General features: G+C 59.9%; 54 protein-coding genes (2 of these 54 cut by a window edge). 34 read left to right on the forward strand and 20 right to left on the reverse strand.

The features are described from left to right. Positions 1-1,403: the 5' portion of a primosomal protein N' gene (locus tag ACXAG1_RS13155; RefSeq protein WP_475091190.1), read on the reverse strand. The gene continues 841 nt to the left of window position 1, outside the view; the window shows 1,403 of its 2,244 coding nt (coding positions 1-1,403); the start codon lies at positions 1,401-1,403; the stop codon falls past the left edge of the window. A 246-nt stretch (positions 1,404-1,649) separates the two neighbouring features. On the opposite strand from ACXAG1_RS13155, the gene ACXAG1_RS13160 reads away from it, so the two are divergent. From ACXAG1_RS13160 to rsd, 12 genes are all read left to right on the forward strand, one after another. Further along, positions 1,650-2,225, forward strand: a complete 576-nt coding sequence (locus tag ACXAG1_RS13160) for a hypothetical protein (RefSeq protein ID WP_475119936.1) — start codon at positions 1,650-1,652, stop codon at positions 2,223-2,225. After that, complete coding sequence (locus tag ACXAG1_RS13165) at positions 2,222-2,536, forward strand: winged helix-turn-helix domain-containing protein (RefSeq protein WP_475091192.1); 315 nt, start codon at positions 2,222-2,224, stop codon at positions 2,534-2,536. Before ACXAG1_RS13160 ends, ACXAG1_RS13165 begins: the two co-directional genes overlap by 4 nt. Before the next feature lie 146 nt (positions 2,537-2,682). Beyond that, positions 2,683-2,895 (forward strand): 50S ribosomal protein L31, encoded by a 213-nt coding sequence (rpmE, locus tag ACXAG1_RS13170; protein WP_043319964.1) that lies wholly within the window; start codon positions 2,683-2,685, stop codon positions 2,893-2,895. Positions 2,896-2,924: 29 nt separating this feature from the next. Continuing rightward, positions 2,925-3,758: a thermonuclease family protein gene (locus ACXAG1_RS13175; RefSeq protein ID WP_475119937.1), complete on the forward strand. Its 834-nt coding sequence runs from the start codon at positions 2,925-2,927 to the stop codon at positions 3,756-3,758. 166 nt (positions 3,759-3,924) lie between these two features. Continuing rightward, positions 3,925-5,178, forward strand: a complete 1,254-nt coding sequence (locus ACXAG1_RS13180; RefSeq protein WP_475091194.1) for a malic enzyme-like NAD(P)-binding protein — start codon at positions 3,925-3,927, stop codon at positions 5,176-5,178. 334 nt (positions 5,179-5,512) lie between these two features. After that, positions 5,513-5,887: a hypothetical protein gene (locus ACXAG1_RS13185; protein ID WP_475091195.1), complete on the forward strand. Its 375-nt coding sequence runs from the start codon at positions 5,513-5,515 to the stop codon at positions 5,885-5,887. Positions 5,888-6,069: 182 nt separating this feature from the next. Continuing rightward, entirely contained in the window at positions 6,070-7,662 is a 1,593-nt protein-coding gene (gene gshA, locus ACXAG1_RS13190) for a glutamate--cysteine ligase (protein WP_475119938.1), read from the forward strand. Further along, entirely contained in the window at positions 7,663-8,250 is a 588-nt protein-coding gene (locus ACXAG1_RS13195; protein WP_475091196.1) for an acyl carrier protein phosphodiesterase, read from the forward strand. It begins immediately after the preceding gene. Positions 8,251-8,298: 48 nt separating this feature from the next. Continuing rightward, positions 8,299-8,799, forward strand: a complete 501-nt coding sequence (locus ACXAG1_RS13200) for a disulfide bond formation protein B (RefSeq protein ID WP_475091197.1) — start codon at positions 8,299-8,301, stop codon at positions 8,797-8,799. A 12-nt stretch (positions 8,800-8,811) separates the two neighbouring features. After that, positions 8,812-9,210, forward strand: coding sequence for a CidA/LrgA family protein (locus tag ACXAG1_RS13205; RefSeq protein WP_475119939.1), 399 nt, complete (start codon positions 8,812-8,814; stop codon positions 9,208-9,210). Then, a complete protein-coding gene (locus ACXAG1_RS13210; protein WP_475119940.1) occupies positions 9,200-9,958 on the forward strand; it encodes an LrgB family protein in 759 nt (252 codons plus the stop codon). The genes ACXAG1_RS13205 and ACXAG1_RS13210 overlap by 11 nt, the downstream gene beginning before the upstream one ends. Positions 9,959-10,097: 139 nt before the next feature. Further along, positions 10,098-10,565: a sigma D regulator gene (rsd, locus tag ACXAG1_RS13215; protein WP_475091200.1), complete on the forward strand. Its 468-nt coding sequence runs from the start codon at positions 10,098-10,100 to the stop codon at positions 10,563-10,565. Positions 10,566-10,644: 79 nt separating this feature from the next. Here rsd and ACXAG1_RS13220 read toward each other — a convergent pair whose 3' ends face one another. Next, positions 10,645-11,445: an FKBP-type peptidyl-prolyl cis-trans isomerase gene (locus ACXAG1_RS13220; protein WP_475119941.1), complete on the reverse strand. Its 801-nt coding sequence runs from the start codon at positions 11,443-11,445 to the stop codon at positions 10,645-10,647. A 468-nt stretch (positions 11,446-11,913) separates the two neighbouring features. Between ACXAG1_RS13220 and ACXAG1_RS13225 the strand changes: the two genes are divergently transcribed. After that, positions 11,914-12,927, forward strand: coding sequence for a histidine kinase (locus ACXAG1_RS13225; RefSeq protein WP_475091202.1), 1,014 nt, complete (start codon positions 11,914-11,916; stop codon positions 12,925-12,927). 19 nt (positions 12,928-12,946) lie between these two features. Here ACXAG1_RS13225 and ACXAG1_RS13230 read toward each other — a convergent pair whose 3' ends face one another. Continuing rightward, entirely contained in the window at positions 12,947-13,498 is a 552-nt protein-coding gene (locus ACXAG1_RS13230) for a TIGR02444 family protein (protein ID WP_475091203.1), read from the reverse strand. Between the two features lie 69 nt (positions 13,499-13,567). On the opposite strand from ACXAG1_RS13230, the gene ACXAG1_RS13235 reads away from it, so the two are divergent. Next, a complete protein-coding gene (locus ACXAG1_RS13235) occupies positions 13,568-15,487 on the forward strand; it encodes an ABC-F family ATP-binding cassette domain-containing protein (RefSeq protein ID WP_475119942.1) in 1,920 nt (639 codons plus the stop codon). Positions 15,488-15,520: 33 nt separating this feature from the next. Here ACXAG1_RS13235 and ACXAG1_RS13240 read toward each other — a convergent pair whose 3' ends face one another. The 7 genes from ACXAG1_RS13240 to ftsY all read right to left on the reverse strand — a co-directional run bounded on the left by ACXAG1_RS13240 (position 15,521) and on the right by ftsY (position 22,081). Then, entirely contained in the window at positions 15,521-16,345 is an 825-nt protein-coding gene (locus ACXAG1_RS13240; RefSeq protein ID WP_475119943.1) for an outer membrane beta-barrel protein, read from the reverse strand. A 90-nt stretch (positions 16,346-16,435) separates the two neighbouring features. Further along, positions 16,436-17,173, reverse strand: coding sequence for a tRNA (guanosine(46)-N7)-methyltransferase TrmB (gene trmB / locus ACXAG1_RS13245; protein ID WP_475119944.1), 738 nt, complete (start codon positions 17,171-17,173; stop codon positions 16,436-16,438). Positions 17,174-17,373: 200 nt separating this feature from the next. Then, positions 17,374-17,751, reverse strand: coding sequence for a DUF423 domain-containing protein (locus tag ACXAG1_RS13250; RefSeq protein ID WP_475119945.1), 378 nt, complete (start codon positions 17,749-17,751; stop codon positions 17,374-17,376). 266 nt (positions 17,752-18,017) lie between these two features. Then, complete coding sequence (rpoH, locus tag ACXAG1_RS13255; protein WP_475119946.1) at positions 18,018-18,872, reverse strand: RNA polymerase sigma factor RpoH; 855 nt, start codon at positions 18,870-18,872, stop codon at positions 18,018-18,020. A 437-nt stretch (positions 18,873-19,309) separates the two neighbouring features. Further along, positions 19,310-20,323, reverse strand: coding sequence for a permease-like cell division protein FtsX (gene ftsX / locus ACXAG1_RS13260; protein WP_475119947.1), 1,014 nt, complete (start codon positions 20,321-20,323; stop codon positions 19,310-19,312). After that, positions 20,307-20,990, reverse strand: coding sequence for a cell division ATP-binding protein FtsE (gene ftsE, locus ACXAG1_RS13265; protein WP_475119948.1), 684 nt, complete (start codon positions 20,988-20,990; stop codon positions 20,307-20,309). The genes ftsX and ftsE overlap by 17 nt, the downstream gene beginning before the upstream one ends. 107 nt (positions 20,991-21,097) lie before the next feature. Then, the gene (ftsY, locus tag ACXAG1_RS13270) at positions 21,098-22,081 is read right to left on the reverse strand and encodes a signal recognition particle-docking protein FtsY (protein ID WP_475119996.1); all 984 of its coding nucleotides are present in this window, start codon (positions 22,079-22,081) and stop codon (positions 21,098-21,100) included. 448 nt (positions 22,082-22,529) lie between these two features. Here ftsY and rsmD point away from each other — a divergent pair, with 448 nt between their 5' ends. From rsmD to sugE, 4 genes are all read left to right on the forward strand, one after another. Continuing rightward, the gene (gene rsmD, locus ACXAG1_RS13275) at positions 22,530-23,126 is read left to right on the forward strand and encodes a 16S rRNA (guanine(966)-N(2))-methyltransferase RsmD (protein WP_475119949.1); all 597 of its coding nucleotides are present in this window, start codon (positions 22,530-22,532) and stop codon (positions 23,124-23,126) included. A 137-nt stretch (positions 23,127-23,263) separates the two neighbouring features. Continuing rightward, positions 23,264-23,743: a pantetheine-phosphate adenylyltransferase gene (coaD, locus tag ACXAG1_RS13280; RefSeq protein ID WP_475119950.1), complete on the forward strand. Its 480-nt coding sequence runs from the start codon at positions 23,264-23,266 to the stop codon at positions 23,741-23,743. Between the two features lie 76 nt (positions 23,744-23,819). After that, a complete protein-coding gene (gene ggt / locus ACXAG1_RS13285; RefSeq protein ID WP_475119951.1) occupies positions 23,820-25,604 on the forward strand; it encodes a gamma-glutamyltransferase in 1,785 nt (594 codons plus the stop codon). Between the two features lie 52 nt (positions 25,605-25,656). Beyond that, positions 25,657-25,983 carry a quaternary ammonium compound efflux SMR transporter SugE gene (sugE, locus tag ACXAG1_RS13290; protein ID WP_475091213.1) on the forward strand — a complete coding sequence of 109 codons (327 nt, stop codon included), beginning with the start codon at positions 25,657-25,659 and terminating at the stop codon, positions 25,981-25,983. Positions 25,984-25,991: 8 nt separating this feature from the next. Here sugE and ACXAG1_RS13295 read toward each other — a convergent pair whose 3' ends face one another. The 6 genes from ACXAG1_RS13295 to radC form a co-directional block, all read right to left on the reverse strand. Beyond that, complete coding sequence (locus ACXAG1_RS13295; protein ID WP_475091214.1) at positions 25,992-26,567, reverse strand: disulfide bond formation protein B; 576 nt, start codon at positions 26,565-26,567, stop codon at positions 25,992-25,994. Positions 26,568-26,587: 20 nt separating this feature from the next. Beyond that, positions 26,588-26,746 carry a DUF5993 family protein gene (locus ACXAG1_RS13300; protein ID WP_475091215.1) on the reverse strand — a complete coding sequence of 53 codons (159 nt, stop codon included), beginning with the start codon at positions 26,744-26,746 and terminating at the stop codon, positions 26,588-26,590. Positions 26,747-26,807: 61 nt separating this feature from the next. Further along, complete coding sequence (mutM, locus tag ACXAG1_RS13305; protein WP_475119952.1) at positions 26,808-27,623, reverse strand: bifunctional DNA-formamidopyrimidine glycosylase/DNA-(apurinic or apyrimidinic site) lyase; 816 nt, start codon at positions 27,621-27,623, stop codon at positions 26,808-26,810. Positions 27,624-27,857: 234 nt separating this feature from the next. Continuing rightward, entirely contained in the window at positions 27,858-28,013 is a 156-nt protein-coding gene (gene rpmG, locus ACXAG1_RS13310; RefSeq protein ID WP_043319942.1) for a 50S ribosomal protein L33, read from the reverse strand. A gap of 32 nt (positions 28,014-28,045) precedes the next feature. Further along, positions 28,046-28,282 carry a 50S ribosomal protein L28 gene (rpmB, locus tag ACXAG1_RS13315; RefSeq protein ID WP_010132080.1) on the reverse strand — a complete coding sequence of 79 codons (237 nt, stop codon included), beginning with the start codon at positions 28,280-28,282 and terminating at the stop codon, positions 28,046-28,048. Between the two features lie 411 nt (positions 28,283-28,693). Further along, positions 28,694-29,368 carry a RadC family protein gene (gene radC / locus ACXAG1_RS13320; protein ID WP_475091217.1) on the reverse strand — a complete coding sequence of 225 codons (675 nt, stop codon included), beginning with the start codon at positions 29,366-29,368 and terminating at the stop codon, positions 28,694-28,696. Between the two features lie 141 nt (positions 29,369-29,509). On the opposite strand from radC, the gene coaBC reads away from it, so the two are divergent. From coaBC to slmA, 4 genes are all read left to right on the forward strand, one after another. Further along, complete coding sequence (coaBC, locus tag ACXAG1_RS13325; RefSeq protein WP_475119953.1) at positions 29,510-30,724, forward strand: bifunctional phosphopantothenoylcysteine decarboxylase/phosphopantothenate--cysteine ligase CoaBC; 1,215 nt, start codon at positions 29,510-29,512, stop codon at positions 30,722-30,724. 84 nt (positions 30,725-30,808) lie between these two features. Beyond that, entirely contained in the window at positions 30,809-33,154 is a 2,346-nt protein-coding gene (locus tag ACXAG1_RS13330) for a phosphomannomutase/phosphoglucomutase (RefSeq protein ID WP_475119954.1), read from the forward strand. 40 nt (positions 33,155-33,194) lie between these two features. Continuing rightward, on the forward strand, positions 33,195-34,118 hold the full coding sequence (gene argB, locus ACXAG1_RS13335) for an acetylglutamate kinase (RefSeq protein WP_475091220.1): 924 nt from the start codon (positions 33,195-33,197) through the stop codon (positions 34,116-34,118). Positions 34,119-34,355: 237 nt separating this feature from the next. Next, positions 34,356-34,967 (forward strand): nucleoid occlusion factor SlmA, encoded by a 612-nt coding sequence (slmA, locus tag ACXAG1_RS13340; protein ID WP_475091221.1) that lies wholly within the window; start codon positions 34,356-34,358, stop codon positions 34,965-34,967. A gap of 37 nt (positions 34,968-35,004) precedes the next feature. On the opposite strand, the gene ACXAG1_RS13345 is transcribed toward slmA, so the two are convergent. Both ACXAG1_RS13345 and pyrE read right to left on the reverse strand, forming a co-directional pair. Next, the gene (locus tag ACXAG1_RS13345) at positions 35,005-35,601 is read right to left on the reverse strand and encodes a hypothetical protein (protein ID WP_475119955.1); all 597 of its coding nucleotides are present in this window, start codon (positions 35,599-35,601) and stop codon (positions 35,005-35,007) included. A 135-nt stretch (positions 35,602-35,736) separates the two neighbouring features. Beyond that, a complete protein-coding gene (gene pyrE / locus ACXAG1_RS13350; protein ID WP_475091223.1) occupies positions 35,737-36,393 on the reverse strand; it encodes an orotate phosphoribosyltransferase in 657 nt (218 codons plus the stop codon). Positions 36,394-36,516: 123 nt separating this feature from the next. Here pyrE and ACXAG1_RS13355 point away from each other — a divergent pair, with 123 nt between their 5' ends. Continuing rightward, a complete protein-coding gene (locus tag ACXAG1_RS13355; RefSeq protein ID WP_475091224.1) occupies positions 36,517-37,284 on the forward strand; it encodes an exodeoxyribonuclease III in 768 nt (255 codons plus the stop codon). Between the two features lie 92 nt (positions 37,285-37,376). Here the strand turns inward: ACXAG1_RS13355 and rph are convergent, their stop codons facing one another. Then, on the reverse strand, positions 37,377-38,096 hold the full coding sequence (gene rph, locus ACXAG1_RS13360) for a ribonuclease PH (RefSeq protein ID WP_475091225.1): 720 nt from the start codon (positions 38,094-38,096) through the stop codon (positions 37,377-37,379). A 158-nt stretch (positions 38,097-38,254) separates the two neighbouring features. Between rph and ACXAG1_RS13365 the strand changes: the two genes are divergently transcribed. From ACXAG1_RS13365 to ACXAG1_RS13380, 4 genes are all read left to right on the forward strand, one after another. Next, a complete protein-coding gene (locus ACXAG1_RS13365; protein WP_475119956.1) occupies positions 38,255-39,124 on the forward strand; it encodes a YicC/YloC family endoribonuclease in 870 nt (289 codons plus the stop codon). Between the two features lie 7 nt (positions 39,125-39,131). Continuing rightward, on the forward strand, positions 39,132-40,382 hold the full coding sequence (locus ACXAG1_RS13370; protein ID WP_475091227.1) for a glycosyltransferase: 1,251 nt from the start codon (positions 39,132-39,134) through the stop codon (positions 40,380-40,382). Between the two features lie 36 nt (positions 40,383-40,418). Continuing rightward, entirely contained in the window at positions 40,419-41,621 is a 1,203-nt protein-coding gene (locus tag ACXAG1_RS13375) for an MFS transporter (RefSeq protein ID WP_475091228.1), read from the forward strand. A gap of 309 nt (positions 41,622-41,930) precedes the next feature. Continuing rightward, complete coding sequence (locus tag ACXAG1_RS13380) at positions 41,931-44,009, forward strand: S8 family peptidase (protein ID WP_475119957.1); 2,079 nt, start codon at positions 41,931-41,933, stop codon at positions 44,007-44,009. An 84-nt stretch (positions 44,010-44,093) separates the two neighbouring features. Here ACXAG1_RS13380 and ACXAG1_RS13385 read toward each other — a convergent pair whose 3' ends face one another. Then, complete coding sequence (locus ACXAG1_RS13385) at positions 44,094-44,636, reverse strand: carboxymuconolactone decarboxylase family protein (RefSeq protein WP_475091230.1); 543 nt, start codon at positions 44,634-44,636, stop codon at positions 44,094-44,096. Positions 44,637-44,871: 235 nt separating this feature from the next. On the opposite strand from ACXAG1_RS13385, the gene ACXAG1_RS13390 reads away from it, so the two are divergent. The 7 genes from ACXAG1_RS13390 to ACXAG1_RS13420 form a co-directional block, all read left to right on the forward strand. After that, positions 44,872-45,444 (forward strand): TetR/AcrR family transcriptional regulator, encoded by a 573-nt coding sequence (locus ACXAG1_RS13390; RefSeq protein WP_475091231.1) that lies wholly within the window; start codon positions 44,872-44,874, stop codon positions 45,442-45,444. Positions 45,445-45,731: 287 nt separating this feature from the next. Beyond that, the gene (locus ACXAG1_RS13395; RefSeq protein WP_475091232.1) at positions 45,732-46,736 is read left to right on the forward strand and encodes a hypothetical protein; all 1,005 of its coding nucleotides are present in this window, start codon (positions 45,732-45,734) and stop codon (positions 46,734-46,736) included. A 29-nt stretch (positions 46,737-46,765) separates the two neighbouring features. After that, positions 46,766-47,245 carry a hypothetical protein gene (locus tag ACXAG1_RS13400; protein ID WP_475091233.1) on the forward strand — a complete coding sequence of 160 codons (480 nt, stop codon included), beginning with the start codon at positions 46,766-46,768 and terminating at the stop codon, positions 47,243-47,245. Positions 47,246-47,342: 97 nt separating this feature from the next. Beyond that, complete coding sequence (locus tag ACXAG1_RS13405) at positions 47,343-48,398, forward strand: hypothetical protein (protein WP_475091234.1); 1,056 nt, start codon at positions 47,343-47,345, stop codon at positions 48,396-48,398. A 110-nt stretch (positions 48,399-48,508) separates the two neighbouring features. Next, positions 48,509-54,655, forward strand: coding sequence for an OmpA family protein (locus ACXAG1_RS13410; RefSeq protein WP_475119958.1), 6,147 nt, complete (start codon positions 48,509-48,511; stop codon positions 54,653-54,655). Further along, the gene (locus tag ACXAG1_RS13415; protein ID WP_475119959.1) at positions 54,655-57,477 is read left to right on the forward strand and encodes a CshA/CshB family fibrillar adhesin-related protein; all 2,823 of its coding nucleotides are present in this window, start codon (positions 54,655-54,657) and stop codon (positions 57,475-57,477) included. Before ACXAG1_RS13410 ends, ACXAG1_RS13415 begins: the two co-directional genes overlap by 1 nt. A gap of 156 nt (positions 57,478-57,633) precedes the next feature. Further along, on the forward strand, positions 57,634-57,671 hold the 5' end (the start) of the coding sequence (locus tag ACXAG1_RS13420; protein WP_475119960.1) for a sterol desaturase family protein. It continues 1,207 nt past the right edge of the window; 38 of the gene's 1,245 nt are visible here — the first part of the coding sequence; the start codon lies at positions 57,634-57,636; the stop codon falls past the right edge of the window.

The following is a 57,671-nucleotide window of genomic DNA, read 5'->3' on the forward strand; positions in this document are numbered from 1 at the left end:
GTAAGTTTGGCGGAGCAATGGGGGCAGTCGGCGAGCCAGCCGCAGTCGTCACAGGTCAGCGCCGGCGAGTAGCCGCGCCGATTAATGAAAACCAGCGCCTGCTCGCCGCGGTTCAGGGTCTCGCCGATATGCCGCAACACCTGCGGGGCAAAACCCTCCTGTAATTGCTGGTGCAAGATGGGCACCACACTGATTTCCGGTGGGCGCGCATTGCCGGCGCGGTGGCGCAGACGCAGATGTTGATAGCGGCCGGAGAGCGCATTGTGCAGGCTTTCCAGAGACGGGGTTGCCGAGCCGAGCAGCACCGGTACGTCGGCATTTTTTGCCAGCACTACCGACAGGTCGCGGGCGGAGTAACGCACACCGTCCTGCTGCTTGAAGGAACCGTCGTGCTCCTCGTCGATCAGGATCACGCCGAGGCGCGGCAGCGGAGTAAAAATGGCCGAACGGGTGCCGATCACGATATCCGCCACACCGCTGGCGGCGGAAAGCCAGGCGCGGGCGCGCTCACCATCGGCGAGGCCCGAGTGCAGGGCGGCGATACGAAAATCGGGAAAGCGCGCAGCGATACGGCGCAGGGTCTGCGGGGTAAGGCCGATCTCCGGCACCAGCAACAGCGCCTGATTGCCATCGCGCAGGGCGCGCTCCATCAGTCGCAGATACACCTCGGTCTTGCCGCTGCCGGTGGTGCCCTCCAATAGAGAGGCGCTGAAGCCGGTGGCGGGCACCGCGTCGATAACCTGACGCTGCTCTTCGTTCAGCTCTGGCGCGGGGCGCGGCTCTACCTCTTCCATCGGCGGCGGCGCGGTGGGCCCTGACACCCAGCGCGCCAGCCCGCGCTCGATCAGCGCTTTGCACACGGTGCTGTTGAGACCGCGGGCGTTCAGCGCGGTGCGACTCTGGCGCCCGCTACTCAACAGCAGCTGCAATAACTCCTGCTGCTTCTTGGCCCGCGCCAACGCGGTTTCCGGCAGGCCCTTGCCCTCGGTGGTCAGCTCCAGCCACTGTTCCGCCCAGTGGTCCGCCGGCTTACCCTTGCGCAGGGCGGCCGGCAAGGCCGCGGCGTAAAGCTCCCCGATGGGCGCCTGATAGTAATCCGCCGCCCACTGCAGAAAATGGCGACTGCGGGAATCGAAAATGGGCTGGTGATCGATACACTCGCTGGCGGGCTTCAGCTCCGCAAGCGGCGATTCCGATACCACATCCACCAGCACAGCCACCAGGTCGCGGTTGCCGAAAGGTACATGGAAGCGTTGGCCGGGCTGCAAGTCCTGGTCGGGCATTCCCGCCGGCGGCAGGTAATCGAACAGGCGGCGCAGAGGTACCGGTACGGCCAGACGCAAAATGACGCGCGGGCGCTCGCTTGTCGCGTCCGAGCGATACTGATCCGGTTGTAACTGCAAGCGGCCCCCAAATAACAATTTCTGCTGCGCGGATTTTTTTGAGCGGGCTAGTTTACCGGCTGAAGCCCTCGGGTACAGCCGACATCGGCAAACCGCCACACGGAAATCCATGGCGCTAAAACCCACCGGCGAGCCGCGCACATCTTGCAAACTCTAAAATTCAGAGTACTCTGCACATCAACTCTAGTTTTTAAAGTTAACCCCGGGACGCATTACCGACCCCTTTATCAACAAGGATCTGTGACCATGAACGACGTAAACAAACTGCAGAGTGACCTGGATTATATTCGCGGCGCCATCGACCAGGACGCCGCTGCTGGCGGTATCCCGGCCCTGTACTTTCTGTGGGCGGCACTGATCGCGGTAGGCTTCAGCCTGCCGGACCTGGCTCCCCGGTTTGCCGGCGTGTACTGGCTGTTTGCCGGTGCTGGCGGCGGTCTTTTCAGCTGGTGGCTCGGCGCCCGCGAGAGCCGGCGCCACGGCTATAACAACTCTCAGCTGGGCCGGCGCTACGGCCTGCACTGGTGCCTTGTGGGTGCCGCATTTCTGCTTTGCTTCCTGCCATTAATGCTGGGACGTATCACACCCGAGATGGGCGGGGCCAACTTCCTGCTGGTGACCGGTATCGCCTATAGCCTCGCCGGGGTTCACCTGGAGCGACCGCTGCTGTGGTGCGGCATCCTGATGCTGGTAGCCTACGGGGTACTGGTGGTACTCATGCCTCCTTTTATCTGGACAATCACCGGGATCACCGTGGGTATCGCTCTGTGCTGGGCCGGCTTCAGTCGCCGGGCGGCACTGAACGCGGGCGATTCCCAATGAAGGCGCTGACCTCCCTCGACCCGCTGCTGGAGCACCGTATCCGCCTGGGCGCCTGCGTGTTGCTGGCCAAGCACGGTGAACTCAGTTTCGCCCGCCTGAAGAGCCAGTTGCAGGCTACCGACGGCAATCTGGGAGCACAGTTGCGCAAGCTGGAAGAGCGGGGCTACCTGCAAAGCCGCAAGGATTTCGTCGAGCGCAAACCCACCACCTGGTACGGCCTCAGTAGTGCAGGGCGATCCGCACTGGAGTCCCATATGGCGGCGCTGCGATCACTGATCGACGCGGCGGGCGCCCCCGCCGGGGAGCCGTGACCCCGAAGCCGCATTTACGCTTGAATCGGCGGGCTAATCTGATAGTATGCGCCGACTTTTTAAACAGCCCGGGGAAGCTTCCCCTGCACCAATGACGATCCCGTGCTCAGCGAACGACTGGGTGGCGGTATCGAATAGAGGCCATCATGAAGAACGATATCCACCCGAATTACGCCGAAATCACTGCAACCTGCTCCTGTGGCAACTCCTTCAAAATGGGTTCCACTCTGGGCAAGGACATCCAGCTGGACGTGTGCTCCAACTGCCACCCGTTCTACACCGGCAAGCAGCGCGAAGCCAGCACCGGCGGCCGCGTAGACCGCTTCAAGAAACGTTTCGGCAGCCGCATCTCCAAGTAAGAGAAAGCGCTATCGAGACCCGCTCCGGTATGCCCTGTGCACCTCCGGCAGCGACGAAAAAGACGCCCTGGGACTCCCTTGGCGTCTTTTTTTGTGCCTGCCTGTTACTGATCGGCCTTTTCCACCCCGCAGCGGCGCTGGCCGACTGTGTGCTGGGGGAGGCGGACGAGGTTGTGGCCCTGCAGAAGGTGGTGGACGGGGACACCCTGCGCCTGAAAGACGGCCGCCGGGTGCGCCTTCTCGGCGTAAACGCCCCGGAACTGGCCCGCGGCCGGCGGCCGGCGCAGCCACTGGCGGAAGAAGCGAAAGAGTTTGTGCAGCGGTTTCTCGCCGGCGGCGATCTGGAGCTGGTATACGATCGCGACCGCTACGATAACCACGGCCGCACCCTGGCCCACGTCTATAACCACCGCGGCGACAGCCTGGAATCCGCACTGCTGTCCGCGGGCCTGGCCTTCCATATTGCCGTGGCCCCCAACTTCGCCCTGGCCGAGTGCCTGTCCAGCCGCGAACAGGAGGCAAAGGAGCGCCAGCGCGGGGTCTGGCGCAGCGGTGTCTGGCCGACCCTGGCTGCCGCCGATGTGCGTCCCGGGGACGGCGGATTTGTACTGCTGACCGGTACCGTCAAGAAGGTGGATCACAACCGCTTCCTGTGGCTCGAACTGGACGGCCCGGTGGCAGTGCGGCTGGACCCTAAATGGGATTATGGCCACGCAAACCGGCGCAATTGGCAAGGGCGTAAAATAGTGGTGAAAGGCTGGCTGATCGACAGAGGCAAGAAATATTCATCCCAAAACAGAAAAAATAAACGGTTTTTCATTTCGTCCGACTCCGAATTCACCATCGATATTAGTAGAAAATAACATTTACGCTCAGTTTTTGAGCTTGTGAACTTGCAGTCGTCTCGGTTATTCTCCGCGCCTCGGAAAAGGGGACTTAGCGCCCTCACCATAAAATCAATATTTCCGCAGTAACCTGCTGCCAACCGCAGAATGTTGGCCGCCTTCCAAACCAAGAGATGACATCCTGATGACCGACTCACTGCGCCAGGCAGCGCTCGATTACCACGCCTTGCCGACACCGGGCAAACTTTCGGTGGAACTCACAACCCCTGCACAAACCCAGGAAGACCTGTCTCTGGCCTACAGCCCGGGCGTGGCCGAACCGGTGCGCGAAATTGCCAAGGACCCGGAGGCCGCCTACCTGTATACCGGCAAGGGCAATCTGGTCGCGGTCATCTCCAATGGCAGTGCCATCCTCGGTCTCGGCAATCTGGGCCCGCTGGCGTCCAAGCCGGTGATGGAAGGCAAGTCCCTGCTGTTCAAGCGCTTTGCGGATATCAACTCCGTGGATATCGAGGTGGAATGCCCCAGCCCCGAGCGGTTTATTGAGACCGTCGCGGCGATTGCCAATACCTTCGGCGGTATCAATCTCGAAGACATCAAGGCCCCGGAGTGTTTTCACATCGAAGAGGCGCTGATCCAGCGCTGCTCGGTACCGGTGTTCCACGACGACCAGCACGGCACCGCCATCGTGACCGTGGCGGGAATGCTGAACGCGCTGGAAATCCAGGGTAAGCAGATCGAAGACGTGCGTATCGTGTGCCTGGGTGCCGGTGCCGCGGCAACTGCCTGCTGCAAACTGCTGCTGGCCGCCGGTGCCAAGAAAGACCAGATCACCATGCTGGACAGCCGCGGGGTGATTCACTCCGGGCGCAGTGATATCAACGCTTACAAGGGAGAGTGGGCGCGGGATACCGAGATGCGCACTCTGGATGACGCCATCGAGGGCGCCGATGTATTCCTGGGTGTGTCTGGCCCTGACCTGCTGTCTGCGGAGCAACTGGCACATATGGCGGACAAGCCGGTGGTATTCGCCTGCTCCAACCCCAATCCGGAAATCAGCCCGGAGCTGGCGCACCAGACCCGCGATGACCTGATCATGGCCACCGGCCGTTCGGACTACCCGAACCAGGTAAACAACGTGCTGTGTTTTCCGTTTATTTTCCGCGGTGCCCTGGATGTACGCGCTACGCGCATCAACGAAGACATGAAGCTCGCCGCCATCGAGGCGATCCGCAAGCTGGCCCGAGAGGAAGTACCGGAAGCAGTGCGCGCCGGATACGGCGGTGTAGAGATGAGCTTTGGGGCCGAATACATCCTGCCCAAGCCCACAGATCCGCGCCTGCTGCCGGAAGTGGCGGCGGCAGTGGCCCGCGCGGCGGTGGACAGCGGCGCGGCGCGCTTGCCGTATCCGGCGCACTATCCGTTGAAGCCGGTGTAACCCCACTCGCAAGTTCCGCGAACGAACCCGGTGGCGGTGGCGCTACCGGGTACAGCCTTGTGAGACACGCCGTAAACCCATCCCTGGGGGCTCTTCCGCGAGGTCCCTCTCGCGGACAAAGCGCAAGCTTTGGACGCCGGAGGCGCCCGCAGGGTGAGCGCAGCGAATCAACGTCTCACAAGGCTGTACCCGGCATCGCCACCTTCGCACCTAGCTCACTATCACGAACTGATTTCTCAACGTGTGAACCAACACGGCCTACATCCCAATCCTTGAGCCTCCCTCCTACCGCCGCTAAACTGCGTTCCATGTCTGAGCAAAGTTGTCCCCCCGCATGAGCCACGTCTATGTGCTGACCAATCAGCACCAGCAGTTTTTAAGCAAAAGCAACGAATGGATCGACGGCCGCGAGAACACCAAGCTGTTCCGCACCGAACACAAGGACGTCGCCATCAATCAGATGTTCGAGGCCAATACTCGCAACGTCGCCCTGCGCATTGAGCTGCTGGAGTGCGAGCTGGACACCAAGCGCCAGCCCATCGTCCCGGAAGAAGCCCTGAGCGAGACACCGCTTGAGTCTGCGGTGCCAGGGGAAGCAGTGGATGAGCCCGAAATAATCGCGGAAGCGAATGACGTCGCCGAGTCCGAGGAGCTGCCGCAACCCGAGGCGGCAGAGAGCCAGCCCGACCAACCGCTCCCGAGCCCCTGACAGACCTGCCTTGAGCCTACTCTTGAGCTTGTTTACTGAGCCCACTTACTTGAGATAGCAGCAGGCGCCCCCATTTAGGCCGGATCGCCATTTTGGTGATTGACGTTTTTTGTGATTAAGAAGTACCGCGTCCCGGTGGCGCACCCGGCCCATCAGCCAACCGGCTGCCACAGGAGATTCCCTTGTCCAAACTCGATCTGGCCGATCTGGCCCAGCCGCAAGGTTTAGCGCTGTTAAAGGGCATCCGCCGCGGTATTGAGAAAGAGGGCCTGCGGGTCTCTGCGGAAGGTGAGCTGGCGCAGACCGATCACCCGATCGGCCTCGGCTCCGCGCTCACCCACGAGTACATCACCACCGACTTCTCCGAAGCCCTGCTGGAATTCATCACCCCGCCGGTGGCGACGCCGGAGCAGGCGCTGGAAACCCTCGACCAGATCCATCGCTACACCTACAGCCAGATCGGCGACGAGCGCCTGTGGGTAAACAGCATGCCCGGCAAACTCGGCCGCGATGAAGAGATCCCCGTGGCCCGCTACGGCAGCTCCCACAGCGGCACCATGAAAACCATCTACCGCCTCGGGCTCGGCCTGCGCTACGGCCGCGCCATGCAGACCATCGCGGGTATTCACTATAACTTTTCCCTGCCGGACGCATTCTGGACCTGGCTGCAGGAAAAAGAGGGCGGCAAGGAAGAGTCTCTGAAAGACTTCAAAACCCGCCGCTACTTCGACCTGATCCGCAACTTCCGCCGCCACTACTGGCTGCTGATCTACCTGTTTGGTGCCGCGCCCGCGGTGTGCGGCACCTTTGTGCAGAACCGCGAGCACCAGCTGCAGCCTTTCGACGGTGATGCCCGCACCCTGTATGCCCCCCAGGCCACCTCCCTGCGCATGGGCGGCCTCGGCTATACCAGCGACGCACAGAAGTCCCTGATCGTGTGTTACAACGATCTGCAGACTTACCTGTCTACCCTCTGCGCAGCCATCAGCAAGCCTTACCCCGAGTACCACCAGCAGGGTGTAAAAGACGCGCACGGCGAATACCAGCAGCTCTCCACCGGCCTGCTGCAGATCGAAAACGAGTTCTACTCCCCGATCCGCCCGAAAAACCCGGCCGGTATGGGCGAAACCGCACTCTCCGCCCTCGACGCCCGCGGTGTCGAATATATCGAAGTGCGCTGCCTCGACCTGAACCCCTTCGTCCCGCTCGGCATCGAAGCCCCGCAAATGCGCTTCCTCGACGCCTTCCTGCTGCACTGCCTACTGAGCGAAAGCCCGGTAACCGACGAAGCCGACTACCGCGCGGTACAGGAAAACCAGACCCGCATCGTCGACCGCGGCCGCGAGCCCGACCTGCAACTTATCCACAACGGCGGCGAGCGCAAGCTCACCGACTGGGCCGGCGAACTCCTCGATGAGATCACCCCCATGGCCGAACTACTTGACCAGGCGTGGGGCAGCCACGACTACCAGCGCGCCGTCTCCGCCCAGCGCGACAAGGTCGATGGCAAGGTACCCACCCCGGCGGCACAAATGCTCGCGGAAATGCACGAGCACAACCAGACCTTCTTCCAGTGGGCCAAGGCCAAAGCGGAACAGCACCGCCAGTATTTCCTGGACCGCCCGCTGAACGAGGAAGAGCAGGCCGATTTCGAGCGTCTCGCAAAAGAGTCACTCGACAAGCAAAAACAGGTAGAAGACGCCGATACCGGCAGTTTCGAAGACTTTCTCGGCAAGTACTACGCGCAGTACGTGTTCTGCCAGAAAGGGCTCTGAGTGAATTACCTCGCCCATTTGCTGCTCTCGGGCCCGGACCCGGACTGGCAACTGGGCGGGCTACTGGGCGACTTCGTCAAAGGCCCCATGAAAGGGGAGCGCCCCAAAGCCATCGAAGACGGCATCCGCCTGCACCGCCGCATCGACCTGCTGAGTGACCAGCACCCCGCCTACCTGAGCGCCCTCAAACGCCTCGGCCCCCAGTGGCGCCGCCTCGGCGGCATCGCCCTCGATATCTGGTTCGACCACCTGCTCGCCAACGACTGGCACCACTGGTACCCGCAACCGCTCGAAACCTTTACCCACAACTGCTGGTCCAACTTCCACCAGCGCAACCAGTGGATCCCCGAAAACGCACAAACGTTTATTCAAAGAGCCGAGCAATTTAAACTCCTGCCCGGCTACCGCGAGGTAGACGTCATCCGGCGCACCCTCGAACGGGTCGGCCAGCGCCTGCGACGCCCGCAGCCCCTCGCCGACATGCTGCCACTGCTGCAGCGGGACCAAAGCGCACTGGAACAGGAATTCCGCCAACTGTTTGCCGACCTCAGCCAACAGGCCGAGCAGTTCCGACAGACTATTAATTAGAAAATCGCTTTTTAAAGAATCGCTTATCAGTATCCGGACAATAATCACATGACCCTGCCAAGCCCACGCATCACCTTCCTGATCATGTTCCTCGCCGTCATCGCCGTACTCGGCATCGCCTTTTACATGGAATATGCGATGGGCCTCGAACCCTGCCCACTGTGTATCACCCAGCGGGTCATGTTTCTGGGTGTCGGCCTCACCTCCCTGATTGCGTTTCTGCACAACCCCACCGGCGCCACCAACATCGGTCGTCGTATCTACGGCCTGCTGGTTTCCCTGTGGGCCATCGGCGGCCTCTACTTCTCCGGTCGCCAGCTGTGGCTGCAGAGCCTGCCGGAAGACCAGGTGCCCGCCTGCGGCCCCGGCATCAGCTACATGGTGGACGTATTCCCCATGGCGGAAGTGATCAAAACCCTGCTCACCGGCGACGGCAACTGCGCGGAAGTAAAATGGACCATGCTCGGCCTGTCCATCGCCGGCTGGGCCGCAGTGGGCTTTGTGGGCCTGATCCTGTTCGGCCTGTGGCAAGCCTTCCGCAAGCACTGACCGATTCTTCCCGTGTCGTTCCTGCGCACACTCCCGCGCTGGCTGTTGGGGGCTGGCCTGCTGCTGGCCTTTGACCTCGCTGGCCGCATCCTCGTTGCCGCACTGTCGCTGCCATTGCCCGGCCCGGTGCTGGGCATGCTCCTGTTGCTGCTGGCGATGATGCTCTACGGTCGCGTGCCGCGCGGTCTTGGGCTGGTGGGCGAGCAGATACTGCGCCTGCTAGTGCTGATTTTCCTTCCCGCCACCGTGGGCATCTACTTCCTGCGCGACCTGTCCGGCGGTGACTGGGTTGCCCTGATCGTCGCCATGGTCGTGGGTACCCTGATCAGTATCGCGCTGACCGCACTGCTGCTGAATCACCTGATCCGACGCAGCGGACGAGGCGGCGAGGGTGGCGACAATGGCGAGTAACGCATTCGCGCCGCTGCGCGAGTGGCTGGCACAGGTACAGCAGGTTGCCATCAACTTTGCGGAGCCACTTTCCTGCACACACCCGCTGGTCATACTGCCGCTCAATATTCTCGGCTTCTGGCTGGCGCTAAAGATTTACCGCCGCTCCGGTACACCGATACTGCACCCGGTGGTCGGCGGCAGCCTGCTGGTGTTTGCCGGGCTGCTGCTAATGAACGTGGATTTCGCCGGCTACCAGCGCGGTAGCGGTCTGCTGTATCTGTTGCTGGGGCCCGCCGTGGTTGCCCTGGCCATTCCGCTGAAGCAGAACCTGACAATGGTGCGAAAAGTCGGCGGGCCGCTGATACTGGGCCTCGCGGTGGGCGCGATACTGGCGCCGCTGGTGGCGGTGCTGATTGCTATGTTGCTAAACGGCAGCGCTGCGGTGTTGATCGCGCTAACCACCAAATCAGTCACCACCCCGGTGGCCCTGGCGCTGACCGAGCAGATGAACGGTATCCAGAGCCTCGCTGCCGGTGTCGTGGCGTTTACCGGAATTGTGGGCGCGGTGTGCGGTCCCGGCCTGCTGAAGCTGCTGGGGGTCACCGACGAGCGGGTCACCGGCTTCACCCTGGGTGTCAACGCCCACGCCATCGGCACCGTGCGCGCGCTGGAAATCAGCGCCCTGTGCGGCGCCTTTTCCGCCCTCGCCATGGGGCTTTGCGGCGCGCTGACTGCTTTGCTACTTCCGGTACTGGTCAACATTTGAGTCAAAGTCGGTCCCGACCTGACCCAATTCCCGGAACTCGTCTTTGCCGTCGTTTTTTCCCGCGCCGTCCTTGCCCGCGGCGGCAGAAGCTTCTACATTCCTAAGAGCAGTTGTAGAAGTCACAAAAGGAAACTTGGAGATGTTGGAGAACTGTAAAAACGCGCAAGAGCGCTGGGGCGGCGTCAGCCAGATTATTGACCGCTGGCTGCAATCCCGTCAGGCGCTGTTGGTGAGCTTTTGCCAGCTGTCAGAGCACAAGGAATTTGCCGACGGCGACAAAGAAGCGGAAGCCAGCGTGCGCACCCTGTGTCAGCAGCTGGTGGACTATGTCTCCGCTGGCCACTTTGAGGTGTACGACCAGCTAATTCAGGAAGGGCAGGCATTTGGCGATGCCGAGGGTCTGCAGCAGGCCAAGGCCCTGTACCGTGAAATCGACGGCACCACCGACGTGGCGGTAGATTTCAACGACAAATATCTGGAAACCGATGATCTCACCACCCTGGTAAAAGATCTGTCGGTGCTGGGTGTTGCACTGGAAACCCGCTTTGCCGCGGAAGACCTTATGATCGATACCCTGCACACTGCGCACAAAAACCAGTTGGCCTGATCGACTTGACACTCAACTCAGGCGAATAAAAAAAAGGGGCCAGCGGCCCCTTTTTTGATGACGGTGAATCAGCTTCCGATTATTCGGTCGCCTGATCTTCCGCGCCATCTTCTTTAACCGCCTCTTCTTCGGCCGCGCCTTCGTCACCACCAACATTGGCTTTGTGCAATTCCACCTCAAATACCAGGGTGGAGTTGGGACCGATCAGGCCGCCCGCGCCACCGGGACCATAGGCGAGCTCAGACGGGATGTAGAGTTCCCACTTTGCACCTTCTTTCATCAGCTGCAGGGCTTCGGTCCAACCTTTGATTACGCCCTTCACCGGGAACTGTACCGGCTTGCCGTTTTTGTAGGAGCTGTCGAATTCGGTTCCGTCGATCAGGGTGCCCTTGTAGTCCACCTCGACAACACTGGATTCACTGGGGCTGGGGCCGGTGCCTTCAGTGACCACCTTGTACTGCAGGCCGGAGTCCGTGGTCTGCACGCCCTCTTTCTTGGCATTCTCTTCCAGGAACTTCTTACCTTCTTCCAGGTTCTTTTCCGCGGAAGCCTTGAACTCTTCTTCCTGCTTGGCCATCAGCTCTTTCTGCTTGGCCTGCATATTCTCCTGGAATACCTGGATAACCTGCTGCTTTTCTTCCTCGCTCAGACGGGAGTCGCGACCACTGGCTACATCTTCCAGCGCCATGGCGACAATTTTTGGGTCCAAAGCAACTTCCTGGCTTTTCAGGCGGTTGGCCATATCTTCGGCAATGATATAGCTGACTTTCTGCTCTTGGGATTCCAGTTTGATATCTGCGGAACCTGCAGACTCCTGCTTGTTACAGCCGACCAGTGCAATACCCAGAGCAATCGCAGCAGCCAAAGAAGTTTTATTCATGAGAATTGTCTCTTTATTTCCGTGAAGCATTTATTTGTACGAGCAGGGTTCCACCCTTCTCTGCTGTTTTACACCCTGACCCAAACACACTTTGTGCGGCAGATCACAGTAGCACAAGCGGGCCCAGCGACAGTCAAGTCTAACCCATGCTGGGAACGGCTGCACACCGGCAATCCGCAGGCACCCGGGGATTCCAGGTAGGACCACAGCGGACCGCGGTTGTTTCATTTTCCTGACAATTGTCACTTTTGAATTGCACCAGAAAAAACCCCCAGTAAATTCCACAACAATTCCCACAGGCGGCGGGGATGCACTTCCGAAATAACAGCGCTATTATCAGCGTTCAGCCCCGTTTTTTCACAGTAAGTTCGCAGGCAGAGAGGTGGTTCTGCTATCAATAAATGGGAATCGTCGGGGTTTCTTTCAAGAGCATGTACACAACCCGTTTCAACCGCAGGATTTTGAACCATGGCCGCCAAACGCAAAGCCGCTATTTCCGTTGCCGATCTGGAAAAACAGATCGCCAAGATTGCCACCCAACTCGAAAAAGCACGGGCCAAGGAAGCGGCCGATGCCGACAAAGCCCTGAGCAAAGCCACCAAGGAAGCCGACAAGGCTCAGGCCCAGGTGAAAAAAGCCAAGGCCAAGCTTGCCACGGCGCGCACCGCGGGCAGCAAAGCAAAAACGCCAGCCGCTAAAACCTCCGCCAAGAAAAAAGTGGATGCGGCCAAAGCCGCCGTGGCCAAAGTTGAAAAGGTTGCCAAAGAGGCTGCTCAATCCCTCGCAGATTCCAAAGCCGCCGCCGCTGCAGCCAAACTGGCCGAGAAAACCGCCAAGACAGTGAAGAAGGCCGGTGAAGCTGCAGCGAAATCGGTGATGGCCGCCAGCAAGCCGAAGAAGAAAAAGTCGGTGAAGAAGGCTGCTTCAGCCAAGCCTGCAACAGAGAAAAAGGCCTCCGCGAAAAAACCGGCTGACAAGAAGACCGCGGCCAAGAAAGCTGCACCGAAGAAAGCCGCCGCTAAAAAAGCAACCGCGAAGAAAGCCCCTGCGAAAAAAGCCGCCGCAAAAACGGCTGAGCCCAAGAAGGCAGCGCCAAAGAAAGCCGCACCGAAAAAGGCCACTGCCGACAAATCGGATGCTAAGAAGGCGGTAGCCAAGAAGGCGGCGCCGAAGAAGACAACCAAGAAGGCCGCAGAGAGTAAGCCGGTACAAAAAACCAATGGCGCAGGCGCTGCCAAGCCCGCGGTTCAACCGTCTACGCCAGCGACCCCGACTGCGAAACCCGCAGTAACCCCAGCACCTGAAACTCCTGCACCGGTTATGGGCAAGGCTTCAGAGCCAAAGCCACTGGTTCCAGAGTCCAGCACCGCGGCCGCCAACCCGGTAACACCTAGCATCACCCCAAGCACCCCGGCCAACAGCCTGTTCGCCACTGAAGAAAACCCGCACTACGGTCCGGAAGAGCACAAACACAAGCACTGAGCCCTGGCTCACAACGCCGTCAAAGTGTAACGCCGGGAATACTGCCGCCGCGCGGTTCCCGGCCAGCCTCGCTGCCACCGGCACTGCCGGCAGCACTGTAGGCGTCAATCAGGCCCGCCCAGCGGGCCTGATCTTTTTGCATCAAACCATATTGCTCACCCGCCAGCGCCAGCGGCGAACGGGTCTCCGGCCAGGTTTCACCATTCAACTTCCACAACGCAGCGAGTTGCCGCTGCTCCATACGGAGCTCGCAGCGCTTGCACCATTCGTAGATACGGCTCTGCTTATTCAGCCGCCCGAGCAATCGGCGCATGTTGCGCACGCTGCTGATCATGCGCCGCCGCGGCGCCAGTCCCCGGTCGGCCACGCGCCAGCTCTCATCACTGAGCTGACGACCACAGGCACTGGTGTAACTGGCCCACAGCAACAGGCACACGTCGGCACCTTTACTGTCCTGGCAGTCGAGCAGGAATTCGGCCACCGAGGGCTGCCGGTAAAACTCCAGGCTGAAGTGCCACAGCGGGTTTTGCAGTGGGCAGAGCGGTGGAGATGGAGGTGCGGTTTCTGTCACGTTAGAATCCCGGCGGTTTGTTATAGCCGATAGCCTAGTCAAAATCGGGCGAATTCAAAGAGGTTTCCATTGATTAATCTGCAAGGCGTATCGCTGCAGGTGGGCGGGCGCGACCTGCTCAACGACGCCAGCTGCCGTATCTTCCCCGGTCACAAGGTCGGCGTCATCGGCGCCAATGGCTGCGGCAAGTCCACCCTGTTCAAGATGCTGTTGAAGCAGCAGGACAGCGATGCCGGCAGTGTGGAGGTTCCCTCCGGCTGGGAAATTGCCCATATGGCTCAGGAGGTAACTGCCAGCGAGCGCAGCGCGCTGGACTACGCCCTGGATGGCGACCACCGCCTGCGGGAGCTGCAGGGACAGCTGGATGCCGCCGAGGCCGATGGCAGCGACGGCAAACGCATCGCGGAACTGCACGAGCGCATGGCGGCGATTGATGGTTACAGCGGTCCTGCCCGTGCCGCACAGTTGCTCGACGGCCTGGGTTTTTCCCACGCCGACCAGCAGCGCCCGGTGAAAAGCTTTTCCGGTGGCTGGCGCATTCGCCTGAACCTGGCGCGGGCGCTGATGTGCCCTGCGGATCTGCTGCTGCTGGACGAACCCACCAACCACCTGGATCTGGATGCGACCCTGTGGCTGGAACAGTGGCTGCAGCGTTTCCCCGGTACCCTGTTGATCATCTCCCACGACCGGGATTTTCTCGATGCGGTGGTAGACGGTATTGTCAGCTTTGAGCATCAGGACCTGGTGCTCTACAGCGGTAACTACACCGCCTTCGAGCGCGCCCGTGCCGAGCGATTGGCACAGCAGCAGGTGCAGTACGAGAAACAGCAGGCGCAGCGCGCGCATATGGAGGACTTTGTGCGGCGCTTTCGCGCAAAGGCCACCAAGGCCAAGCAGGCCCAGAGCCGCCTGAAGGCACTGGACCGCATGGCGGAGATTGCTCCGGCACACGTGGACTCTCCGTTCCGCTTTCGTTTGCCGTCGTCTGACAAGGTGTCCAACCCGCTGATCGATCTGCGCGAGGCGGAGATCGGCTACCCCGGCAAGACCATTCTGCCGCGGGTGGAAATGGGTATTCAGCCCGGCCGCCGTATCGGACTGCTCGGGCCGAACGGCGCGGGTAAATCCTCTCTGATCAAAACCCTCGCCGGGGAAATACCCCTGATTCACGGCGAGCGCCAGTGCGGCGAGCACCTGCAGATCGGCTACTTCGCCCAGCACCAGCTGGAGGCGCTGGATTCGAAGGCTTCCCCTCTGCTGCATGTACAGCGCCTGTCCCCCAACGCCAGCGAGCAGGAACTGCGGGATTTCCTCGGCGGCTACGGGTTTATTGGCGATCGCGTGTTCGAGGCCGTAGGTGGCTTCTCCGGTGGTGAAAAGGCGAGGGTGGCTCTGGCACTGCTGGCGTGGCAAAAACCCAATCTGCTGCTGCTGGATGAACCCACCAACCACCTGGACCTGGAGATGCGCCACGCCCTGACCCTGGCGCTGGCAGAATTCCCCGGTGCGGTGATCCTGGTATCCCACGATCGCCACCTGCTGGCGAATACCACCGATGAATTTATCCTGGTGGCCGAGGGGCGCGCGGAGCCCTTCGATGGCGATCTGGATGACTACAAACAGTGGCTTTTGGCGTTCAAGCGCGAGGAGAAGCGGCAGAGCGGCAGTGAGTCGGCCGCTAGCGATACGGCCGCCAGGCCGGTGGAAGACAAAAAGGCCCAACGCCGCGCTGCGGCGGCACTGCGCGAGCAGCTGAAACCACTCACCAACAAGCTAAAGAGTATCGAGCAGAAGATGGCGAAGGCGGAGAAGGAGGTACAGGTCCTGGATGAAAAGCTGGCGGATGAAGATCTCTACAGCGGCGGCCAGCAGGACGAAATTACCCGCCTGACCAGGGCCCAAGGGGAAGCGAAAGAGTCCCTGGAAGAGCTGGAAATGGAATGGCTGGAAGTATCGGAGGCGCTGGAAGCGGCTCGGGCGGGAGAGTAATCTGCCTCTCCCCCCGATAGGCGCAATCGACGTTTACTTGGAAAAGTCGCTGGGATCGTAGGCTTCCCGCTGGCAGCCGTCGACGTTCACCGCCATACCCATGGGCGTTCCGGGGCACTGATCGAGATAGTCCGGCACCCCGTCGCCATCGCTGTCGATGGGGCAGCCCCGCTGGTCCACATCAATTCCCGGCGGTGTCTGCGGACATTGGTCGATATTGCTGTAAATCCCGTCGCCGTCCCAGTCTCTCGGGGCGACCTCATCTTGCCACTGATACCCGATGGCAAAGCTCAGGAAGCTGTCCATACCGCCTTCCTCAACCCCCTGGAATCCCCGCAGATCTCCGCGGATCTGCCAGCGCGGTAGAAACTGGTATTTCACACCGGCGCCGAAGTTGACCATGGTCTGACGGTGGTGCCAGTCATCCGGGTAGCCGTAGGTATCCTCGTCGATTCGTAACTCGCCGACACCGGCCACCACATACGGCTGCCACAGATAATTGCCGCAGAACTGACCGGCAAACTGGTACATAAGGTCGAGGTGATAGTTCTGCACGCCGACGTCTTCGCGGGTGTCACGGACATTGACGCTGAAATAATCGTACACGCCTTCGATGGCCCAGCGGTCGGTAATGTTGTAGCCGAAGCCGATACCGCCTCCCGAGCTGTCGTCCAGCTCAAATCCGAAGTAGGGCGTGCCGTCGAGGCGCTGGTCGTCAAACCAGTACTGTCCGGCGTTAAGATAAAGATTGAGTGTCCCTTCCTGATCGGCCAGGGTCGGTCCGCTCAGCAGGAGCAGTGCACCGCCCAGTAGTAAGGCGCGCATTTGATTTGAGACGAGGGTGGGGCTTGTTGTCATTGTTGCTCCGGAGCATCCATTTACCGGTAGACAGAAGATAGCACAGCGGGCCGGGAGTTATTTCCTATCTGACCCGCGGTGTTTGTCGGCTTATTTCCTTTTGTAGAGCAGGTCCCAAACGCCGTGGCCCAGACGTTCGCCGCGGCGCTCGAATTTGGTTTGCGGCCTGAAATCGGGGCGCGGGGCGTAGTTGCCTTTGCCTGCGGTATTTTCCAGCAACTCTTCCGCTTCGAGCACTTCGAGCATCTGCTCTGCGTAGTTTTCCCAATCGGTGGCCATGTGCATGAGGCCGCCGGGTTTCAGTTTGCTACACAGGAGTTTTACAAACTCCGGTTGCACGATGCGGCGCTTGTTGTGCTTCTTTTTGTGCCAGGGATCGGGGAAGTACAGTTGGAAGCGGTCGAGGCTGGCGTCAGGAATACAGTCGTTGAGCACGTCGATGGCGTCGGCCATGTAGACGCGCAGGTTTTTGACTTCAGATTTGCCGGCGTTGTTGATCAGGCGACCGACCCCGGGCGGGTGGACTTCGATGCCAATAAAGTCTTTGTCGGTTTCGGCTTCGCTCATTTCCAGCAGGGAGTCGCCCATGCCGAATCCGATTTCCAGTACTACTGGCGCTTCGCGGCCAAAGATTTCTTTCGGGTCAATGGCGCCGTCGTACAGGGACAGACCAAACGGGCCCCAGTAATTATCGAAGGCCTTGCGCTGGCCCTCGGTCATACGCCCGCCACGAATCACGTAGCTACGGATGGATTTCTTTTTGAATTCGGTGCGGTAGGGGAAGTCTTCTTCCTCGTTACCTGGTTCGTTGTTGGGTTCTTCTTGCATCTCTTACCTCTGAGCTCCGCAGCTTTTTTTGGGTGCTCCGTAGCTGGTGGTGGGGCGGCCCAGCACCGGGTATGGGGTTTCAGAACCGAGCTAGGCGCCCCCCTGTGAATACGTCCCTGTCGCCGACGCTTCTGAAACCCCATACCCGGCACTTGGCCTTCAATTCGTATTTCTGTGTTTTTACCGCCTTTGGTTGGCGATTATTTTCCGTAATTCAAGGCGGCGACAAATAGTGCTATCCAGCCACCGATCAGCAGGGTGCCGCCCAACGGGGTGATGGGACCCAAAATTCTGGGACCGCCGAAGGTCAGGCCGTAAAGGCTGCCGGAGAAAAACAGGATGCCGATTGCAAACAGGGCACCACTTACAATCAGCGAGGTTTTTGCGCCGATCTGATGAATCAATACCGCCACAGCGATCAGGGCCAGGGCGTGAATCATTTGGTAGTGCACACCGGTTTTATAGGCTTCCAACAAGTTTTCCGCGACTTTGTCGCGCAGACCATGGGCCCCAAACGCACCTAGAACCACACCGGTGCCACCAAAAAATGCGGCGAGCAATAAATACAATTTAGCCATCGTTATTCCTTTCGTTCTGGCTTACGAAGAACAGCAGTCAAAATTGAAGGGGAGGTACCGGGGATCTGTTTTCGGAAGCGTCGCAAACAGGAAGTTTGCGCCGCAACGCCCAGGGATGGGTTCACAGTGGTTCCGAAAACAGATACCCGGTGCCTCACCGCCACCAGACCAGCTTCAAAGCGAATCCCACTAACCCCGAACAAAGCCCCCATACGAAAAAACCGCGCCAGTAGCGCGGTTCTTGAATCCGGTCAGTGAGAAGGCTGTCAGGCCTCCATCGCCACCCGGACTTTTTTCATGGCGTTCTTTTCAAGCTGGCGGATTCGCTCAGCAGAAACACCGTATTTGTCGGCCAGCTCGTGCAGCGTCGACTTGGACTCGCTCAACCAGCGCGCCTCGATAATATCGCGGCTGCGGTCGTCCAGCTGCTCCATCGCGGCCGTCAGGTTGTTCACGCTGGTTTCCTGCCAGTTATCGTTTTCCAGCATGGTGGCCGGATCGTAACGGCGGTCTTCCAGGTAGTGGGCCGGCGCTTGCCACGCGGAATCTTCGTCGTCGTCCACGCCGGCATCGAAGGCCGCATCGTGGGCCGCCAAGCGACCTTCCATATCGTGTACGTGCTGCACATCCACGTTCAGCTCAGCAGCAACGCGCTTGGCCTCATCGTTGGTCAGCCACGCCAGCTTCTTCTTCTGGCCACGCAGGTTGAAGAACAGCTTGCGCTGCGCCTTGGTGGTGGCGATCTTGACGATGCGCCAGTTGCGCAGGATGAACTCGTGAATCTCCGCCTTGATCCAGTGCACTGCAAAGGACACCAGACGCACACCCCTTTCCGGATTGAAACGCTTCACCGCCTTCATCAGGCCCACGTTACCTTCCTGAATCAGGTCGCCCTGGTTCAGACCGTAGCCGGAGTAAGACTTAGCAATGTGCACAACAAAGCGCAGGTGAGACATGACCAGCTGACGGGCCGCCTCGAGATTTTCGTGATAGTAGAGATCTTCCGCGAGCTTCTTTTCTTCCTCGGCGGAGAGTACTTCAAAGCCGCTGACCGTCTGGATGTAGGCGTTCAGATTGGCGCCCGGCGACAGTGTGTGAATCGGCTGTAAACTGGTTCCCATTCAGGATTCTCCTCGTAACTCAGGTTGCCCCGCTTGGCACTTGCTGCCCGGACTATTTCATACCGGGACCAGTAGTTTGCGGCGGCTTGCTCTTGCGGCCCTGAACTGAGCACTTTCAAATGAACAGCGATCAGTTTTTAAGCGGCACCGGGAGAGCAAAGTTGGCCACAGTGTAGCACCCGCACCGGGAAATGGAACCCCGGGAGCAGGAGGTCGGCAAACCGCGCCAGCCCTTAATTTCCGGGTGATTAGAGCGGTTATCCACAGGGGAAGTTCCACGCTTTACGATTCTTGACTGACCATTCGGTCAACCTCTGTTTTACACCCCAAAATATGAAGTAAACCCCGTCATACCGGCGCAGGCCGGTATTCAGTGCAGAGTTTGAGCATCGTGGGATTCTGGATCCCGGCTCGAGGCCGGGATGACGAGGCGGGCACTAGCGAGGTTGAATCGCGGAAATATGCCGCGCCACGGCCAGCCAGGCGCCGGTCAAACCCAGCAGGGCCGCACCACCGGCGAGGCCAATGAGGTAGGTGAAGCCGGGCCCATCGAGGCGGAAGCCACTGCCGTAGAGGTTCGCCAGCCCGCTCACCGGCCCCGCCAGCAACCAGACCCCAATGCTCACCAGCAGCCAGGCAATCAGCCCACCGACGAGGCCATACACCAACCCGGTATACAGGAAGGGCCGGCGCACGAAGGCGTCCGTCGCCCCCACCAGCTTCACCACCAGAATCTCGTCCCGGCGGTTCTCGATATGCAGGCGGATACTGTTTACCACCACCAGCAGCACCCCCAGCGCCAGCAGAAATGCCAGCCCCAGGCTCATACGGCGGCCGAGTTCGGTGAGATTCGCCAGCCGCTGCACCCAGGCCATATCCAGCACCACCGAGTCGGTCAGCGCACTCTCGCGCAGGCGCTCGGCCAGAGACTCCAGCGCAGCACTGTCGGACCCCCGTGGGCGCACCAGCAACACCGCTGGCAACGGGTTGCTGTCCATTCCCAGCAGCGCATCCCCGAGCCCGGACGCCTGCTGAAATTCCGCCAGCGCCTGCTCCGGAGAAATGTACGTCACCTGCGCCACCAGTGGATCACCGCGCAGATCGTCCGCAAAGGACGTGACCGCACTCTGCTTGGCGCGCTTGTGTAGGAACACCGAAATCTGCGGTTGCCCATCCCAGCCGGCCACCGCCTTCTGGAAGTTAGTCAGCCCCAACTGCAGTGCCGCCGGCAGCGCCAGCGCAATGGCAATCACCAGCGCCGTCATACCGCTGGACATGGGCGAGGCAAAAAAACGCACCCAGGACTCCCGCCACATCTCGCGGTGATGATCCAGCCAACTGCCGAAGAGGTCACCCATACTGGTGCGCGCGGTCACCGCGCCGGTAGAGCGGGCGCGCTCGGGGGCTTGCGGTTGGGTTCTTGCGGATGAAGATTTAATACGCTGGTTCACGGCTCGGGTATCCGTCGTAGATCAATTGGCCCTGCTGCAGGGTCAGCACCCGCTGGCGCATCCGCGCAATCAGCTCGAGATCGTGGCTTGCTATCAACACCGTCGTGCCCACCCCGTTGAACTGCCGGAACAGATTCATGATCTCCTCCGAAAGCTTCGGGTCCAGGTTACCGGTCGGCTCATCCGCCACCAGCAGCGTCGGCTTGTTCACCACCGCCCGCGCAATCCCCACCCGCTGCTGCTCACCACCGGAGAGCACAATGGGATTCTGCTTCTCCTTGTGCAGCAACCCCACCTTATCCAACGCCGCCCGCACCCGCCGGCCCACCTCGCGCTTACTGCAGCCAGACACGGAAAGAGGCAGCGCCACGTTATCGAACACGGTGCGATCGAATAGCAGCTGGTGATTCTGGAACACGATACCGAGGTTGCGGCGGTAGTAGGGGATCTGGCCATTACGCAGCCGATTCAGATTCTGGCCGCCAACGATGATGCTGCCGCGGGTAGGGCGCTCGATGGCGGTGAGCAGTTTCAGGAGGGTACTTTTACCGGCGCCAGAATGACCGGTGAGAAACACCATCTCCGCGCGATCGATCTCCAGACTGACCCGCCCCAGCGCATCCTGGCCGGACTCGTAGCGTTTATTGACGTTATCAAACTGGATCATGAGCGCGTTTTTGTTGTTTTAATTTCTTCGAGAGCGCGTCTATTGCACTTCGGTTTAATGCGAAGGCGCTGATAGCGGGTATAGCCTTGCAAGACCTTCCAGTGCTATCACCCCTGAGCGCGATTAAACAGCGCCGCCACAAAGTCTTTGGCCACAAACGGCTGCAAGTCCTCTGCCTGCTCGCCGACACCGATAAAGCGTACCGGAATCCCCAGCTTCTGCGCCAGCGCGAAAATCACCCCGCCCTTGGCCGTACCATCGAGCTTGGTCAGCACCAACCCCGTCACCCCGGCAGAATTCTTGAAGGTCTCCGCCTGAGACAAAGCGTTCTGCCCGGTGCCCGCATCCAGCACCAGCAACACTTCATGGGGCGCCGAATCATCCAGCTTGCCCATCACCCGGCGCACCTTCGACAACTCCTCCATCAGATTGGACTTGTTGTGCAGGCGACCCGCGGTATCCGCAATCACCACATCCACACCCCGGGATTGCGCAGACTGTATCGCATCAAAGATGACAGAGGCGCTATCGGCACCGGTGTGCTGAGCCACCACCGGCACATTGTGGCGCTGACCCCAAACCTGCAGCTGCTCCACCGCCGCCGCACGGAAGGTATCACCGGCGGCCAGCATCACCGACTTGCCCTCGTTCAGGAAGCGATGCGCCAGCTTGCCAATGGTCGTCGTCTTGCCGACACCGTTCACGCCCACCACCAGGATCACAAACGGCTTTTTCGCCTGATCGATGGCCAGGGGCGCCTCAACCTTGTCCAATAGCCCCGCCAGTTCTTCCTGCAGCGCCTTGTACAGCGCCTCGCCATTGGACAGCTCGCGGCGGGAAACCCGCTCGGTCAGGCGATCGATAATCTCAGTGGTGGCGTCTACGCCCACGTCCGCCATCAGCAGCTGGGTCTCCAGCTCCTCCATCAGGTCTTCATCGATCTCCTTGGCGCCCAGGAACAGATTGCCCATACCCTCGGCAAACTGGCTGCTGGTGCGGGACAGGCCCCGGCGGATACGGGCAAAAAAGCCTTCTTTCTTGGGTTTTTCCTGCTCTTTTGCAGGAACAGGAGGAGCCAGTTCTTCCTGCACTTCAGCTACAGGCGTCTCGGGAGCAGGTGGCGCTTCCACCGCGGCCACCGGATCAAACCCGGATTCCGGGGCCTCTTCCGCCGACAGGGTTTCACCCTCGTCCGCCGCCACCGGCGTCTCTTCTTCCACTGGCTGCTCTACGGCCTCCTCGGCCAGGGCATCTGCCAGCAGGTTCTCCGGAATCTCAAACTCGACCTCATCCGCTGTCTCTACCAGCGGGTTCTGGGCCTCCGTCGAGGGTGTCGCCTCCTCGGCGGCCTGGTCCTCGGGCTTCTTCTTGCGCAGAAAATCAAAAATCATCGGGTGTGGATTCTTCGAAGGAAAAGGGTGACTGGCGAATACCGGCTGGCAGCCGGCCCTGGAAAGGCGCTAATCTTAGCACCGCTGACTGTTTAGCACACAGTAGCCCGTCCCTATTTGCCGCTGTAACGATTTTTCCGGACCGCCAATGCCCAGAAACCGCCGCCCCCGACCTAACGACAGTGCTCGCCCGTCGGCAGCATCGCAGTTGCGCATCATCGGCGGCCGCTGGCGCGGGCGGAAAGTGGCCTTTGCCCCCATTGAAGGACTGCGCCCCACCGGCGACCGCCTGCGCGAGACACTGTTCAACTGGCTGCAGTTTCACCTGCCGGGGGCCCGCTGCCTGGACCTGTTCGCGGGCTCCGGCGCGCTGGGCCTGGAGGCCCTGAGCCGCGGCGCCGCGCAGGTCGATTTTGTGGAGCTGGATCGGGGGGCCGCGCAGATACTGCGGCAGCAGCTGGGTCTACTGGAAGCCGAAGGCGCACAGGTGCACAACTGCCCGGCGGAGGTGTACCTGAGCCAGCCCGCCGAGCCGTTTGATGTAATCTTTGTCGACCCGCCCTTCGCCAACGACCTGTGGACAGCAGCGCTGACGGGCCTGGTGGAGGCCGGCTGCATCGGTGAAGACACTCTGATCTACGTGGAATCCCCGCGGAATACCCAGGTTCCCGCGCCTGCAAACTGGCAGCTGGATAAGGAAAAGCAGGCCGGGCAGGTCTGCATGCGACTTTTTAAAGCCAGTTGACGCCAGCTGATGCAAAATTTCGCGCGTGAATCCCGAACATTCACCCAAGTTTGACGGATTTTCCCCGGACTTTTTGAGAGCGGGGGCTAAATTGTTTAAGATGCGCGTCCCTTCTGGCCGGCAAGGCGAATTGGCTTATGAAAAAAGTGGTTTATCCGGGTACTTTCGACCCCATCACCAATGGTCACATGGACCTGGTTGAGCGTGCCTGCCGCATGTTCGATCACGTGGTGGTCGCCGTTGCCGCCAGCACTCGCAAAAATCCGCTGTTCACCATGGAAGAGCGGGTGGAGCTGGCCCAGCAGGAGCTGGCTCACCTGGACAATATCGAGGTGATCGGCTTCGACATCCTGCTCGCCGACCTGGTGCGCCAGCTGGATGCCCACGGTGTGGTGCGCGGCCTGCGCGCGGTATCCGACTTCGAATACGAATTCCAGCTCGCCAATATGAACCGCCAACTGGCGCCACAGATGGAAAGCCTGTTCCTGACCCCGGCGGAGCACCTCTCCTACATTTCCTCCTCACTGGTGCGCGAGATCGCCTCCCTCGGCGGCGACGTCACCAAGTTCGTCCCCCCCGGCGTCCAGAAAGCCCTGCAGGAAAAATACAGCCGCTAAGGCCCACCGTCGATTGTCAGCCTCGGCGCTGGCAGTCTGATACACTCGGGCGATTCCAGTCATTTTGGATCGCCCAGTGAAACGTATTCCGCTTCTCTCCCTCATTCTTTCCACCGCCCTGTCCGGTCAGCTGCTTTCCAGTCTGCTGATAGCCACGGCGAGTGCCGCTGTGCCCGGCACCCAAGCCGAGCAAACGGAAGTACAGCCGGAGATCGCTACCGGGCGCACGGAAATCAAATCTGCCACTGCCGAGTCCTATATGGCGGTCACCGCCAACCCCCACGCCTCCGATGCCGCCGCCAAGATGCTCGCCAAGGGCGGCACCGCGGTGGATGCTGCCATTGCCGCACAACTGGTACTCGGTCTGGTGGAGCCGCAATCCTCCGGCATCGGTGGCGGTGCCTTTATGCTGAGCTACCGCGCCGACGACAAGAAACTCTACTCCTACGACGGCCGCGAAACTGCGCCCATGGCGGCGGACGAAAATTACTTTATTCAGGACGGCAAACCCCGCGGCTTTCTCGAAGCGGTAATCGGCGGTTACTCCGTAGGCGTGCCCGGTGTGATGCGTATGCTGGAGCTGGCCCACAAGCGCGACGGCAAACTGCCGTGGAAGGCGCTGTTTCAGCCGGCGATTGCGCTTGCCGAAAACGGCTTTGCCATATCGCCCCGCCTTTACCATCTGGCGGACCGGATGCCGCGCGTCGCGGTGCGCCCGGCCATCAGCGAATACCTGTTCGGCAAAGAAGGCGAGCCGCTGCCCGTTGGCCATATCCTGAAAAACCCCGAGTACGCCGCCACCCTGAAATTGCTGGCCGCCAATGGTACCAAGCCTTTTTACGAGGGAGAGATTGCCGAAGCCATTGTCGATGCGGTGCGCGACGATCCCATCAACCCCGGTGTGATGACCCTGAAAGATATGGCCGACTACCAGGCCAAGGTGCGCAAGCCGGTGTGCAGCGAATTTTTCGAGTATGAAGTGTGCGGGGCCGCGGCGCCGTCGTCCGGCGGCACCACCGTGGGAGCAATCCTCGGTATGTTGCAGCATATTCCCATGGAAAAGCTGGACGTCGGCAGTGCGGAACTGACCCATCTGTTCGTGGAAGCCTCCGAACTGGCCTTCGCCGACCGCAATACCTACTCGGCGGACAGCGACTTTGTCGAGGTGCCTACCGATGAACTGGTCGCGCCGCACTATCTGGCGCAGCGGGCCAAGCTGATCAACCTGGAAAAAGCTATGCCGGCGCGCTCAGGTGCACCGGGAGAACTTTCCGGCAAACATATTGAAGCCAAATCCCCGGAAATGCCCAATACCAGTCATCTGTCCATTGTCGATCAGTACGGCAATGCTGTGAGTATGACCACCAGTATTGAAACCGGATTTGGTTCGCGCCTGCTGGTCAAAGGTTTTCTGCTCAACAATCAGCTCACCGATTTCTCCTTTGTACCGCGCAATGCGGAAAAGGAGCGGGTCGCGAATCGTGTACAACCGGGCAAGCGCCCGCGCTCGTCCATGTCGCCCACCATCGTCTTCAACAAGGACGGCAGCCTGCGCATGGTTGTCGGCTCCCCGGGCGGATCGCGGATTATTGATTACACTGCACGTACCATTCTCTACCATCTGTCCAAGGGCATGCCGATTGCCGAGGCGATACACGCGGGCAATATCGGCGCGATTGGCTATCGGGTGGAAGTGGAGCCGGACACGCTGACGGATACCGAGCTGAAAAAGCTCGAAGCCCTGGGTCACAAGGTGGTGCGCAAGGAATTGAACAGCGGTATTCACGGTATCGCACTGAAAGACGGAGCGCTGTATGGCGGCGCAGACACACGCCGCGAAGGCAGTGCCGTCGGGCGCTAAAAGTTCACGAAGAGGCTCGCAACAAACCGGGTATCAACAGAGGTAAATCCACATGGCCAATCCCTGGCTACTGCTACTGATTGCCGGAGTACTGGAAGTGGGCTGGGCCATCGGCCTCAAGTACACCCAGGGCTTCAGCAAGCCGTTGCCCAGTGTGCTCACCATTATTGCCATGATCGCGAGTTTCTATTTCCTCGCACAGGCATTAAAGACGATTCCCGTTGGTACCGGCTACGCAGTGTGGACCGGCATTGGTGCGGTAGGCACTGCGATTCTTGGTATTGCCCTGTTTGCGGAATCCACAGCTTTGCCGCGGCTGCTGTGTATCGGCCTGATTGTGGCCGGCATTGCCGGACTCAAACTCACCTCGCCGGTTTAATTTCACATCTAAGACCTTCCCGGCAACCACAGATAGTTGGTGGGATCATCCGGGCAGGGGCCAACGCCACACTCCAGCAGTGTGGCTATTAGCGTAACCAGCAGTATCGCGAGAAAACTGTACACCGCCAGCCTCCCCAGCCATCCCGGTGTGCGCGGTACATCGGCGGCCTCCTTCAGCTTCATCTGATCAAGCAGTAACAACCCACCGAGAAACAGCCCCAGCGCAAAAAAGCCCAGCAGCGCCCAGGTGTAAAAATGAAGCCCGAGAAATGGTGAACCAAAACCAGGATCACCGGGAGCGATGTGCAGCAGAACCTGGCGCGCCGACGACACCATCCCCGCCAGCACCGACAGAATCGCTATGCCGTAATGGGCCGGGCGACTACCAAAACAGACGTTCAGCATCAGACCGAGCCCGGCCATGGCAAAGGCAACCCGCTGCAGCAGGCACAATGGGCAGGGCAGTTCGTGCAGCACAATCTGCCAGGCAAAGGCGAACCAGAGTACCCCGCTAATTCCGAGCAGGGCGAGAGCGTTCAGACAATCGGTCCAGCGGCGCAGACCAAGCAATTGGTGAATCACGGCGCAGGTCTCCGGTGGCGTTACAGGGAAATGTTCAGGCTCGACGTCATATGGTAGAAGCACCAGGCCACATAGATAGCCGCGGTAATCCCCCACCAGACCATGGCGGTACAACGGTGCCCACGCCAGGCGAACCAGGCGGAGATGAGTGCCGTGAGTAAGGGCAACATCATAATCATGGAAATGCGTCCGATGAGAATATCGGACTCAAATTTAGGGTGGGTGCAAATGGATTCCCAATCAGCGCTGGCAGCGGGGGCAGAAGAAGGTGTTTCGTTGTCCGATGATCTGCTCACGGATGGTACCGGGGCAGCGAGGGCAGGGGTGGCCGGCGCGGCCGTAGGCGTTGAGTTGTTGAGCAAAGTAGCCGGGTTTGCCGTCACCGCCGACGAAGTCCTTGAGGGTGGTGCCGCCCTGTTCGATGGCGGCGGCAAGGACGGTTTTGATGGCTTCCACTAACCGCTCGTAGCGCGGGCGGGAGATTTTGCCGGCGGGGGTCTGCGGGCGGATGCCGGCCATAAACAGGGCCTCAGACGCGTAGATGTTGCCGACGCCGACGACGATACGACCGTCCATGATGAAGGTCTTTACCGGGGCTTTGCGGCTGCGGGAGGCGCTGAACAGGTGGTCGCTGTGAAATTCATCGCTGAGGGGTTCGGGGCCCAGATGGGCGATGAGTTCGTGATCGGCGATGTATTCGGTTGTCCACAACAGGGCGCCGAAACGCCGGGGGTCGTGGAAGCGCAGGCGCTGGCCGCTGTCGAGGAGCCAGTCGATATGGTCGTGTTTTTCCGGCGGCAGTTTGCCGTCGACGATCCGCAGGCTGCCGGACATGCCCAGGTGCCAGATGGCGAGGCCTTTATCGGTTTCCACCAGCAGATATTTTGCACGGCGGTCCAGGCGCTGAATCCGGGCACCCTGAATCTTCTCGGCAAAGTCCGCATCCACCGGCCAGCGCAGGCTGTGCTGGCGGATCTCACACAGCTTTACCTTTCGGCCTTCCAGATGGGGGGCCAGGCCGCGCTTGGTAGTTTCTACTTCAGGTAGTTCAGGCATCGTTTTGGGTTCCGGGCAACCACTAGCGAGTCCAGTGGCGGTCATGGTGCCGGTGGAAGTTTGCGGGACACGCCGTAAACCCATCCCTGGGGGCTCGGCTGCGGCCATCCGGGCCGCAGACGGTCCCGCAAACTTCCACCGGCACCACGACCTTCGATTTGCAGATTTTCACTTCGATCAGACACAAAAAAGCCCGGAAAACCGGGCTTTTTCGCGAACTCGTCAGGCAATCAATTACTTGATTTTGCCTTCCTTGTACATAACGTGCTTGCGAGCAACGGGATCGTATTTTTTGATCTCCATTTTCTCAGGCATGTTGCGCTTGTTCTTGTCAGTGGTGTAGAAGTGGCCGGTGCCGGCGCTGGAATTCAGGCGAATCTTGTCACGCATTGTTCTGTCTCCAATCTGCGGTTAAGCAGTAATTAAACTTTCTCGCCGCGCTTGCGCAGCTCTGCCAGTACGGTATCGATACCTTTCTTATCGATAATGCGCATACCTTTAGTAGAAACACGCAGTTTAACGAAGCGCTTCTCTGCTTCCACCCAGAAACGGTGGGACTGCAGGTTCGGCACGAAGCGACGCTTGGTGCGGTTTTTGGCGTGAGAAACGTTGTTTCCGGTTACCGGGCGCTTACCGGTTACCTGACATACCTTGGACATCTGATTAGCCTCTTAAAAACTCTCGTGCCCTCAGCTCGGCGGCGGGGCAAATGCAAAATTCGTTATCCAGCGGACCGCGGGATCTGTACAGAATCTGGCCCGGCCGCAAAGAGCGGCGTTTTATACCAGAACACCCTAGGTGGGGCAAGTTTTGACCAGCTTTTTTGCTGTCTGAGCAGCCACTTTGGGTCGGAGGCGTCAATCCCGCCACAATTCAGGGAATCGCACCCCGGCTACGTAGCGCCATCGCCCTGGGGGGAAGGCGGAGTGACAGGGGTGGGTTTTCGAAACCGTCGGCGACAGGACGTCGCCGCCGGAGCGCCCAGGGATGGGTTCACAGCGATTTCGAGAACCCACACCTGGCGCTTCGCCGCCACGGCGGTGACTACGAAGTCCCTTATATAGAGGGAGCTAAATCAACCCCCGCTCCGCAAAAGAACACCCGCCACCCTCTCCGACAATCAGGTGATCCAACACCCGGATATCCACCAATGCCAGCGCATCCTTCAGCCGCCCGGTGATATGAATGTCCGCCTGACTGGGCTCACTCACCCCGGAGGGGTGGTTGTGGGCGAGGATCACCGCTGCGGCTCCCTTACTCAGGGCCGCCTGTACCACCTCGCGGGGATATACGCTCGCTGCGTTCAAGGTGCCCTCAAACAACTCCTCATAGGCAATCACCCGGTGCTGGCTGTCCAGAAACAGACAGCAGAACACCTCCCGGGTGCGATGCCGCAACTGTGCGGATAAATAGTCACGCACCGCCTGCGGGCTGGTCAGCGCATCCGATCGCTTCAGATCCTCCGCCAGATGCCGGCGGCCCATCTCCAGTACCGCCTGCAACTGCACGAACTTCGCATCCCCCAGCCCCTTACCGGCACAGAACGCCTTGCGCTCCGCCTCCAGTAAGGGCCGAAGCCCGCCAAAATCCGCCAGCAGCTGCCGCGCCAGATCCACCGCCGAGATACCCGGTAACCCTGTGCGCAGAAAGATCGCCAGCAGCTCCGCATCCGACAGTGCCGCCGCGCCTTTCGCCAGCAACTTCTCCCGCGGACGCTCCTCCGCCGGCCAGTCCGTAATCGCCATCTCCCCTCCCTGGGTAGAACTTATCAGTCAAAGTAAACGCTCGCTTCCCCTGCGAGCCCGCAACTACTGCGCATGGCCCATATGGCCACCGGCGCTAAAATGGTAATCTTACGCGCTCCCAGCGTTTCGGAAACACAGAATATGCCCAAATTGGCCGACAAACGGATACTGCTTGGCGTCTCTGGCGGCATCGCTGCCTACAAAAGCGCCGACCTGGTACGCAGGCTCCAGGATCAGGGCGCCCGCGTGCGCGTGGTCATGACCGCCGGTGCCCAGGAATTCGTGCGTCCGCTTACCTTTCAGGCCCTGTCCGGCAACCCGGTGCATACCACCCTGCTGGACCCGGCTGCCGAAGCCGCCATGGGGCATATCGAGCTGGCCAAATGGGCCGATGTGATTCTGATCGCTCCAGCGAGCGCCAACGTGATGGCAAAGCTTGCCGCCGGCTTGGCCGATGACCTGCTCACCACCCTGTGCCTGGCCACCGAAGCACCGGTAGTACTGGCACCGGCCATGAATCAGGCCATGTGGCGCCACCCGGCCACCCAGACCAATGCACAGACCTTGCAAGCCCGGGGCGCGACCTTGCTGGGACCGGACGCCGGCAGCCAGGCCTGTGGCGATGTAGGCCCGGGCCGCATGCTGGAGCCACTGGATATTGTCGAAGGGCTGACAAATTTTCTGCAGCCCCCGCAGGTGCTGGCCGGTAAAAGAGTCACCATCACCGCGGGGCCCACCCGTGAGGCGCTGGACCCGGTGCGTTATTTAAGCAACCACAGCTCCGGTAAGATGGGTTTTGCCATTGCCGCCGCCGCAGCGCGTGCCGGTGCCGAAGTGACCCTGATTGCCGGCCCGGTACGGCTGGAAACGCCCAAAGGAGTGACGCGTGTAGATGTGGTCAGCACCGACGAAATGCTCGCCGCCTCTGAGAAAGCCGCCGACCGCTGCGACCTGTTTATCGCCGCCGCCGCGGTAGTGGATTTCCGCCCCGCAATCGTCGCAGACCAGAAGATAAAGAAAGAAGACGGCAACGACAGCGACGTACTGAGCCTGGTGAAAAATCCGGATATCGTCGCCACCATCGCCGCGCGCACCACCATGCGCCCGTTTGTGGTGGGCTTTGCCGCGGAAACGGAAAAAGTTGTGGAACACGCGAAGGGTAAGCTCGCACGCAAGAATCTCGACATGATTGTGGCCAACGACGTAAGTAACCCGGAAGGGGGCTTCAATAGTGATCGCAACGAGGTAACGCTGATCGACAAGAATGGCGAACAGCCATTACCGCCTGCGCTGAAATCCGAGCTCGCCACAAATTTGATCGCACGCATTGCAGCACGTGCATTTCCGAACGAATAAATTACGAAACCAACAAGTACATAACAACACACAAGATTCAGAGCCCACAATAACTGAACCGTGGTCTGGGGAGACTGAAAAGTCGTGGCCGTACAAGCACAAACTCAAAACAAGCCTCTGTGGCACAGTGGCCTGACGCTGCCAGCCCTGCTCGCAACTGCCCTCTGGCTGGGCGGCGCGCACCTGCTGATGTCGAATGTAATTTCCAAGCACAATACAGACAGTGTGCGCGAAGCGGCACAGCAAAAAGCCGACAGCTATGCCAGACAACTGGAAGTTTTTTTCGGCCAGCGGCAGCAGCAACTGAAAGACCTGCAGCCTCTACATAAATCTGCCATTCGCACCGGCACCAGCGCAGTTACTCAGGCATCGGTACAATATTTCAGGACCGACGAGCTGCAGGTGGGCACCGGGAAGCCGCCGCTCAATTTCGCTCTGGTGGATCTACTGAAGCGCAGCCAGGAGGATGGCGAACAGAAACCTGAATTCCTGCGCAATGAAGGAGACGAGTGGCAGCTTTACAGCGCGCGTCCGCAACCGGGGGGTGCATTGCTGGTCGCGCAGCCGTTCGGCGTATTCGAACGCGAACTGGCAAAGCTGGACTCGACGCCAGGCAGTATCCAGATAGCACAGCAGTTTCCCGACGGCCCGGCGCGCCCGCTATGGAATTCGCCGGCGCAAGCCTCCGGTGGCGATGCCGCTTTCGCGCCGGTGCCCGGGAGCTATATAAAAGTATCGTTCACACCATCGACAATTTTCGCCACCAAGCACCGTATTCCGGGCCTGTGGATATATAGCGCTGCGCTCATTGGCCTGCTGGCCAGCCTGTTAGCCTTGCGCCAGCTGGTCCCCGCAGAGGGTGGCGCTGCCCCCTGGGAAAAAGCCGGACGCCACGGCAAGGCCACAACCAGAAACGGACTGCGTAAAGAAGACCTGGAAAAACCACCACAGGCGAAAGAGAACACCAGCACTGCGGTAGCCGCCGCACCTTCTCCAGCGCCGGCAGCCCCACAGGTGGAAGAGGCCTCTGCCAGCGACCTGATGCGCACCCCGAGCACCGAAATTCCCGCGCACGTATTCCGTGCCTACGATATTCGCGGTATCGCCGGCGAAGAAATCAATGAGCCCTTTGCCTATCAGCTTGGTCGCGCGCTGGGTACCATCGCCTTGCAGGCGGGACAGAAGTTGTTGCTGGTCGGGCGCGATGGTCGCAATAGCAGTGAGCTGCTGCGGGATTGCCTTGTTGAGGGCATTCTGGAGAGTGGCTGCAACGCCGTCGACCTCGGGCTGGTTCCGTCACCGGTACTCTATTTCGCCTGTGCCAAGGGCAGGAATGCCAATAGCGGCGTGATGGTTACGGCGAGCCACAACCCGGCGGAGTACAACGGCTTCAAGATCGTGATGGATGGTCGCCCGCTGGCAGATGACAAACTGCGGGAGCTGCAAGGGACGATGCAGAGCATCCAGGTTTCCAGCGGAAAGGGTAACCACAGTGCCCAGGACATCAGCGACACCTATATCGACGAAATCTTCAATGATGTAGCGCTGGCCGGGCAACCCAATATTGTGATTGATGCCGGTAACGGTGCCACCTCAACCCTCGCGCCGGCGCTGTTCGAGCAGCTGGGCTGCGCGGTGGAAACACTCTACTGCGAAGTGGACGGCAACTTTCCGAACCACGCACCTGATCCGTCGCGCCCTGAAAATCTGCAGGACCTGATTGCTGCGGTGAAAGGGGAGAGTGCGGACCTGGGAATTGCCCTGGACGGCGACGGCGACCGGGTAACGCTGATTACCGGCAGCGGACGTATCGTCTGGGCGGATCAGCTGGTGATGTTGTTGGCACGGGATATTCTCGCGCGCAACCCGGGCTCCGATATCGTATTCGATGTGAAGAGCTCCCGTGCGCTGGCAGACCTGGTCACCCAGTACGGCGGACGCCCGGTTATGTGGAAAACCGGCCACGCACCGATGAAGACCAAGATGCTGGAAACCGGCGCGCTGCTGGGCGGCGAACTGTCTGGCCATATTTTTATCAAGGACCGCTGGTACGGCTTTGATGACGGCATTTACGCCGCCGCACGGATCCTCGAGATCATGGCACTGCGCGAACAGAGCCTCGATGAATTACTCGATTCGTTACCGCAGATGGTGAACACACCGGAAATTCTGCTGCCGGTGGCGGAGGGCGACAAGTTTGCGCTGATCGAGCGCCTGCGCAGCGAAGCTAAATTCGCGGGAGCAGACCTCAACACCATCGACGGCCTGCGCATCGAGTTCGCCGACGGTTGGGGCCTGGTGCGCGCCTCCAACACCACCGCCGCACTGACCCTGCGCTTCGAGGCCGACGACGAAGCCGCCCTCGCGCGTATTCGCGAGCAGGTGGCCAACCAACTACAGAAAATCGACCCCTCTCTGGTGCTTCCCTAAGCACCAGGCGGCAGTCTCCCCAAGCAGTAAGGAAAACGCTATGTCCCTGGATCAGAAATCCGCCCTGCGCGTCGCACAGGTTCTCAATGAAGCGCTGCCGTATATCCAGCGCTTTATCGGCAAGACCGTGGTGGTCAAGTTCGGCGGTAACGCCATGGTGGACGAGGAGCTGCAGAACAGCTTCGCCCGCGATGTGATCCTGATGAAGCTGGTGGGCATGAATCCCGTGGTCGTGCACGGCGGCGGCCCGCAGATCGGCGATCTGCTGAACAAGCTCAGTATCGAGTCCCGCTTTGTGGACGGCATGCGCGTGACCGACAGCGAGACCATGGATGTGGTGGAAATGGTGCTCGGTGGCACCGTGAACAAACAGATCGTCAACCTGATCAACAAAAATGGCGGCCGCGCCGTGGGTGTGACCGGCAAGGACGGCCTGCTGATCCGCGCGAAAAAGCTGCGCCGCAAAGAGGAGACTGCCGGTCTGCACGCGTCGGAAATCATCGATATCGGCCATGTGGGCGAAGTGGAAAGTGTCGATACCGGCGTGATCGACATGCTGCTCAACAGCGATTTTATTCCTGTAATCGCGCCAATTGGCGTGGGCAGAGGAGGCGAGTCCTACAATATCAATGCCGACCTCGTGGCCGGCAAGATTGCCGAGTACCTGAAAGCAGAAAAACTGATGCTGCTGACAAATGTGGCGGGCCTGCAGGACAAAGAGGGAGAGGTACTCACCGGCCTTTCCACCCTGGAGGTTGACGGCCTGATCGCCGATGGCACCATTTACGGTGGCATGCTGCCGAAAATCGCCTGTGCGCTGGACGCGGTGAAGGCGGGTGTAACCTCCGCGCACATCATCGACGGCCGCGTGCCGCACGCAGTGCTACTCGAAATCTTTACCGATACCGGCGTCGGCACCCTGATCACCAACGCCAACCTGAGTGACAATGCGGATGATGATTGACCGACACCCTGCGTGATCTCTATCACATAACCGGTGTTAACGATCACTAACAATTGATGGCATGGCGTCGAATCGTTACGATTCTGGCGCCGGTTTACAGGCTTTCGGCGCAGTAATCTTTTTATTGTAAGAACGCGGGCTTCTGACACCCCAGCGCTGAAAAGCCACGATACGAGACCAATACCGGCACAACAACAAAATCAGATCCCGGCTGAATACTCCGGGCAAAGGCAGTTCATGAGCAGCGAAAAAATCAATCGGCGCCAGCAGATCCTCCAGGCCCTGGCCCACATGCTGGAAGCCAGCCCCGGCGCCCGCATCACCACTGCGGCACTGGCCAAAGAAGTGGGATTCTCCGAGGCGGCGCTGTACCGTCACTTCCCCAGCAAATCCAAAATGTTCGAAGGTCTTATCGAATTTATCGAGGAGACCATATTCAGCCGCATCAAGCTGATCATGCAGGACGAGCCCAGCGCACTGGCGCGCTGCCAGAAGATCCTACACCTGTTGCTGGCCTTTTGTGAGCGCAACCCGGGCATTACCCGCCTGCTTACCGGCGACGCCCTGACCGGTGAAACCGAGCGCTTGCACGGCCGCATCCTGCAGCTGTTCGACCGTCTGGAAACCCAACTCAAGCAGATTCTCCGTGAAGCGGAGCTCCGCGAGCAGTTGCGCCCGGCGATTCCGTTGACTGCCGCCGCCAACCTGCTGCTGGCCAGCGCCGAGGGGCGCATCGTTCAGTACGTAAGAAGTGGTTTCAAACGTAAACCGACGGAGCACTGGACGGAACAGTGGCCGGTACTGGTTGCGGGATTTTTCCGGGAAAGCGCACTGGCTGCGCAAGGGTAAGAATCGGGAGAGAACAGCGAGCCGGCTGAATCAATCGTCAGTTGCCGGCTATTTCCTGGTAGCGGTTGGCAGCCTGGTCGAACTCGCTGTTGATTGCTACCGCTTCTTTTTCACGCAATGCCAGACGCTCGTTGACCACACTCACCTCCTTGCGCAGGTTTTCAATCCGCTCAAGCAGTACTGCAGCAATGGTACCGCCATTGCGCTGGGTACGCGCGGCGACCGACTCTTCGCTCTCGATCTGTCGATTGAGCGAGGTCATATTAGAACGCAGGATCGCAATATCCTGCTGCACAATGGCAAGTTTGCGCTTACGCGCAGATTCGATGTCGGCGAGGCTGTTATAGCGCTTCAGCAACTGCAGGTCCGCTTCCTTTTGGGCTTCGCGACGTTGCTTTTCCTCCAGCTCCTTGCCTGAAAGCTCAGGAGCCACCACCTCCAGCACACGCCCGGTAGCGGTTAGCACCTCGTAACCACCGGCCACATAACGGGGAGGCACCACATCGTCCAGCACCTGAACGCCGTGTTCGTTGGTATAGCGGTACAGCCTCTTGCCGTCCCACCCCGAGTCTACAGCTCCGACATCCATTGTCAGAAGAGCGCCGGCCATTGCCAGCGCGATTGCGGTTTTCACACCTGCCTCATTTTTTGTTCACTCTAAACGCCACTCGTTGATCAAAGATACTCCCGAGCACCGAGGGTTTGAGAGTACCCCACAACTAGTCCGGTGTAGTTAGCCCCATAGGGTTAATTACGTATTCCTACCCGCCTAACCTTCAGCGGAAACACCGTACTTCTGGCGATAGCCAATAATCCGCTGCAGCAACTCGTCGCTGGCAGCTTCCGACTTAAGATAAGAAATAATATCGTCCAGTTCCACAATCCCGATCACAGGAATACTGTATTCCTGCTCAACCAGCTGAATCGCGGACAGATCCGTATCGTCGTTGGCCTTCTCCTGCCGGTTCAGACCGATCACCACACCCGCGGGCTCGGCACCTTCGGCCTGAATGATCTGCATCACTTCGCGCACCGCTGTTCCGGCCGTAATCACGTCATCGATGATCAAAACCTTGCCTTTCAGCGGCGCACCCACTAAGGTTCCGCCCTCGCCGTGGTCCTTGGCCTCTTTCCGGTTGTAACAGAAGGGTTTATCAACCCCTTTCTGTGCCAGTGCCACCGCGGTCACCGCACCCAGCGGGATGCCTTTGTAGGCCGGCCCAAATATGACATCAAACTCCACTCCAGAGGCAATTATCGCCTCCGCGTAGGCATTGCCCAATGCGGCGAGCGCCGCACCGCTGTGGAAACGGCCGGCATTAAAGAAATAGGGGCTTTGGCGCCCGGATTTCAGCGTAAAATCCCCGAAACAGAGCACATCGTGCTCCAGGGCCAGTTGTATAAAGTCGCGCTGGTACTGCTGCATGGCAATTTGATAACTATTGGCTAAGGTGAAGGAAGGTCCCCACGGAAAGGGGAGCGGCAATCGAAAAATGTTCAGACGAATAACGACTGCAATTTTACACAGTCCGCTGGTAAGGGGCTAATAATGCGAATAGTGAGCTTGTCCGTTGATGGTGTGCACCAGGCTGCGCAGCGCGGACTCTATGATTGGCTGGCGGAACAGGACGCAGACATCATCTGTCTCCAGGATCTCCGTTCACTGGAGCCGGAGCTGGATCACCCCATCTTCCATCCGGACGGTTACTACAGTTATTTCTTTGATTCCGGGACCCCCCATGAAAATGGCGTGGCCATATATACCCGTGCCCAGCCGAAAGCGCTGATTTACGGGATGGGCTTTGCCAATGGCGTGGATATGTACGGCCGCTACCTCCAGGCAGACTTTGAGCGCCTGAGCGTTGGCTCCCTGCTGGCGCCCGTTGCCAGGGATGAGGCCTCGCTGGAAGTAAAAGTCCAGTTCTTCGACGATATGCAAGCCCATCTGGCCAAGATAAGCCGCAAGCGCCGGGATTTTATTTTCTGTGGAAACTGGGGCATGGCACACCGTCGCGCCGATGTGCAGAACTGGCAGGACCATCAGGACACTCCCGGATTCATGCGCCACGAACAGCGCTGGTTTGACCAGCTGTTCAACGATATCGGCTATATCGATGCCTTCCGCCGGGTGGTGAAAGACGCGGATGAGTTTACCTGGTGGCCGAGCGGCGAACCCGGCAAGGGCGACGGCTGGCGCACGGATATGCAGATCGTGTCCCAGACCCTGAAAAACAAGATTGAATACGGCGCCATCAACAAGAACGTCAATTTTTCCAGCCACCTGCCGGTGATCATGGATTACGATCTGGAAGTGTAGCTTTCCGTTACGCGATACCAAGATGCAAAAAGGGCCCGCTGGAAATCCAGCGGGCCCTTTTTGTATGGCGATCGCAAGTAAACGCCGGGGACCTATTCCGCCAGCGCCTTCTTCTGCAGTTCCACCAGCTCTTTAATACCGGCCTTGCCCAGCGCCAGCATCTCCGCAAACTGATGCTCGGTAAAGGGCGCACCTTCGGCGGTACCCTGTACCTCGATCATGCCGCCGTCTTCCGCCATCACCAGGTTCATATCGGTATCGGCATTGGAATCTTCCGGATAATCCAGATCGAGCACCGCAGCGCCGTCATAAATACCCACCGAAATTGCCGCCACCATGTTTTTCAGCGGATCGGTGGCGATCATTTTTTCGCGCTGCATATAGCGGATGGCATCCACCAGTGCCACGCACGCTCCGGTAATCGACGCGGTGCGGGTACCGCCGTCGGCCTGGATGACATCGCAGTCCAAAGTGATCTGGTGTTCACCGAGGGCCTTCAGGTCCACGGCTGCGCGCAGTGACCGGCCGATCAGCCGCTGGATTTCTACCGTGCGGCCACCCTGTTTGCCGCGCGCCGCCTCCCGGCCCATGCGCGAACCGGTAGAGCGTGGCAGCATGCCGTACTCAGCGGTAATCCAGCCGCTGCCCTGACCGCGCAGAAAACGCGGCACTTCCGCCGCCACCGAGGCATTGCACAGCACTTTGGTGTCACCGAATTCCACCAGCACCGAGCCCTCCGCATGCCGGGTATAGTTGCGGGTGATGCGCACATCGCGCAGTTGTTCCGGTTTGCGGCCGCTGGGTCGCTGCATAAAGCACCTCTGATTAATCGGGAATTGTAAGAAAAGTGTGATGGTTAACTTTCAAGGCCCGGCATTATAGCCATCTGAGCACACAATCACCCTGTGCTATGCTTTGCCGCTGTTTTTTCACCCCTGATCTCAACGCATTTCCGGAGTACGGCAATATTATGGCCAACAACAAAGTGCGCAGCATGACCGCCTTCGGGCGCGCGGAAGTCAATTATTCCACCGGCACTGCGGTGTGGGAGATGCGCTCCGTCAATCATCGCTACCTGGAGCCTCACTTCCGCCTGCCGGAAGCCGGCCGCGCACTGGAGCCAAAGTTACGCGAATTGCTACGCAAATCCCTGAATCGCGGCAAGGTGGAAATGACACTGAACCTGAAGCCCAGCAGCGGCGAGGTTGCGGGTATCAAGGTCAATCAGGCACTGGTGGAGGAACTGGTCAAGGCCGCCGCTCAGGTCGCTCCCGACAGCCAGCCCCTGAACCCGCTGGAAGTACTCAAGTGGCCGGGCGTCATTGCGGAAGCGGAGACCGATGCGGAAGAGCAAGCCGGTGCCATTCTCGACGGCTTCAGACAGGCACTCAAACAGGTTGTGGAAAACCGCGAACGGGAAGGGGCGGAGCTCGCCGGTTTCATTGAAGCGCGCATCAAAGGTATCAATGAGCAGGTCACCACCGTGCGTGCACTGCTGCCGCAGATTCTTCAGAACCAGCGCGAGAAGCTGAAAGGTCGCCTGGAAGAGCTACTGGAAGAAATCGACAAGGACCGTATCGAGCAGGAAATTGCCCTGCTGGCGCAGAAGGCCGATGTCGATGAAGAACTCGACCGCCTAGAAGCCCACATCACCGAAACCCGTCGCGTGCTCAAAAACGGTGGACCTATCGGCCGCCGCCTGGACTTCCTGATGCAGGAGTTTAACCGGGAAGCGAATACGCTTTCGTCCAAAGCGGTGGTCACCGACACTACCCAGGCCGCAGTGGAACTGAAAGTGCTGATCGAGCAGATGCGCGAGCAGGTGCAGAACATCGAATAATCCGCTGATGTCCCGCAAAAGCCCCAATGCCGCCGACAGGAAAGTGGCGCTGCTGATCGCCAAGCAGTGGCCAGAACCCGCCTCTACGGCTGCCGGCAGGCGCACTCTGGATATTCTCGAGCTGCTTCACGAGGCGGGCTATCAAATAGAAATTGGTAGCCCAGCGCAGCCCACCCCCTTCCAGGCGAGCACCGGATTTGGCGAGCACCGGATCGATGTGAACGAATCCAGTTTTGACACCTGGGTACGCGCACTGAAACCCACCCTGGTGATTTACGACCGCTTTATGATGGAGGAGCAGTTTGGCTGGCGGGTGCGCGAGCAGTGCCCGAATGCGCTCACCCTTCTCGATACCAGCGATTTCCACAGCCTGCGCGAGGCGCGCCACCAGGCGCTGAAGAGCGGCCAGCCGGTAAACCTGTTCAACGCGAGTGCCGAGCGCGAAATCGCCGCCATGGCGCGCTGCGATCTCACCATCATGATTTCGCAGGTTGAAGTGGATTTGCTAAAGCAACATTTCTGCCTGCCGGACTGGCAACTGCACTACCTGCCTTTTCTGGTGCGGGAAATTCCGGACTTTTCCGCTCTGCCCGGCTTTGCCGAGCGCCAGCATATGGCGATGATCGGCGGATTTAAACACGCGCCCAATCGCGACGCGGTGCGCTGGTTGGCCGAAGATATTTGGCCAACGCTGCATTCGCTGCTACCGGGTGTAGAGTGCCATGTGTACGGGGCATATGCCGATCATGCCATGCAGCAATTTCACAAACCTGGGGCAGGGTTGCGGATTATCGGCCGTACCGACGATGCGCTCGCAACGCTCTCGCGCTATCGCCTGAATCTCGCCCCGTTGCGATTCGGGGCGGGGCAAAAAGGAAAGATTCTCGACGGCTGGCTTTCCGGCACACCCACCATCACCACGCCCATCGGTGCGGAATCCATGGCATCACCGGATGCCTGGGGCTACGCGTTATCAGATGGTCCGGATCAATTTGCAGAAATCGCCGCGCGTATCTACCAGCACGAGGCAGACTGGCTGGCGGTGCGCGAAGCCAGCGCTCGGGCGCTGCATACGGGATTTTCCCATGCATCCCACGCGCAGGCGTTTATCGAACGCATCGAGTCCACCACCCACTGCCTCGAAGCGCATCGCAATCGCAATATGTGGGGGCGTATTCTGAGAAGAACCGAACATCGCGCGGAAGAATTCATGAGCCGCTGGATCGAAGCAAAAAACAAATTGCCCGGTGCCAGTTGACCTGAACGCTCGGTTTATATTTTCCATGTGATCTCCATGCCACTCTCACGCCCAATTACCATCATCGCCGTAGCTCAACTGTTGGGCACGTCGCTCTGGTTCAGCGCGAACAGTGCCGCAGATTCTCTCGCAGTGAGCTGGCAGATTAGCGCTACCGATATGGGCTGGCTGACCAATGCCGTGCAGTGCGGTTTTATTCTGGGCACGTTGATACTCGCCCTCGGCGGCATCGCCGACCGCTTTCGCGCAAGCCAGATTTTTATCCTGAGCGCACTGGCAGGGGCGCTGTTTAATGCCTGCTTTGCCTGGCTGGCGGACGGTTTGACCAGTGCATTGGTGTTGCGTTTTTTTGTCGGGGTTTGTCTTGCGGGTATTTACCCCATGGGCATGAAATTGATCGTGAGCTGGGAGCCGCAGCGAGCCGGTGTGGCGCTGGCGCAACTGGTGGCAATGCTTACCCTCGGCACCGCCTTGCCGCACGGCATGCGGGAAATCGGTGCAGGGGTGCCGTGGCAGTGGATCATCAGTGCTTCATCGGTGCTGGCAGTAATTGCCGCTGCTTTCATTCACCGCCTTGGAGATGGTCCACACCTGCCACAACCCACTTCAGCCGCTCTTCCACAGCCGGAACATCGCGGGTTCAGCCAGCCAGCGGTGGTACAGGCTTTCCGTATTCCTCAATTTCGGGCCGCCGCCTGGGGTTACTTCGGCCATATGTGGGAACTTTACGCTTTCTGGGCGATGGTTCCGCTACTGGTTTCAAGCACGGCTTTATTCGAGCAGTTTCCGGCACTGGGAATTCCCGGGCTATCCTTCGGGATTATCGCCGCTGGCGCACTGGGTTGTGTTTTGGGCGGGATACTTTCGCGAAAATTTGGCAGCGCACCGATTGCCATGGGTGCACTTGCAACCTCAGGTTCTTGCGCACTGCTTTTCGTTTTGCTCTGGGACAGACTACCCGCACTCTGGTTGGCGGTGTTGCTGCTGATCTGGGGTGCCACGGTGATTGCGGACTCGCCGCAGTTTTCTGCACTCTCCGCCACCGCCTGTCCCGGTGAAATCGTCGGCGCAGCGCTGGCCATTCAGAACTCCATTGGATTTGCCATTACGGTCATTTCAATCGCTGGTGTCAGCACACTTTTCGAGTTGAGCGGACCCCAGGCAATCTGGTTGCTGCTACCCGGTCCGATATTCGGCCTGCTGGGCTTCACGCTTACCATGCGGCAAACCGCGCGCTGAATTCGAATTACCTTGTACACCTGACCGAAAATCAAATCGGTGCCAGGCGCCGAGACCTCCATCACACCCCTCCCCCAATGGGTTACGATCGTACCAATTAAGACCTAATTTTGGCGCGAAATCCAAAGAGTTGTCCCCATTTTCAATTGCGGGCGCAATGAACCTCCTCGTTATACCAAAACCTTGGGAAATAAATCCGCAACAAAATTGCGGGGAAAACCCGGGTTGCCGCACAGGAGTATCGCGGTGTTTTCACGGCGGCTCTACCCAGCGCCGCCGATAAAAATAATTATGGAGAAATTCGCAACAATGAAATTATCAGCGTTATTGAAACCTTCCCCCGGTGCCGTCCTCGGCGCAGCGACGCTTTTGCTGAGTGCCACCTTCGGCGCGAGCTATTCAGCCCATGCCGTCGAGCCGGAACTGTCCGCCATGTCTGTGGCGGCGGACGAGGTGATTACCGATCGCATCATCGTGAAGTACAAAAGCACTCTCGCCGGTGCAAACTCCATGGCCATGTCCCAAACCGCAATCGATCGTATCGCGCAAACGGCCGGTCACCGCTTCAAACATATGCGCCGCCTGGCGACCGGTGCGCAATTGATGAAGCTGGAAAAGCGCGCAAGCAAAATGGAGTTGGACGCAATCATTGCGCGACTGCAACAGGACCCGCAGGTGGAATACGCAGAGCCAGACCGGTTGATGCAACCTATGGCAACCCCCAACGACAGCAACTACAACCAGCAATGGCATTACTTTGAAGCCACCGGCGGCCTCAACCTGCCTGCGGCCTGGGATGTGACTCAGGGGGAGGGCGTTGTGGTTGCCGTGATCGATACCGGCTATCGCCCGCACGCGGACCTCAATGCCAACCTGCTGCCCGGCTATGACATGATCTCCGATACCACTGTGGCCCAGGATGGTAACGGCCGTGACAGCGACGCCAGTGACCCGGGTGACTGGTCCCCCGCGGGCGCCTGTGGTGCGGGACAACCGGCACGCAACAGCAGCTGGCACGGTACCCACGTGGCCGGGACGATTGCCGCTGTTACCAATAACGGCACCGGTGTGGCCGGCGTTGCTTACAAGTCGAAAATCGTACCCATCCGCGTACTTGGCCGCTGTGGCGGCTACACCTCAGACATTGCCGACGGCATTATCTGGGGTGCTGGCGGCAGTGTCAGTGGGGTTCCGGCCAACGCCAACCCGGCGCAGGTATTGAACCTGAGCCTGGGCGGAGGCGGTGGCTGCGATACCACCACACAAAATGCCATCAATACCGCACGCAGTCTCGGCACTACGGTGGTAGTGGCCGCGGGTAACTCCAATGCCAATGCCGGGAATTACAGCCCGGCGAGCTGTAACGGGGTTATCACTGTAGCCTCCACCAACCGCGCCGGCAGCCGTGCCTACTACTCCAACTACGGCAGTGTGGTGGATGTGGCAGCGCCCGGTGGCGAAACTTCCGTGAGTTCCAACGGCGTACTTTCCACACTCAACAGCGGCTCTCAGGGCCCCGGCAGTGACAACTACGCCTTCTACCAGGGCACCAGCATGGCAGCTCCCCACGTGGCGGGCGCCGCGGCACTGCTGTACGCCGTTGATAGCGGAATTACTCCGGACGAGGTTGAGTCCACCCTGAAGAATACGGCGCGCGGCTTCCCCGGTTCCTGTAGCCAGTGCGGCAGCGGTATTGTCGACGCGGCGGCGGCAGTAGACGCGGCCAATGGTGGTGGCGGTGGCGACCCGCAGCCTGGCGATGGCGAGCTGACCAACGGCGTGGCCGAGACCGGCCTCTCTGCAAGCTCAGGTCAGGAACTGCGCTTCACCCTGGATGTCCCGGCGGGTGCGAGCAATCTGAGCTTCCAGATTTCCGGTGGCAGCGGCGATGCGGATCTCTACGTACAGTACGGCAGTCAGCCCACCACTAGCAGTTACGAGTGCCGCCCCTACCTGAACGGTAACAACGAGACCTGCACCATCAGCAATGTGCAGGCAGGCACCTATCACGTAATGGTACGCGCCTACAGCAGCTTCTCCAGCGTCAGCCTGGTGGGCAGCTTTGATGAAGGCGGCAGCGGCGGCGCCACCGGCTGGACCGAAACCAACGTAGCCGGTGCGGCCAACGCCTGGCAGCACTTTACCCTCGATGTAAACAGTGGCATGGCATCACTGGAAGTGCTCATGAGTGGAGGCAGCGGCGACGGCGACCTGTATGTGCGCTTTGGCAGCCAGCCCACCACCAGCAGCTACGATTGCCGTCCCTATCGCTGGGGCAACAACGAGAGCTGCAGCTTCAGTAACCCGCAGGCGGGCACCTGGTATATCAGTATCCGCGGATACAGTGCCTACTCCGGCGTAACCCTGCAGGCTGAAGCCGCCCCCTGATAGCCGTCACAAGAACGACCCCTCCTTGATTGGCCGGCCTTTGCCGGCCTTTTTTGTAGCGGGTTTTTATCCGGCAGGAACGGATTACTTCACAAACGGCTGGAACTGCTTGTCGACCGGAGTATCGGCGAAGTGATTGATGTAATTACTCATCACCTTCTGCGCGACACCCACAATAATTTCCAGCAGCTGTTGTTGGCTGTAGCCCATATCGTAGAAGCGCTTTACTACCTCGTCGGATACCACACCGCGATCGCGCACTACCGCCAGGGTTGTCTCCCGCAGTACTTCCAGTTTTTCCGTCGGCAAGGGCGTTTTATTGCGCAGAGCCTCGTTGATTTCGTCGTCCACTTTCATGGATTTGGCAATCGCGCTATGGGCGGGCACACAGTAGTGGCAACCGTGCTCCACATTGATTGCCTGCCACACAACGGTTTTTTCCTCAGCAGAAAAGGAAGTATTGAGAAACTGTTCGTGCAGCACCTGATAGGACTTCAGTGCCGTCGGTGCCTCTGCCATTACCCCGTGCAGGTTGGGGATAGAGCCGAACGCATCAATGGAGTTCTGCAACAGCGGCTTGCTGTCTTCCGGTGCGCTTTCGATATCGTGAATCTTGAAGTCGGACATATCGTACCTCTTTTTCCTCTCTTACCTCTCGTGCCTCTGGGCGTGTAGATCACCTGACAAGTGATAGTGATCAGCTCGGGCAACCGCACTGGCGGCCCATATTTTTGAGCAGATGATCAAGAATGCACAACCTACCCAATTTTGAGCATATGTTCAAGACCTGGCAAATTTGCCGAAACCGGCTCCCGGCCATAAAATTGAGCGCCTGATCAACCCATCAACCAGGTGAAGCACCATGGCCAACACGGCAAAATTCGATCGCCGGGAAGTGCTGGAAAGCGCTACACGCCTGTTCTGGCAGAAGGGTTATCACGGCACCTCCACGCGGGATATCCAGCAGGCTACCAACCTGAAGCCGGGCAGTATTTATGCAGCATTTGGCAGCAAATCTGGACTTTTTAGCGAAGTTCTGCACTTTTATGCAGACAGTATGGCAGGCCAGCTGTCGCAGGTTTTAACTGAACACGACACAATCATCGGCGGGTTGCGCGCCTTCATGCGCCACGTGATCCTGGAGGGGGGCGACGATGCGCCCAGCGAGCTGTGCCTGCTGGCCAAATCCCTGTCGGAGCTGGAAGAGGGCGAGGCAGAATTACTGAATGAGACCCGCAGACTGCTGGCAGCGACCGAGCAGCGTTTTCAGCAGGCGCTGGCCAGGGCCGTCACCAACGGTGAGCTGCCCGTGAGCACCGATACCGCTCTGGCAGCGCGGCAATTGCAAATCCAGCTGATCGGCCTGCGCAGCTATTTGCGTGCCACCGGCGACAGGGCCGCCGTCGAGGAGCTGGTTTCGCGGTTGTTTAATTGATCCTGTCGCAGCAGCGCGCGCAGGGATCACAGAGTGCGGACCGACCCGCAATGGCTCGGCCCACTCGCCATTCAGCCGGTACTCGTTGAATTACGCGTCCAAAGCTCAAAAATTCTCCGTTCTTTATTGGTTTAATGAGGCGCAACACCCGCGAAACCTGTAATCTCGCACCTAATCGTGTCAATATTGCCGCAGTGAAAAACCAAAAATTACTGTGACTCTAATCACAAATATAAGTATTCGTTCGGAAATACATTTACGTCTATTAAGACCACTAAGGGGTAACCATGGGTATCTTTGTCCGCAACTGGCTCGCCGGGTGCGTAGCACTGTCGCTGTCCCAAATTTCATTCGCGGCCGGCACAGATGCCGGTACCGACATTACCAACACCGCTACGGCGAGCTTTACCAATAGCCTCGGTGCCTCCCAGTCCGTTGACTCCAATACAACCACGCTGAAGGTCGACGAGTTGCTGGACGTAACGGTGACTTCCAATGACTCAGGCAATGTCTCCGTGGTTTCCGACGAAACTGGCGCAGTCCTTTCGTTTACGGTTACCAACACCGGTAATGGTGAAGAAAACTATGACCTGGACATCGACAGTGCATTGACCGGCGATGATTTTGATCCGGAAAACGTCCAGATCTATATCGATGCCAACGGCAATGGCAGCTATGACCCCGGTACCGACACCCTGTTCACCCCGGGCAGTTCAGCCGCACCGCTCCTGGATGCCGACGGCGCCATCACCGTATTCCTGGTTTCGGATATCCCCGACGCACTGAGTAACGGCGACACTGGTCTCGTCGAACTGACCGTAGAATCGGTGACCGCTCAGGCCAATGCCGGAGCGGAAGTTCCGGGCTATGTGTTTGCCGGTCAGGGCGACGGCGGCGGCGATGCGGTAGTAGGCAGCAGCACGGCCCTGGTGAGCGAACAAAACGCCTATCTAGTTGCACAGGTGGAAACCACATTCACCAAGAACCAGAGCATCGCCGATCCCTTTGGTGGCACCAGTGCGGTTCAGGGTTCAATCATTACCTACACCCTCACCTTCGAGTCTACCGGCACCGGCACCATTACCGGCCTGGTACTCAGTGACAACATCCCCGATAACACCAGCTATGTTGCGGGCTCCATTACCCTCGACAGCACCGCAAAAACCGACGCATCCGGCGATGATGAGGCCACATTTGAATCCGCTGCGTCTCCGCAACGTATCGATGTAAACCTTGGGGATGTTACCCCCCCAACAACACACACCGTTACGTTCCAGGTGCAAATAGACTGAGCCCTGACGGACAGCCATAGGAGGTTGCCTTGAAAACAACACTCATTGCCCGGGCACTGGGCGCACTGATATTCGCCATCGCCATGCCTCTCGCGGCCGCGGTGGAGTTGGAAACCCGCGCCTACCGCGAGGTGGAAGTGAACAGTGCCAGTGGCACCCCGGAGAAAAAGCTGGAAGCACTGGAACGCGCTGCACCGGGCCAGGAAGTTGTGTATGTGATTCGCTACCGCAACTCCGGTGACGAGCCGGCGCAAAACCTGGTTGTGAATAATCCGGTCCCCGCGCAAATGCGCTATGTCGCCGATTCTGCCGAGGGGAGCGGCACCACCATAGAGGTCAGTGTCGACGGCAGTAACTTTGCGGATCTCGCAACCCTCACCGTCACCGCAGACGACGGCTCCACCCGACCAGCTCAGGCGGACGATGTCACGGCGGTGCGCTGGATCCTGAACGGTAATCTGCCCGCCGGCGGCTCCGGTGAGGTGCGTTACCGGGCAGTACTGAAGTAGACAGTGAACCCTTTTTTAAAACAGCGAAATAAGAACACCTTAGATATTTATCGGTTGCTCATCGCACGGAAGATCAATAAACCAGGAGTGAATCCCAGTGAACTTCTTCAATAAAAATGCCCGCGGACTCGCCTCCCTGGGCGGCCTGCTCATGGCAGTTCTAGCCCCCCAGGCGCTTGCAGACGGAACCGCTGCGGGCACCCAGGTAACCAACACCGCCAGCGTGGAATACCAGGTAGGCGGCGTGGCACAAACACCAGTCGACAGTAATGACGAAGTGTTTACCGTCGACCGCGTCATTCGCATGACCCTGACCCCCGACGACAGCCCGGTGACTACCGTTCCCGGAGCCACCGCACAGGTCACCACCTACACCCTGACCAACACCTCGAACGACACTCTGGATTTTGACCTGAGTGCGATCAACGCCGCGAATGCGGATATGGGTGCTCTCGGAACCGACAATATCGACGCCAGTTCCGTAACCGTATTCTGGGACACCAACGGCAACGGTGTTTATGACCCCGGTACCGACACCGCCACCACGGTTGACAATCTCACCGGCGACGCGGGCGGCAGCGATGACAACCAGACCAAAGTGTTTGTGGTTGTCGATGTCCCCAGCACCGCCACCGACAGCGATATTCTTGGCGTCGAGCTGACCGCGTCGGCGCTCGACGGTGATGGCAGCGCGCTGACCGAAACCAGTGGCGCCAACACCACCGGTGAAGACACAGTGTTTGGCGATATCGCAGGCGCTACCGATGGAGCGCGCGATGCCGCAATCAGCAGCTACGGTGCCTACGCGCTGGAGTCCGCCAGCATTGCGGTCGCCAAAAGTTCAGAAGTGATCGAAGACCCGTTCAACGGCACAACTGATCCCAAATTCATCCCGGGTGCGACCGTTGAGTACTGCATGGTTGTTACCAATAGCGGTAGCGCGGCGGCCACCGACGTTACCCTGACGGATGACTTCCCAAGTCAAACCACCTACGTGGCCAATTCCATCGCCACCGGTACCGGTGGGACTTGTGGTGCCAATACCGATGGCACACCCCTGGGCTCCGAATCTGGCGGCGAGGTCACTGCAACCTTCACCTCCGTCGGCGCCAGCAACAGTGTCTGGGTCAGTTTCCAGGTCACCCTGAACTGACGCCAGTATGGGGGCTCCCGGGGTGATCTATACCCGGGGCCCTTTACATTGAGCACCCCAAGTTGGATCTGCGATCGCAAGGGCGGGCCACGGCGGGCTACGCAAGTCCGTTGCGTACCCTAAGCGCCGGCAAGCCCATTGCCTGGTTATGCGCTTCAGCATTTTTGTGGCTGGGCCTGCTGCTGCCTGCTCCCCAGGCTTTGGCCCAGGCCGACCAGATTCGCAATATCGCGCAGGCCAGCTGGCTGCACCCGAAAAACCCCACGGCAACGCTCTCGCAGGATTCCAACCCGGTCAGTGTCACGCGACTGGAGCTGCCCGCCTGCACCCCCTCCAGCGCGCATTTCTACCAGCACTTGCCTGGCGAGCGTGAGATCTCCGGTGCCGCAGCGCGATACTTCGATGGCGGGGCGTTTCTCGATACATCGGACAACCGCGTACCACTGACAGCCGCGACCGCGTTCGACGGAACCGCGCTGGAACTTTCCGCCGTCAACAGTGCGCCCGCTACCGTTTATCACGCCGGTGAACCCATCCTGATCTCGGTGGAGGATGCGAACCGCAATATCGACCCCCAGCAGCGGGAAACGATCGAGATTTCGCTGCACACCAGCTACGAAACCGGCGCACTGAATCCGAGCAGTCTCATCCCCGAGCGGGAAACGCTGTACCTGCTGGAAACCAGCCGGGATAGTGGCCTGTTCAGTGCCGCCATTCAAAGCCACGGACCCATCGACGAAATACCGGTTCGGGATGCCGACGGCCAACTGGTACTGGGGGTTAATGCCCGTTTAACCCTCGGCTACGAAGACCCCATGTGCGCGGGGGAAAGCGCGCGCGGCGAGGTACGAGTAGACCCGCTCGGTACCGTGTTCGACGCGGTGGACGGTCTCCCGGTGCTCGGGGCAACCGTTTCCCTGGTCAACGCCGACGGCACCCCTGCAACCGTTTTTGCCGATGATGGCGTGACCCGGATCGACCACCAGCAGGTCACCGGCGAAGTGCTGGGTGCAGATTCCCCATATTTTCGCTTTCCCTATGTCGCCCCCGGTGACTACCGCCTGGTAGTGGTTCCGCCGCGAGGCTACACCGCACCTTCGATTCTGGCCGATGACGAAATGCCCACCTCACCGAGTGGCGCGCCCTATCAGGTCGGGCCGGGCTCACGCGGCGACCTGTTCAATGTTCCGGTGGGGCCCGCGCTGGTGGTGGATATCCCCCTGGACCCGAGCGATGACGCGCTGCTGCTGGAGAAATCCGTATCACAGGCAGTCGCCTCGGTCGGTGATTTTCTGCAGTACCGCCTGAATATCACCAGTCAGGTAACCGCCCCGACAACCGCGGTGACGGTCACCGACGAATTGCCTTTCGGTATGCGCTACCGCAGTGGCTCTCTCAGCGTAAACGGCGAGCGCCAGGGCGACCCGGATATCTCGGCGAATGGCCGCACCCTGCAGATTGCCACCGGTGATCTGGCCGGGGGCGCACAGACTGAGGTGCGCTATGTGGTGGAAGTGGTGGCCGGCGCACCCACCGGCGACGCGGTCAACCGCGCGACCGCGCGCGGCCTGAGCCCCGGCGGTAGCAGCATGTCCTCCAATCAGGGGCAGGCCGCGGTGCTGGTTACCGAGCCACTGATGAGCGACCGCTTTACTCTGGTGGGACAAGTTTCTACCGGCGCCTGTGGTACACCCTGGTCGCAGCTCGACGGGGTTGCCGGTGTTCGCCTGCTGCTGGACGACGGCACCTACGTGGTTACCGATAGCGATGGCCGCTATCACTTCGAAGGCGTCCGGCCCGGCACCCATGTGGTACAACTGGATATCGACAATCTCCCGGCGGGCTGGGAACCGGTCTCCTGTATCGACAATACCCGCTTTGCCGGCAGTACCTACTCCCAGTTTGTCGACGCCCAGGGCGGCAGCCTGTGGCGAGCGGACTTCCAGTTGCAACCGGCCCGCGCGGGCCTCCGTCTGCAGACGCAAAGCCCGACCGTCACCCCCATACTGGAGCCGGCGCAGCCACACCGTTATACCTTCTACGGTAACTTTGCCTCCGGCGACGACCAGCTGCTGCCAGAGTCCCTGCAACAGCTGGAAGCACTGAAAGCCGAGCTGCAAAAAGCGGACGTGGTCTCCATGGAGGTTACCGGCCACACCGATACCCAGCGGCTTTCGGTGCGCGCACAGCAAAAGTTCCGCGACAATTACGGTCTGTCCATCGCCCGCGCAACCACCGTGGCACAAGCACTGGCCGGTGCCACCGGCCTGTCCGCTGATCGCGTCACCATCGGTGGTCTCGGGCCATCCAGGCCAATTGCCGGCAACGATACGCCTGCAGAGATGGCGAAGAATCGTCGCGTGGAAGTCACCGTCCTTTCCCGCGCAAGCACCAGAGAGGTTGTGGTCGGTGAGCGCAGGCGGCACCGGCACCGCGTGGAGCTCGATACCAGCAGCCACGGCTTCGGAAACCTGCGCATCACCGCAATGATTCCCTCACAGTTACAGTATGTCCCGGGCACCGCAGAGCTGGACGGTGAACTTGTCGCCGACCCCAGTCAGAACGGTGAGATGTACCTGTGGCGGTTGCAAAACAGCACACAAGCGGACGCCACCAGTGCCGTCTCCGGCCTGCGTCGCACCTTCACCTTTGAAACCGAAGAGCTTTGGCGGCGCGATGCGCCATCACAGCAGCCGGTAAGTGACTCTACCGGTGGATGCACACAACCGCTGAACATCAAAATCAACGCCCTGATCGATACCGACAGCGCCGCCAATATCCGCCTGCCGGTGGTAGAAAATCGACTCGATTGCGGCGCCGCGAATGTGGACGGGAAACCTGGCGAGGGCGCCACCCTTGCGCAAGACCCCGTCTCCGGGGACAGCGGCCACCACACCACCGCAATCTCCGCCGCCGTGCCGGCCTCTCCGGAACCGACACAACCTCAGGAGCCCGCAAACACGTCGTCCGTTCGCGCCGCCGGTGGCGACACAGACTGGCTGGCGCGCGCGAGCGGCCAGCGCGGATTCCTGTTTCCCCAGGAGCGACACAACCCTAGAGCACCGGCTCTGCGCGCGGTCATTGCGCACGATATCGGTGAAATAGTGCACCTCACCATCAATGGCGAGCCCGCACCGGCCATAAGCTACGAAGGGATCAAAAAGTCTGCCGACGGGCGATCCGCCATCAGTGTATGGCGGGCACTTCCGCTTTCGGAGGGTGACAACCTGCTGCACGCCACGGTTGTCGACGACAGCGGTGCCCAGCTCCGGAAGCACGAGCGCGAGGTGCATTTTGCCAATACCCCGGCGCGCGCTGTGCTGCTGGCAGATCAGTCGCAACTGGTCGCCGACGGCGTGAGCCGCCCAAAAATTGCCATTCGAATTCTCGATCGCGACGGCTACCCGGTGCGCGACGGCATTACCGGCAGTCTCGACATTAGCGCCCCCTACGAGGCGTGGCAGAGCCTCGACAGCCGCCAGCAGCGGGACCTGGTGGGCATGGACCGCCTGCAGCCCCAGTATCAGGTTGTCGGCGATGAAGGTATCGCACGCATCGAGCTGGCGCCGACCACCCGCTCCGGCGCCTTTACCCTGAACTTCCGCTTCCGCACCAACGTCGATTCCGTGCGTGAACAGCAACTGCAGGGTTGGATTGCGCCGGCCGCGCGGGATTGGGTGGTCGTGGGCTTCGCCGAGGGCACACTCGGCTACAGCACCATCAAAAACCAGATGGAACCGCTGCCCGAGGACGTGGAGTCCGGTACCTATACCGATGGCCAGCTGAGCTTCTACGCCAAGGGCCAGGTCCGTGGAGAGTGGCTGCTTACCATGGCCTACGACAGTGACAAGCCCCGCGACACCACATTGATGGCTCCCATCGATCCGTCACGCTACTACACCCTGTACGGCGACGGCACCACCCAGGTTTACGGTGCCGCCAGTCGCGACAAGCTGTACGTGAAGATGGAAAAAGGGCAGTTCTATGCACTATTCGGCGACTATGAAACCGGTCTGGTGCATACACAGCTGTCCCGCTACAGCCGAACCCTGAACGGATTCAAGGCGGAGCGCAGTGACGGCCCTCTGGTATTCAGCGTATTTGCCGCCGATACCGAACAGAATTACGCGCGCGATGAAATTCAGGGCAACGGTACCTCCGGCCTCTACCAACTCAGCTACCCCGATATCGTGCTCAACAGTGAGCGCATTCGCCTGGAAACACGGGACGCCATTCATCGCGATACGGTTCTCGGCAGCCGCAGCCTGGCGCCGTTTATCGATTACGAGATCGACTACGCCGCCGGCACCCTGTTTTTCCGCGAACCAATCTTCAGTCGGGATGGGGACTTCAACCCGGTATACATTGTTGCCGAATACGAGACCCAGGGCAGTGACAACCGCCAGTTCAACGGCGGCGGGCGCGTGGGCCTGAACCTTTGGGAAGACACCCTGGATATCGGTATCAGCGGGCTGCGGGACGACAGCGCCGCGGGCACCACCGACCTCACCGGCGTCGACCTCAGCTGGCGCTTTGCCGATGACAGCGAGCTGCGCCTCGAGTCCGCGCAGAGCGACGGGACACATCAGGGCAGTGCACGCAGTGGCGACGCGTGGCTTGCGGAAGTGGAGCACCACAGCAGCCGTTTTGACCTGCTGGCCTACAGTCGAAGTCAGGATCAGGAATTCGGTGTAAACCAGCAGAACCTCGGCGATAGCGGCCAGCGCAAAACCGGTGCCCAGGGTCAGGTGTACCTTGCCCCGGGCTGGTCACTGCAGGGTGAGGCCTACCGCCAGCAGAACCTGGACAACGACGCAAACCGCAACGCCGCCAGCGGCAGACTGCGCTATGAAAATGACGCCGGCAGCCTGGCCGTCGGCGCCCAGCATATCGTGGACGAACTGCCGGTTTCCGACAATTCACAGGTATTTGAACAGGCGGAATCCTCCCAGGCGGTGGTCACCGCACGGCGCAAGCTGATGGAGGGCAAGCTCGATGTTTCCCTGCAGGCCGAGGCCAGCCTCGACGACCAGCAGCGTCAGAGCGCGGACTACCCGGATACATACCTGCTCGGTGCCAGCTACGCGCTGACCGACAACACCCGCCTGCTGGCAGCCCAGGAATTTACCGACGGTGATGCACAGAACACCACAAGCAGCCGAATGGGTGTACAGGTAGAACCCCTGCGCGGCACCCGGGTGACCACCACCCTGAACCAGTCGCGGGTAGACGACTTCGCACCGCGCCATTACAGCCAGCTGGGGCTGACCCAGGTGGCCACGCTGGGAGAAGACTGGCGCCTGGATTTCGGGCTGGATGCGAGCCGCTCACTGGATGGCGACTGGCAGGATGTCACCAGCGAAGACAACGTTTATCCACAGGCCAACCGCGAGAGCCCGTTCGGCCAGTCATCCCTCAGCAATATCAGCGAAGACTTTGTCGCAATCACGGCCGGCGCCACCTGGCGCGGCGAGTTCTGGGGCTGGCGCGGGCGCCTGGAAAACCGCCGCAGTGACAGCAGCGACCGGTTCGGAATGACTACCAGCTTCCTGCGCCAGGCCCGCGCCGGAGTGGCCTTTGCCAGCAGCCTCGACGCATTCCGCTCGGAACTGAACGGCGGCGTGAAAGCGGACCTGGCGAGCCTCGACCTGTCCTGGGCCTGGCGCCCGCTCGGCAGCCAGTGGTCACTGCTCAATCGCACCGAATTCCGCTACGAAAGTATCTGGGACCCGGCGCTGGCGACCAACCTGGGTATCTACGGTTTTGACGGCCTGACCGCAGCCGATGCCCGCAGCCGGCGCCTGATCAATAATTTTGCCCTCAACCGGGTATCCCGGGAGTGGCAGGCAGAAGACCGGCACGGCAACCTGTTCCAGCGCTACGAGCGCAGTCAGTGGTCCCTCTATTACGGCGCCAAGTATGTGCAGGACAATTTCGACGGCGTCGATTACTCCGGGTATACCGACCTGCTCGGCACCGAGTTCCGCTTTGACCTGAACGAATGGATGGATGTAGGGCTGCAGGCGAGTGCACTGAACTCGTGGACTGCCGGCACCCATGTGTACTCGTTCGGTCCGCAGCTGGGGCTGTCGCCGGTGCGCAATGGCTGGATCACCCTTGGCTGGAACCTGCGCGGCTTCCGCGACCGGGACTTCGAAGCCGCCCGCTACACAGCCCAGGGACCGTACCTGCAGCTGCGCTTCAAGTTTGACCAGAACACCCGCTTCGGCTTTGGTGACGCGGCGGAGGATCAGTGATGTTGGCGAGGCTGTTGTTGGCGAGATTGCGACGTTTTTATATCGCTCTCTGTGGGCTCGCCCTGCTGCTGGCTTCGACGCTGTGGGCTAACCCGGCAGTGGCAGACAACTGTTATCACGCAACCGCACAGGGCTCGACCGGCCCTGCGGATTGGGAGACTTACTGCTGGCTGGACCTTTCCTCGTACAATGACGTCGCCGCACGCTCCGGGGCAGGGCAAAACTTCACCTACAACCTCCCCGATGGCACCGTCATGACCTTCAACCTGAGGGTCAGTGGCTCGGCGGCGAGGGCGGCTGCCACGCCGTCCTGGTCCGGCGCAGCCGTGGGGAATACCGCATTCCTCGGAATAGCCGGAAGGCCTGTGCTCTATCAGATCAGTGGGGGCACCACGACGGCGACCATTTCCAATATCAACCTAGCGCCACCGGCCGGAGGCACGGTTACCAATTATATGTTTGTCGCCGGTGATGGGGAGTCTTCGAACGGCGGAGAAAGCCTGCGCTTTGAGACCAACGGGGGAAACTGGGCACTGCTGGACCGGGCAGGGCCAACCAGCGGCTCGTCCTATCCGGGCATTTCAGGTGTCGGCAGCAGCGATGTCCAGATCACCGGGCGCTCGGGCACGGTAGGCGCCCACATCGTCGGCTCCAGCGCGCCAACCGCGGTCACCACTACCCTCGTCGGCAGCGGATTACAGGGCGCCATGTTCGCTGTGCGCTTTGCCTCGATCCGTCTCAATACCGAGATCGCCGGCGGACGTGTCGATGCCTCCGACCAGTTCCGGTTCTCCATCAACGCCACCAACAGCGGTGCAGTACTTGCAGAGGGAACCTCGAGCGGCACCGGGCCGGGGCCGTTTACAGGAGCGACCCTGTCGAGCACAGCCGCGCTCCCGCTGACACTCAACCAGTCGATGGCAAGCGGAAGCAGCAGTGCGATCTCGCGCTATCGCACGGTGCTAACTTGTACCAACCCAACGGGTTCAAGCACGCCGCTCCCGAACAACGTGGAGACTATTTCCTACAACTTCGGCACTCTGCAGTATGGGGATGCGGTGCAATGTACGTTCCACGAAACCGAAGTACCCATCGCGAATTTGTCCAATTCCAGCAAAAGCGTCTCGGACATCAATGGCGGCGATGCCAATCCCGGCGACATATTGCGCTATACCATCACGATCAATGAATCCGACGGCGTATCGGCCAGTGGTATCCGTGTCACCGACAATATCGATGCCCTGCTGGAAGACTTCACCGTAGTCAGTTTGCCCGCGGGTGCCACCGACTATTCCACCGCCGGTACCGGGCCGCTGGACGTGCGTGATATCGACCTACCGGCCAACGGCTCCGCGGAAATTGTCTTCGAAGCGCGTATCGCCGCCGGCGCCATGCCCGGTGACACAATCAACAATACCGCAGTGGTGATTCACCCCGTTGACGGATCTACCGTGCAGGTGACGGCGCCTTCAGTGACTGTTACTTCTCCCTTCCCTCCGTCAGAGGGCATCAAGAAGCTTTACCCCTATTACGCCAGTATTTCCGGCGCGAACCGCAATACTCTGCAGCGAATTGTACCGGGAGCGAATTCAAACACGACTTTGAGTGAAGGGGGTGCAACCACGCTGACGATGACGCCGCAAACTCAGGCACCTCTTAGGTTAACCGCCGGAAGTATCCAGATTCCCCTGTGTATGCGCCGCAGCACCTATCTCGACGGTAGCACTCGCTCGCGCACAGTGAGCGTCCAATTGGATTATGTGGGCGCATCAAGTGGCACTATTGGCAGCCAAACGCGAACCGTGGGGTTAGAACTTTTTAGCTGGCTGCCAATTATGTTCAACATCGACCTTCCCAGTGATGTCACGTTGAATCCAGGCACCGCCATCCGGATGAGGGTAACCAACGATTCCAGTGGCGAGGGGCAGCGAGACACATACTTGAGTTCTACAAGTTGCGGCACTGGCGATTCCCATGTGGCCTTTGATACCAGCACAGTGATCAATGTGGATAGTGCAATTGTCTACAGCTCGGCCTATCCCGCCACCACAACTCAGGCCTCCTATGGCGCGGGCACACAGGCATTTATCCGCGCTGTGGTGAGCGACCCGTTTGGCAGTTTTGATATCACCGGCGCTGCCATCGAAATCGCCGATGCAAACGGAAACACCGTACAGTCGCTGACTGCCATGACAGAAGTTAACGACTCGGGCGTCGCTACCAAAACCTACGAATTTCCCTACACAATCCCGCCCGCTGCGGCGAGGGGAAACTGGACCGCGCGTATCACCGCCTATGAAGGCACCGAAGGCACGGTGACCCACTCACGCGTGGTCACTTTTCAGGTTGGTGGTTCGCCCGTGCTTTCGGTGTTGAAGGTCAGCAACACCGTGTCGGACCCGGTTAACGGCACCGCAAGTCCCAAGGCAATTCCCGGCGCGGTGATTCATTACACCCTGCGCCTGAGCAACAGTGGCGACGGGCTCACGGATGTGGACAGCCTGATACTGCGCGATGCACTACCGGCTCAGGTGGATCTCTACGTGGGGGATATGGGCGGCGCGGGCAGCGGTCCGGTCGCCTTTACCGACGGCAGCCCAGCGAGTGGGCTCAACTGGCAATTCAGCGCACTGAACAGCAACAGTGATCACCTGGACTTCTCCACCGACGGGAGCGACTGGAGCTATACGCCGGTGCCGGACGCCAACGGCTTCGACTCAGCGGTACGCTATATTCGACTGAAACCCGCAGGGCGCATGAACGCACAGTCGGGCGGTGCCGACCCCTGGGCGGAATTTTCATTCCGTGTGCGGGTGAGGTAAGTCCGACAAGCTGGGCTATGTCGCGCCCGTCGGGGGCTGATAAATCCCCGACGGATTTCGAAATCCGGTCTTTGGGGACATTGTGCAGGTGGCGGCCTGTGGCAGTATGGCTGGCAAGATCACAACAACAATAGCCAGACAATCTTCGAGGTCCCCGTGGGTTTAGTCACCGCTGCCATTCCCTTTTTCCTTCT

It is taken from the genome of Microbulbifer sp. ABE4_465, assembly GCF_056160765.1.

Coding starts and splice junctions, on each gene's coding strand:
- rpmG (WP_043319942.1), bottom strand. CDS start 28,013: ATGCGTGACAAGATTCGCCTGAATTCCAGCGCCGGCACCGGCCACTTC.
- ACXAG1_RS13300 (WP_475091215.1), bottom strand. CDS start 26,746: ATGATTATGATGTTGCCCTTACTCACGGCACTCATCTCCGCCTGGTTC.
- ACXAG1_RS13395 (WP_475091232.1), top strand. CDS start 45,732: ATGGGTATCTTTGTCCGCAACTGGCTCGCCGGGTGCGTAGCACTGTCG.
- ACXAG1_RS13390 (WP_475091231.1), top strand. CDS start 44,872: ATGGCCAACACGGCAAAATTCGATCGCCGGGAAGTGCTGGAAAGCGCT.
- rsmD (WP_475119949.1), top strand. CDS start 22,530: ATGCCCAGAAACCGCCGCCCCCGACCTAACGACAGTGCTCGCCCGTCG.
- ACXAG1_RS13240 (WP_475119943.1), bottom strand. CDS start 16,345: ATGACAACAAGCCCCACCCTCGTCTCAAATCAAATGCGCGCCTTACTA.
- sugE (WP_475091213.1), top strand. CDS start 25,657: ATGGCCAATCCCTGGCTACTGCTACTGATTGCCGGAGTACTGGAAGTG.
- slmA (WP_475091221.1), top strand. CDS start 34,356: ATGAGCAGCGAAAAAATCAATCGGCGCCAGCAGATCCTCCAGGCCCTG.
- rpmB (WP_010132080.1), bottom strand. CDS start 28,282: ATGTCCAAGGTATGTCAGGTAACCGGTAAGCGCCCGGTAACCGGAAAC.
- ACXAG1_RS13250 (WP_475119945.1), bottom strand. CDS start 17,751: ATGGCTAAATTGTATTTATTGCTCGCCGCATTTTTTGGTGGCACCGGT.
- ACXAG1_RS13160 (WP_475119936.1), top strand. CDS start 1,650: ATGAACGACGTAAACAAACTGCAGAGTGACCTGGATTATATTCGCGGC.
- ACXAG1_RS13380 (WP_475119957.1), top strand. CDS start 41,931: ATGAAATTATCAGCGTTATTGAAACCTTCCCCCGGTGCCGTCCTCGGC.
- ACXAG1_RS13355 (WP_475091224.1), top strand. CDS start 36,517: ATGCGAATAGTGAGCTTGTCCGTTGATGGTGTGCACCAGGCTGCGCAG.
- ACXAG1_RS13220 (WP_475119941.1), bottom strand. CDS start 11,445: ATGAATAAAACTTCTTTGGCTGCTGCGATTGCTCTGGGTATTGCACTG.
- coaD (WP_475119950.1), top strand. CDS start 23,264: ATGAAAAAAGTGGTTTATCCGGGTACTTTCGACCCCATCACCAATGGT.
- ACXAG1_RS13180 (WP_475091194.1), top strand. CDS start 3,925: ATGACCGACTCACTGCGCCAGGCAGCGCTCGATTACCACGCCTTGCCG.
- rpoH (WP_475119946.1), bottom strand. CDS start 18,872: ATGGGAACCAGTTTACAGCCGATTCACACACTGTCGCCGGGCGCCAAT.
- coaBC (WP_475119953.1), top strand. CDS start 29,510: ATGCCCAAATTGGCCGACAAACGGATACTGCTTGGCGTCTCTGGCGGC.
- ACXAG1_RS13200 (WP_475091197.1), top strand. CDS start 8,299: ATGACCCTGCCAAGCCCACGCATCACCTTCCTGATCATGTTCCTCGCC.
- trmB (WP_475119944.1), bottom strand. CDS start 17,173: ATGCAAGAAGAACCCAACAACGAACCAGGTAACGAGGAAGAAGACTTC.
- ACXAG1_RS13415 (WP_475119959.1), top strand. CDS start 54,655: ATGTTGGCGAGGCTGTTGTTGGCGAGATTGCGACGTTTTTATATCGCT.
- ACXAG1_RS13365 (WP_475119956.1), top strand. CDS start 38,255: ATGGCCAACAACAAAGTGCGCAGCATGACCGCCTTCGGGCGCGCGGAA.
- argB (WP_475091220.1), top strand. CDS start 33,195: ATGTCCCTGGATCAGAAATCCGCCCTGCGCGTCGCACAGGTTCTCAAT.
- ACXAG1_RS13375 (WP_475091228.1), top strand. CDS start 40,419: ATGCCACTCTCACGCCCAATTACCATCATCGCCGTAGCTCAACTGTTG.
- ACXAG1_RS13175 (WP_475119937.1), top strand. CDS start 2,925: ATGCCCTGTGCACCTCCGGCAGCGACGAAAAAGACGCCCTGGGACTCC.
- ACXAG1_RS13165 (WP_475091192.1), top strand. CDS start 2,222: ATGAAGGCGCTGACCTCCCTCGACCCGCTGCTGGAGCACCGTATCCGC.
- rsd (WP_475091200.1), top strand. CDS start 10,098: ATGTTGGAGAACTGTAAAAACGCGCAAGAGCGCTGGGGCGGCGTCAGC.
- ACXAG1_RS13225 (WP_475091202.1), top strand. CDS start 11,914: ATGGCCGCCAAACGCAAAGCCGCTATTTCCGTTGCCGATCTGGAAAAA.
- mutM (WP_475119952.1), bottom strand. CDS start 27,623: ATGCCTGAACTACCTGAAGTAGAAACTACCAAGCGCGGCCTGGCCCCC.
- ACXAG1_RS13185 (WP_475091195.1), top strand. CDS start 5,513: ATGAGCCACGTCTATGTGCTGACCAATCAGCACCAGCAGTTTTTAAGC.
- ACXAG1_RS13385 (WP_475091230.1), bottom strand. CDS start 44,636: ATGTCCGACTTCAAGATTCACGATATCGAAAGCGCACCGGAAGACAGC.
- ACXAG1_RS13210 (WP_475119940.1), top strand. CDS start 9,200: ATGGCGAGTAACGCATTCGCGCCGCTGCGCGAGTGGCTGGCACAGGTA.
- rpmE (WP_043319964.1), top strand. CDS start 2,683: ATGAAGAACGATATCCACCCGAATTACGCCGAAATCACTGCAACCTGC.
- pyrE (WP_475091223.1), bottom strand. CDS start 36,393: ATGCAGCAGTACCAGCGCGACTTTATACAACTGGCCCTGGAGCACGAT.
- rph (WP_475091225.1), bottom strand. CDS start 38,096: ATGCAGCGACCCAGCGGCCGCAAACCGGAACAACTGCGCGATGTGCGC.
- ftsE (WP_475119948.1), bottom strand. CDS start 20,990: ATGATCCAGTTTGATAACGTCAATAAACGCTACGAGTCCGGCCAGGAT.
- radC (WP_475091217.1), bottom strand. CDS start 29,368: ATGGCGATTACGGACTGGCCGGCGGAGGAGCGTCCGCGGGAGAAGTTG.
- ACXAG1_RS13370 (WP_475091227.1), top strand. CDS start 39,132: ATGTCCCGCAAAAGCCCCAATGCCGCCGACAGGAAAGTGGCGCTGCTG.